Annotated in this window: 53 protein-coding genes, 2 tRNA genes and 1 pseudogene (1 of these 56 only partly in view); 22 read left to right on the top strand and 34 right to left on the bottom strand. The window is 68.7% G+C overall.

Translation table 11 applies throughout. The features are described from left to right. The 20 genes from ACT6XY_RS05080 to soxY all read right to left on the bottom strand — a co-directional run. Positions 1-479: the 5' portion of a polysaccharide deacetylase family protein gene (locus ACT6XY_RS05080; RefSeq protein WP_444747240.1), read on the bottom strand. 412 nt of this gene lie to the left of the window's left edge; only the first 479 of its 891 coding nucleotides appear in the window; it begins with the start codon at positions 477-479; its stop codon lies off the left edge, out of view. Then, on the bottom strand, positions 466-1290 hold the full coding sequence (locus ACT6XY_RS05075; protein WP_444747239.1) for an ABC transporter substrate-binding protein: 825 nt from the start codon (positions 1288-1290) through the stop codon (positions 466-468). The genes ACT6XY_RS05080 and ACT6XY_RS05075 overlap by 14 nt, the downstream gene beginning before the upstream one ends. Positions 1291-1354: 64 nt before the next feature. Then, the gene (locus ACT6XY_RS05070; RefSeq protein WP_444747256.1) at positions 1355-2137 is read right to left on the bottom strand and encodes an amino acid ABC transporter ATP-binding protein; all 783 of its coding nucleotides are present in this window, start codon (positions 2135-2137) and stop codon (positions 1355-1357) included. Between the two features lie 35 nt (positions 2138-2172). Further along, entirely contained in the window at positions 2173-3027 is an 855-nt protein-coding gene (locus ACT6XY_RS05065; protein ID WP_444747238.1) for an amino acid ABC transporter permease, read from the bottom strand. Next, positions 3024-3995 (bottom strand): N-carbamoyl-D-amino-acid hydrolase, encoded by a 972-nt coding sequence (locus ACT6XY_RS05060; RefSeq protein WP_444747237.1) that lies wholly within the window; start codon positions 3993-3995, stop codon positions 3024-3026. Before ACT6XY_RS05060 ends, ACT6XY_RS05065 begins: the two co-directional genes overlap by 4 nt. A gap of 167 nt (positions 3996-4162) precedes the next feature. After that, positions 4163-5062, bottom strand: a complete 900-nt coding sequence (locus ACT6XY_RS05055) for a LysR family transcriptional regulator (protein WP_444747236.1) — start codon at positions 5060-5062, stop codon at positions 4163-4165. A 91-nt stretch (positions 5063-5153) separates the two neighbouring features. Next, on the bottom strand, positions 5154-6203 hold the full coding sequence (locus ACT6XY_RS05050) for a sensor histidine kinase (RefSeq protein WP_444747235.1): 1050 nt from the start codon (positions 6201-6203) through the stop codon (positions 5154-5156). Positions 6204-6219: 16 nt separating this feature from the next. Continuing rightward, positions 6220-6666, bottom strand: a complete 447-nt coding sequence (locus ACT6XY_RS05045) for a response regulator (protein WP_444747234.1) — start codon at positions 6664-6666, stop codon at positions 6220-6222. After that, positions 6663-8132, bottom strand: coding sequence for a sensor histidine kinase (locus ACT6XY_RS05040; protein ID WP_444747233.1), 1470 nt, complete (start codon positions 8130-8132; stop codon positions 6663-6665). The genes ACT6XY_RS05045 and ACT6XY_RS05040 overlap by 4 nt, the downstream gene beginning before the upstream one ends. Positions 8133-8248: 116 nt before the next feature. Beyond that, on the bottom strand, positions 8249-9751 hold the full coding sequence (locus ACT6XY_RS05035; RefSeq protein WP_444747232.1) for a tripartite tricarboxylate transporter permease: 1503 nt from the start codon (positions 9749-9751) through the stop codon (positions 8249-8251). 3 nt (positions 9752-9754) lie between these two features. Further along, the gene (locus ACT6XY_RS05030; protein WP_444747231.1) at positions 9755-10228 is read right to left on the bottom strand and encodes a tripartite tricarboxylate transporter TctB family protein; all 474 of its coding nucleotides are present in this window, start codon (positions 10226-10228) and stop codon (positions 9755-9757) included. Positions 10229-10247: 19 nt separating this feature from the next. Next, positions 10248-11237, bottom strand: a complete 990-nt coding sequence (locus tag ACT6XY_RS05025) for a tripartite tricarboxylate transporter substrate binding protein (RefSeq protein WP_444747230.1) — start codon at positions 11235-11237, stop codon at positions 10248-10250. Positions 11238-11430: 193 nt separating this feature from the next. Beyond that, complete coding sequence (locus ACT6XY_RS05020; protein WP_444747255.1) at positions 11431-11829, bottom strand: c-type cytochrome; 399 nt, start codon at positions 11827-11829, stop codon at positions 11431-11433. A gap of 138 nt (positions 11830-11967) precedes the next feature. Next, complete coding sequence (locus ACT6XY_RS05015) at positions 11968-13242, bottom strand: FCSD flavin-binding domain-containing protein (RefSeq protein ID WP_444747229.1); 1275 nt, start codon at positions 13240-13242, stop codon at positions 11968-11970. 81 nt (positions 13243-13323) lie between these two features. Then, positions 13324-13653, bottom strand: coding sequence for a c-type cytochrome (locus ACT6XY_RS05010; protein WP_444747228.1), 330 nt, complete (start codon positions 13651-13653; stop codon positions 13324-13326). Further along, positions 13650-14360, bottom strand: coding sequence for a c-type cytochrome (locus ACT6XY_RS05005; protein ID WP_444747227.1), 711 nt, complete (start codon positions 14358-14360; stop codon positions 13650-13652). The genes ACT6XY_RS05010 and ACT6XY_RS05005 overlap by 4 nt, the downstream gene beginning before the upstream one ends. Further along, complete coding sequence (gene soxC / locus ACT6XY_RS05000) at positions 14344-15639, bottom strand: sulfite dehydrogenase (protein ID WP_444747254.1); 1296 nt, start codon at positions 15637-15639, stop codon at positions 14344-14346. Before soxC ends, ACT6XY_RS05005 begins: the two co-directional genes overlap by 17 nt. Before the next feature lie 29 nt (positions 15640-15668). After that, entirely contained in the window at positions 15669-17366 is a 1698-nt protein-coding gene (soxB, locus tag ACT6XY_RS04995; protein WP_444747226.1) for a thiosulfohydrolase SoxB, read from the bottom strand. 59 nt (positions 17367-17425) lie between these two features. Next, the gene (soxZ, locus tag ACT6XY_RS04990; RefSeq protein ID WP_444747225.1) at positions 17426-17755 is read right to left on the bottom strand and encodes a thiosulfate oxidation carrier complex protein SoxZ; all 330 of its coding nucleotides are present in this window, start codon (positions 17753-17755) and stop codon (positions 17426-17428) included. 14 nt (positions 17756-17769) lie between these two features. Continuing rightward, positions 17770-18234 carry a thiosulfate oxidation carrier protein SoxY gene (gene soxY, locus ACT6XY_RS04985; protein WP_444747224.1) on the bottom strand — a complete coding sequence of 155 codons (465 nt, stop codon included), beginning with the start codon at positions 18232-18234 and terminating at the stop codon, positions 17770-17772. A 205-nt stretch (positions 18235-18439) separates the two neighbouring features. On the opposite strand from soxY, the gene soxA reads away from it, so the two are divergent. Genes soxA through ACT6XY_RS04960 form a run of 5 tightly spaced genes read left to right on the top strand, consistent with a single transcriptional unit; the run spans position 18440 to position 21875 of the window. Further along, positions 18440-19261, top strand: a complete 822-nt coding sequence (gene soxA / locus ACT6XY_RS04980; protein ID WP_444747253.1) for a sulfur oxidation c-type cytochrome SoxA — start codon at positions 18440-18442, stop codon at positions 19259-19261. Positions 19262-19273: 12 nt separating this feature from the next. After that, positions 19274-19915 (top strand): sulfur oxidation c-type cytochrome SoxX, encoded by a 642-nt coding sequence (gene soxX / locus ACT6XY_RS04975; protein ID WP_444747223.1) that lies wholly within the window; start codon positions 19274-19276, stop codon positions 19913-19915. A 12-nt stretch (positions 19916-19927) separates the two neighbouring features. After that, entirely contained in the window at positions 19928-20329 is a 402-nt protein-coding gene (locus ACT6XY_RS04970) for a hypothetical protein (protein WP_444747222.1), read from the top strand. Then, complete coding sequence (locus ACT6XY_RS04965) at positions 20326-20727, top strand: ArsR/SmtB family transcription factor (protein ID WP_444747221.1); 402 nt, start codon at positions 20326-20328, stop codon at positions 20725-20727. The genes ACT6XY_RS04970 and ACT6XY_RS04965 overlap by 4 nt, the downstream gene beginning before the upstream one ends. A 38-nt stretch (positions 20728-20765) precedes the next feature. After that, the gene (locus ACT6XY_RS04960; protein WP_444747220.1) at positions 20766-21875 is read left to right on the top strand and encodes a YeeE/YedE family protein; all 1110 of its coding nucleotides are present in this window, start codon (positions 20766-20768) and stop codon (positions 21873-21875) included. A gap of 4 nt (positions 21876-21879) precedes the next feature. Here ACT6XY_RS04960 and ACT6XY_RS04955 read toward each other — a convergent pair whose 3' ends face one another. The 3 genes from ACT6XY_RS04955 to ACT6XY_RS04945 all read right to left on the bottom strand — a co-directional run bounded on the left by ACT6XY_RS04955 (position 21880) and on the right by ACT6XY_RS04945 (position 24323). After that, positions 21880-22788, bottom strand: coding sequence for an MBL fold metallo-hydrolase (locus ACT6XY_RS04955; protein WP_444747219.1), 909 nt, complete (start codon positions 22786-22788; stop codon positions 21880-21882). 131 nt (positions 22789-22919) lie between these two features. Further along, positions 22920-23702 (bottom strand): SDR family NAD(P)-dependent oxidoreductase, encoded by a 783-nt coding sequence (locus tag ACT6XY_RS04950; protein ID WP_444747218.1) that lies wholly within the window; start codon positions 23700-23702, stop codon positions 22920-22922. Positions 23703-23786: 84 nt separating this feature from the next. Further along, a complete protein-coding gene (locus ACT6XY_RS04945) occupies positions 23787-24323 on the bottom strand; it encodes a VUT family protein (RefSeq protein WP_444747217.1) in 537 nt (178 codons plus the stop codon). A gap of 127 nt (positions 24324-24450) precedes the next feature. Here ACT6XY_RS04945 and ACT6XY_RS04940 point away from each other — a divergent pair, with 127 nt between their 5' ends. After that, positions 24451-25332 (top strand): phosphatase PAP2 family protein, encoded by an 882-nt coding sequence (locus ACT6XY_RS04940; protein ID WP_444747216.1) that lies wholly within the window; start codon positions 24451-24453, stop codon positions 25330-25332. Positions 25333-25334: 2 nt separating this feature from the next. Here ACT6XY_RS04940 and metC read toward each other — a convergent pair whose 3' ends face one another. Further along, positions 25335-26516 (bottom strand): cystathionine beta-lyase, encoded by a 1182-nt coding sequence (gene metC / locus ACT6XY_RS04935; protein ID WP_444747215.1) that lies wholly within the window; start codon positions 26514-26516, stop codon positions 25335-25337. Between the two features lie 231 nt (positions 26517-26747). On the opposite strand from metC, the gene ACT6XY_RS04930 reads away from it, so the two are divergent. The 4 genes from ACT6XY_RS04930 to ACT6XY_RS04915 all read left to right on the top strand — a co-directional run bounded on the left by ACT6XY_RS04930 (position 26748) and on the right by ACT6XY_RS04915 (position 31239). After that, positions 26748-27773, top strand: a complete 1026-nt coding sequence (locus ACT6XY_RS04930) for an amino acid ABC transporter substrate-binding protein (protein WP_444747214.1) — start codon at positions 26748-26750, stop codon at positions 27771-27773. A gap of 136 nt (positions 27774-27909) precedes the next feature. Next, positions 27910-29103 carry an amino acid ABC transporter permease gene (locus ACT6XY_RS04925; protein WP_444747252.1) on the top strand — a complete coding sequence of 398 codons (1194 nt, stop codon included), beginning with the start codon at positions 27910-27912 and terminating at the stop codon, positions 29101-29103. Between the two features lie 10 nt (positions 29104-29113). Continuing rightward, positions 29114-30427 (top strand): amino acid ABC transporter permease, encoded by a 1314-nt coding sequence (locus ACT6XY_RS04920; protein ID WP_444747213.1) that lies wholly within the window; start codon positions 29114-29116, stop codon positions 30425-30427. 38 nt (positions 30428-30465) lie between these two features. Next, the gene (locus tag ACT6XY_RS04915) at positions 30466-31239 is read left to right on the top strand and encodes an amino acid ABC transporter ATP-binding protein (protein WP_444747212.1); all 774 of its coding nucleotides are present in this window, start codon (positions 30466-30468) and stop codon (positions 31237-31239) included. Between the two features lie 71 nt (positions 31240-31310). Here ACT6XY_RS04915 and sseA read toward each other — a convergent pair whose 3' ends face one another. From sseA to ACT6XY_RS04885, 6 genes are all read right to left on the bottom strand, one after another. Then, a complete protein-coding gene (gene sseA / locus ACT6XY_RS04910; RefSeq protein ID WP_444747211.1) occupies positions 31311-32168 on the bottom strand; it encodes a 3-mercaptopyruvate sulfurtransferase in 858 nt (285 codons plus the stop codon). Between the two features lie 13 nt (positions 32169-32181). Then, the gene (locus tag ACT6XY_RS04905) at positions 32182-32901 is read right to left on the bottom strand and encodes an alanyl-tRNA editing protein (RefSeq protein WP_444747210.1); all 720 of its coding nucleotides are present in this window, start codon (positions 32899-32901) and stop codon (positions 32182-32184) included. Beyond that, the gene (locus tag ACT6XY_RS04900; protein WP_444747209.1) at positions 32901-33941 is read right to left on the bottom strand and encodes a cysteine synthase A; all 1041 of its coding nucleotides are present in this window, start codon (positions 33939-33941) and stop codon (positions 32901-32903) included. The genes ACT6XY_RS04905 and ACT6XY_RS04900 overlap by 1 nt, the downstream gene beginning before the upstream one ends. Before the next feature lie 80 nt (positions 33942-34021). Beyond that, positions 34022-35248, bottom strand: coding sequence for a class I SAM-dependent methyltransferase (locus tag ACT6XY_RS04895; protein WP_444747251.1), 1227 nt, complete (start codon positions 35246-35248; stop codon positions 34022-34024). A gap of 238 nt (positions 35249-35486) precedes the next feature. Further along, entirely contained in the window at positions 35487-36935 is a 1449-nt protein-coding gene (locus tag ACT6XY_RS04890) for a cryptochrome/photolyase family protein (protein WP_444747208.1), read from the bottom strand. Positions 36936-37034: 99 nt separating this feature from the next. Next, positions 37035-37109: transfer RNA gene (locus ACT6XY_RS04885), tRNA-Asn, on the bottom strand. 132 nt (positions 37110-37241) lie between these two features. Here ACT6XY_RS04885 and ACT6XY_RS04880 point away from each other — a divergent pair. Further along, entirely contained in the window at positions 37242-37553 is a 312-nt protein-coding gene (locus ACT6XY_RS04880) for a hypothetical protein (protein ID WP_444747207.1), read from the top strand. Positions 37554-37564: 11 nt separating this feature from the next. Here the strand turns inward: ACT6XY_RS04880 and ACT6XY_RS04875 are convergent. Continuing rightward, positions 37565-37638 (bottom strand) — tRNA-Cys (locus ACT6XY_RS04875). A gap of 183 nt (positions 37639-37821) precedes the next feature. Here ACT6XY_RS04875 and ACT6XY_RS04870 point away from each other — a divergent pair. From ACT6XY_RS04870 to ACT6XY_RS04860, 3 genes are all read left to right on the top strand, one after another. Continuing rightward, positions 37822-38487 (top strand): protein-L-isoaspartate O-methyltransferase family protein, encoded by a 666-nt coding sequence (locus tag ACT6XY_RS04870; protein WP_444747206.1) that lies wholly within the window; start codon positions 37822-37824, stop codon positions 38485-38487. A 204-nt stretch (positions 38488-38691) separates the two neighbouring features. Then, a complete protein-coding gene (locus ACT6XY_RS04865; protein ID WP_444747205.1) occupies positions 38692-40068 on the top strand; it encodes a TolC family outer membrane protein in 1377 nt (458 codons plus the stop codon). Between the two features lie 172 nt (positions 40069-40240). Continuing rightward, complete coding sequence (locus ACT6XY_RS04860) at positions 40241-40885, top strand: DUF2497 domain-containing protein (RefSeq protein WP_444747204.1); 645 nt, start codon at positions 40241-40243, stop codon at positions 40883-40885. Between the two features lie 10 nt (positions 40886-40895). Here ACT6XY_RS04860 and ACT6XY_RS04855 read toward each other — a convergent pair whose 3' ends face one another. Then, the gene (locus ACT6XY_RS04855) at positions 40896-42110 is read right to left on the bottom strand and encodes an MFS transporter (protein ID WP_444747203.1); all 1215 of its coding nucleotides are present in this window, start codon (positions 42108-42110) and stop codon (positions 40896-40898) included. A gap of 124 nt (positions 42111-42234) precedes the next feature. Between ACT6XY_RS04855 and ACT6XY_RS04850 the strand changes: the two genes are divergently transcribed. From ACT6XY_RS04850 to ACT6XY_RS04835, 4 genes are all read left to right on the top strand, one after another. Beyond that, positions 42235-44919: a valine--tRNA ligase gene (locus tag ACT6XY_RS04850; RefSeq protein WP_444747202.1), complete on the top strand. Its 2685-nt coding sequence runs from the start codon at positions 42235-42237 to the stop codon at positions 44917-44919. A gap of 296 nt (positions 44920-45215) precedes the next feature. After that, entirely contained in the window at positions 45216-46937 is a 1722-nt protein-coding gene (ilvD, locus tag ACT6XY_RS04845) for a dihydroxy-acid dehydratase (RefSeq protein ID WP_444747201.1), read from the top strand. Beyond that, positions 46924-47736, top strand: coding sequence for a tetratricopeptide repeat protein (locus tag ACT6XY_RS04840; protein WP_444747200.1), 813 nt, complete (start codon positions 46924-46926; stop codon positions 47734-47736). Before ilvD ends, ACT6XY_RS04840 begins: the two co-directional genes overlap by 14 nt. Positions 47737-47749: 13 nt before the next feature. Then, positions 47750-49123: a cytochrome P450 gene (locus ACT6XY_RS04835; RefSeq protein ID WP_444747199.1), complete on the top strand. Its 1374-nt coding sequence runs from the start codon at positions 47750-47752 to the stop codon at positions 49121-49123. Here ACT6XY_RS04835 and xth read toward each other — a convergent pair. After that, entirely contained in the window at positions 49120-49902 is a 783-nt protein-coding gene (gene xth, locus ACT6XY_RS04830; RefSeq protein WP_444747198.1) for an exodeoxyribonuclease III, read from the bottom strand. The two genes, ACT6XY_RS04835 and xth, sit on opposite strands and share 4 nt — an antisense overlap. Positions 49903-49994: 92 nt before the next feature. Between xth and ACT6XY_RS04825 the strand changes: the two genes are divergently transcribed. Then, positions 49995-50600, top strand: a complete 606-nt coding sequence (locus tag ACT6XY_RS04825) for a pyridoxamine 5'-phosphate oxidase family protein (protein ID WP_444747197.1) — start codon at positions 49995-49997, stop codon at positions 50598-50600. On the opposite strand, the gene erpA is transcribed toward ACT6XY_RS04825, so the two are convergent. Next, positions 50601-50948, bottom strand: a complete 348-nt coding sequence (gene erpA, locus ACT6XY_RS04820; RefSeq protein WP_444747196.1) for an iron-sulfur cluster insertion protein ErpA — start codon at positions 50946-50948, stop codon at positions 50601-50603. A gap of 166 nt (positions 50949-51114) precedes the next feature. Here erpA and ACT6XY_RS04815 point away from each other — a divergent pair, with 166 nt between their 5' ends. From ACT6XY_RS04815 to ACT6XY_RS04805, 3 genes and pseudogenes are all read left to right on the top strand, one after another. Beyond that, entirely contained in the window at positions 51115-52332 is a 1218-nt protein-coding gene (locus ACT6XY_RS04815; RefSeq protein ID WP_444747195.1) for a deoxyguanosinetriphosphate triphosphohydrolase, read from the top strand. Between the two features lie 28 nt (positions 52333-52360). Continuing rightward, positions 52361-54115, top strand: coding sequence for an arginine--tRNA ligase (gene argS / locus ACT6XY_RS04810; RefSeq protein WP_444747194.1), 1755 nt, complete (start codon positions 52361-52363; stop codon positions 54113-54115). A 64-nt stretch (positions 54116-54179) separates the two neighbouring features. Next, positions 54180-55182, top strand: a pseudogene (locus ACT6XY_RS04805) (hypothetical protein); the annotation flags it as partial.

Here is a 55182-nt window from a genome sequence, read left to right as displayed (position 1 = left end):
AGTTCCTCGCAGCTCTCGCCGAGGGGGGCGCGGTAGCCGACCGGCACCACGCCGAGCCGGCGCTTCAGGCTGTCGAGGCCCTTGTCCATCTCCTCGACGATGTGCGGCGCGCCGGGGTCGGGCATGAGGTGGTGGAAGCCGTGGTGGCCGATCTCGTGGCCGTCCTTGAGGATCGCCTCGCAGGCGGCCGTGTGGGCCTCGATCGCCCAGCCGGTGATGAAGAACGTCGCCTTCAGCTCCTGCTGGCGCAGCATCTCCAGGAGCTTGGGGATGCCGACGCGGGCCTCGAAGCCGCCATAGGACATGGTGACGAGCCGCTCGTAGTGGTTCGGGTCCTTCGCGGTCCAGGCGGATTCCGCATCGACGTCGAAGGAGAGGAACACCGCCGCCTTGTTCCCCTTCGGCCAGGGATAGACGGGCGAGAGCGGCGCCCGGTTGGCGGGCAGCAGCGGCAGGGCGTCGAGACTAGCGACCGGCATTGATGGTGATCTCCGTGAGTTCGGACGGCTGCAGCTGCCACTTGACCAGAAGCTGCTTGTAGGTGCCGTCGGCGATGAGGGCCTTGAACGCCCCGACGATGGCCTGGCGCAGCTCTTCCGCTTCCTTGGCGGTGGCGATGCCCATCAGGGTGTAGCGCGTCGGCTCGCCGACCAGGGCGAAGGTGTTGGGCTCGAGGCCCATGATGTAGGGAAGAGTCTCCGAGCCCTGCATGGCGGCGTCGATGCGCCCCTGGCGCAGCTGGGTGCGGGCGTCGGCCGAGCCCTCCGTGCCGACGTAGCGGATCTCCGGGCGGCCCTGGGCGACGCAGTTGGCGTCCGAAAAGGCCTTGATCTCGGCCGGCAGCGAGGTGCGGCGCGAGGCACCCACGGTCTTGCCGCAGAGGGACTCGCGCGTCGGGAACTCCGCGGCGCGGGAATGCTGGGTGAAGAACTGGGTGCCGGAGCGGATATAATTGATGAAGGTCGCCGTCTCCTGGCGGGCGGGCAGGTCGCTCATGCCGGAGAGGATGATGTCGACGCGGCCGGTGCGGACGGCGGCGAGCATCTGCTCGAAGCTCGTCTCCTGCCACTGCATGCGGACGCCGAGCTTGGCCGCGATGGCGTTGCCGAGATCGATGTCGAAGCCGGTGAGTTCGCCGGTCTGCGGGTTCTTCATCTCCAGCGGCGGGTAGTTTGGAATGACGGCGGCGATGATCGTGCCGCGCTGCTTGACGGCAGCGGGAAGCTCCTGGGCGCCCGCGGCGAAGGCGGTGACGCAGAGTGCGGCGGAGAGCATCAGTCGTTTCAGCATGGGGTGGCTCCGGGTGTCTGGAAGGGCGGCCGGCGGGTCCGGCTCTGGTCGCTTGGATGGGGTGTCATGCGAGCACCGCGGCGATGAAGGCGCCGGTGCGGGCTTCCTTCGGCGATCCCAGAACCTGGCTCGCGGGACCCGTCTCGACGATGGCGCCGTGGTCCATGAAGACGACGCGGTCGGCGACCTCGCGGGCAAAGCCCAGCTCGTGGGTGACCACGATCATCGTCATGCCGGAGGCGGCAAGCTCGCGCATGACGGCGAGCACCTCGCCGACGAGTTCGGGGTCGAGGGCCGAGGTCGGCTCGTCGAAGAGCATCAGCTTCGGCTTCATCGCGAGCGCGCGGGCGATGGCGACGCGCTGCTGCTGGCCGCCCGAGAGGTTCGTCGGATAGGCATCCGCCTTTTCCGACAGGCCGACCCGCTTCAGCAGCGCGTGGGCCTCCTCGATGGCCTCGCGCCGCGGTTTGCCGAGAACCTGGACCGGGCCCTCGATGATGTTCTCGAGCGCCGTCAGGTGGGGGAAGAGGTTGAAGCGCTGGAACACCATGCCGGTGGCGAGGCGCTGGCGGGCGATCTCCTTCTCCGGCAGGTGGTAGAGCTTGTCGCCGTCGATGCGCAGGCCGGCGAGTTCGCCGTCGACCCAGATCGCACCGCGGTCGATCTGCACCAGCTGGTTGATGCAGCGCAGCAGCGTCGTCTTGCCGGAACCCGAGGCGCCGATGATGCACACGACCTCGCCGGGGGCGACGTCGAGCGAGACGCCGTCGACTGCCTTGAACGTGCCGAAGCTCTTGTGGACGTCGATGATCGAGACGATGGGCGGCAGGCCCGGGTGAGGGGGCATGGCGGAAGGCGTCATGGTGGAAGGGGCCACGGCGGTCATCGGCCGACCCCCCCACCGCGGCCGTAGTGTCGCTCCAGCAGCATCTGCGCGGGGGTCAGGACCGAGACCACCACGAGGTACCAGATGGCGGCGACGATCAGCAGTTCGATGACCCGCGAGTTGGCGTAGTAGATGTTCTGCGCGTTGTGCAGGATTTCCGAATACTGGATGACGCTGGCGAGCGAGGTGAGCTTCACCATGCCGATGAACTCGTTGCCGAGAGGCGGGATGATGACGCGCATGGCCTGGGGGAAGACGATCCGGCGCAGCGCCTTCAGCCGCGTCATGCCGATGGATTTGGCCGCCTCGTACTGGCCGACGTCGACCGAGAGCATGCCGGCGCGCATCACCTCGGACGTGTAGGCGCCCTGGTTGATGCCGAGGCCGAGCAGCGCCGCCACCGCCGGCGTCATCACGTCCACCGTGCGGAAGGAGAACAGGCCGGGAATGCCGAGGGTCGGGAAGATCAGCGCCAGGTTGAACCAGAGCAGCAGCTGAAGGATCACCGGCGTGCCGCGGAAGAGCCAGGCGTAGCCCATGGCGACGCCCTTCAGCACCGGATTGGGCGACATGCGCATCACCGCCGCGACGACGCCGAGCACGATCCCCAGCGTCATGGCGCCGATGGTCATCAGGATGGTGTTGGCGAGGCCGTCGAGGATCGACTTCGCGGTGAGGAACTGGCCGACGAAGGCCCATTCGATCTGGCCGACGGCGAAGGCCCGGGCGAGGGCGGCGATCAGCACCGTGATGATGGCCACGGCCACCCAGCGGCCCCAGTAGCGCTCGGCGACGATGGTGTGCCCCGAAATGTCCGGCAGCGAGGGATGGGAGGCGGCGGGGGTGGTCATGCGCTGAGCCTTTCCGTGGGCACCGGGGGCTTCGGCGGCAGCACCGCGCCGGTCTGCTCGACGATGGCGCGGTAGTGCTGCGGACGGCGATGGGCGGCGAAGTTGAACATCTTCTCCTTGCCCTGGCGGCATGCGTCGAAATCGACCTCGGCCACCAGGACCTCGTCGCCGAGGGTCTCGGCCTGCGCCACGACGACGCCGTTGGGATCGACGATGCAGGAGCCGCCGATGAGGCCGGATCCGTCCTCGTTGCCCGCCTTGGCGACGGAGATGGCCCAGGTTGCGTTCATGTAGGCATTGGCCTGGACGGCGAGGGTCGAGTGAAAGGTCCTGAGGCTCTCGTTCTCGGTTGTGCCGCCGTTGGGGTCGTAGGCCGCCGAATTGTAGCCGATGAGCATGAGCTCGACGCCCTGCAGGCCGTAGCAGCGCCAGGCCTCGGGCCAGCGCCGGTCGTTGCAGACGAGCATGCCGAGGACCGGCTCCTGCCACGCCTTCGGGCCCCAGAAGGCGGGAAAGCCGAGGTCTCCGTAGTCGAAGTAGCGCTTCTCCAGCTGCTGGAACCGGTCGCCGGGGCGCGGCTCGACGGAGCCCGGCAGGTGCACCTTGCGGTACTTGCCGAGGATGGTGCCGTCAGGCCCGACGGTGATGGCGCTGTTGAAGTGCCGGTCGCCGGCCATCTCGGCATAGCCGACATAGAATCCGACGCGACGCTCGCGCGCCCGCTCGAACAGGGCTGCCACCTGCGGGTTCGGCATGTCGGCCTCGAAGCAGGCGTCGACCTCTCCGGGGCTGAGCAGCCAGCGCGGGAAGAAGGTGGTGAAGGCGAGTTCGGGAAAGACCACGAGTTCGGCGCCGCGATCCGCCGCCTGGTCGAGCAGCGCGATCATCCGGGCGAGGATGGTGGAACGGTCGTCGGCACGCTGGTTGGGGCCCATCTGGGCGGCGGCGACGCGCAGGATGCGAGACATAAAGACCTCTGGCTCGGGACGGCGGCGCACCCGCAAGTGCGCCGACGGCCAGACTGCGACGGCGCCCGGGCATGGGACAATCCTGCAGACTATGATTTTTTGGGCAAGCCTATTCGCTAGGCAAATACCCGCTTTGGCGTCTCAACGTTCCCCGAGCCAGCGGCAGATCACGGCAGCCGTGCGGTCGCCTCGTCGAGGGCCAGCCGTACCTCCTTCAGGAAGTCGCCGGCCAGGCGTGAGAGTGGCCGGCTGCGTGAGGAGACGACATAGGCGCTGACGGGCGTCGCCGGTTCGAACGGGATGACGACGAGGTCGGGCCGGCCGCTGCCCGCCGGCGAGAAGGGGTCGACGACGGCGACGCCGATGCCGCTGGCCGCGAGTACGCAGGCGGTGTGGCAGTATCGGACCTCGACGGCGTGACGGAAGGGCTCGCCGGCCGCCTCGAAGGCCTGCCGGACGGCGGTCCCGAGCCGCGTGCCGCGCTCGAGGGCGATGAAGGGACAGTCGCGCAGGTCCGCCGGGGTGATGACGTCGCGGGCCGTCAGGGGATGGCTGCGGTGCAGGACGCAGACCATGCGGCCCTCGTAGACCGGCTCCACCTTCAGCGCGGGGTGATCGCCGATGCCGAGCACGAAGCCGAGTTCGGACACGCCCAGCTCGACCTTCTCCGCCACGTCTTCGAGGCGCAGCACGTCGAAGGAGATGCGCACCTTCGGCCGGCGGGCGAGGAAGCGCTGCAGGGCCACGGGGATCGGACCATAGCCGAGCGGCGGGGTGGCGATGATGCGGATGCGGCCCGCCCGGTTCTCGCGCAGGTCCTGCACGCGGGCCTCCAGCGCCGTGTGCATGGCGAAGATGGGCTCGGAATCCTGGTAGAGCGTCCGTGCCTCCTGGGTGGGGAAGAGGCGATTGTTGATCCGCTCGAAAAGGGCGAAGCCGAGCTGGTCCTCCAGATGCTTGATGGCGTTGGAAACGGCCGGCTGCGACAGGCCGAGTTCGCGCGCTGCGCCGACGGTGGTCTCGCAGCGGATGACGGCGCGGAGGAGTTCGAGCTGACGCAGATTCAAGGCAGGGCCACCCGCAGGGACAGGAGAAGGGCGGACGGTTCCAAGCAAATAGCATGCTGCTCGGCCGGCGGACAGGCGCGGTCGGCGTGGCTCAGCGCCGTTCGATGACCGCTGCGGGCACCTTCAGCCGGGCGCAGGTGCCGGTGGAGACGTCGACATAGTCGACCTGGCTGTCGAGGCTCTTCGCCATCGAGGCGATGATGCGGCTTCCGAGCCCGGACCCGCGGACGGGGCCCGTCCCCCGCCATCCCACGCCGTCGTCGGCGACGGTGAGGGTGATGCCGTCGGCGTCGGTCGCCAGCGTCACCCGGACCTCACCCGCCTTGTCGGGATAGGCGTATTTCAGAGCATTGGTGACGAGTTCCGTCGCGATCATCCCGACCGAGACGGCCTTGTCGGTGCGGCACAGGACGGTCGCCGGCGTGAAGGTGAGCGTTGCCGCGGAGCCGGTATCGGCGACGGACTGGCGGACGGCGTCGAGCACGGAGGTCAGGTAGGCGCCGAGGTCGACGGAGCGGACGTCGTCGGAGGTATAGAGGTTGCGGTGGAGGTCGCCGACGGCGGCGATGCGCGCCTGGGTGGTGACAAGGGCGGCGCGGGTCTCCGGGTCCTTTGATGCGGAGGCCTGCATGCGGATCAGCGAGGAGACGAGGGCGAGACTGTTGCTGACGCGGTGGTTGACCTCGGCCAACAGGACCAGGGCATGGTCGCGCGCCTCGGCCACCTCGCGCTCGGCCTTCTCCTTGAGGCGCAGGAGGACGCCCTTCTCCACCGCCTGGGTGATGGCGGAGAGCAGCAGCGCGTCGAAGTCGTCGCCGACCGTCTTGACGACGTAGTCGAAGGCGCCGGCCTTGAGCGCTTCGACGGCGATGGCGAGTTCCGTCGACGCGGTCACGTAGATGACCGGCAGCGAGGGCGCCTGTTCCCTGATCCGCGGCAGGAGGTCGAGGCCGGTCGAGGTGCCGAGGTCATGGTCGAGGATGACGACGTCGAAGGCCTCCCCGGCGAGTGCCTCCAGCCCGGCGGCGGCATCGGCGGCATGGACCACGGCGAAGCCGTGGCGCGCGAGCCGGCGCTGGACGAGCCGCCCGAGGGCGGCGTCGTCGTCGACGTAGAGGACGCGTTTCTGGGTGTCGGGCATGGTCAGGTCGCCACCGTCAGTCGGCCTCGGGCACCTGCATCACCGCGAAGAACAGGCCGAGCTGGCGGATCGCCTGGGCGAAGCCGTCATAGTCCACCGGCTTGGTGATGTAGACGTTGGCGCCGAGGTCGTAGCAGCGCTGGATTTCCCGCTGGTCGTCGGTCGTCGTCAGGACGACGACGGGCGCACGCTTGGTATGGGGGTTCGACTTCACCTTCTCCAGAATGTCGACGCCGCCCATGTCCGGCAGGTTGAGGTCGAGGAGGATGAGGAGCTGCCGACCGATGCTGGCCGTTCCCGACCCGTCGGCTCCGAGAAGGTGGGCGAGGGCCTCCGTGCCGTTGGTGAAGGGGATGATCTCGTTCGAGACGCCGGCGCGGCGGATGTTCTTCTCGATGAGGCGCGCATGCCCCTCATCGTCCTCGATCATGATGATGGTGACGGGGTTTCCGCTGGGGGTCATAGCGCGGCTCTCCTCTTGAACTCGTTGAAATCGATGGGCAGCCTGACCGTGAAGATGCTTCCGCGCCCGAGGGTCGACGACAGGCTGATGTCGCCGCCGAGATTGCGGGCGAGCGTGCGCACATGGGCGAGGCCGATGCCCTCGCCGGCGACCGTCTGGGGACCGGAGCGGCGGAACAACTCGAAAACGCGCTCGGTGTCGGAGGCGGCAATGCCGCGGCCATTGTCCTCGACGTCGAGATAGGCGAAGTGCCGGTCGCGGCGGCCGCGGATCGCGATACGGATGGGGCGGTCGGCGGCGCGGTACTTGATGGCGTTGTCCAGGAGGTTGCCGAGGATTTGGTCGACCGACAGCCGGTCGCTGACGATCTCCATCCGCGGCACCTCGATACGGATGCCCGCATCGCCTTCATCGTCCGATGCCTGATGATGCACGGCGGCGGCGCTCGCCTCGGCGAGGGCCTTCAGGTCGATCGGCTCGGGCTTGAGGGTGCGCGTGCCGACGCGGGAGATCTTCAGGATGGCGTTGATGAGGTTGTCCATCTTCTGGGTGGACGAACGAATGAAGCCGATCGCCTCGGGGAGGTCCTCCGCGATGGCCTGGCGGGCCTCCTCCCGATCGTTGGGGCTCGGCTCCTTGCCCTGGAGCACGGCCGCCACCGGCTTGATGGAAGTCTCCAGCTCGCTGGTGAAGCCCATGATGTTGACCAGTGGCGCCCTGAGGTCGTGGGTGACGATATAGGCGAAGCGCTGGATTTCCTCGTTCGCCTTGGTCAGCGCCTCGGTGCGTTCGCTGACGCGCTGCTCGAGACCGGTGTTGAGCACCTCCAGCTCGGCGCGGGAATGGGCGAGCTCGCGGGTATAGCCCGAGATCAGCCAGGCGGCGGCCGCTGCAAGGCCGAGGATGATGATAGCGCCGACGATGGACACGAGCTGCAGCTGGTCGGTGGTGGTGTCCTGCGCGGCGATAGCCTGCTGCAGAGACCGCTCGCTGCGTTGCAGCACCTCGCCGAGGTCGGCCCTGATCTCGTCCATCAGGCGCATGCCCGAGCCGGTCCGCACCAGGGCGGCGGCCTCCTCGAACCGGTTGGCCTCGCCGAGTTCGACCCGGTTGCGCAACTCGTCCATCTTGCGGCGAAGCTTGTCGGTGAGGCGCCTCGAGAGTTCGGCCAGGGCCGCATCGTCGGCGATCGCCTGTCTGAAGGCGCCGAGCCGCACTTCGAAATTATCGACGGCGTTTCGATAGGGGCGCAGGAAGACCGGATCGCGGGTGATGAGGAAGCCGCGCTGGCCGGTCTCCGCGTCCTGCATGAGCGAGAGCATGTCGGCGGTGGCGCTGCGGATGGCGCGTGAGGTGACGACCTCGCCGAAATGCTGTTGCGAGCGGGCGGTGAGCCACAGGGAGGCCGCGACGATGAGGACAAGAACCGTGATGCCGGCAGCCAGCATCAGCGCGGTCGTCCGCACAAAAGAACTTCTTAAAATACCCATGGAGCCCCGCTCAATGGGGCTCTTGTGGGGACAATCGCCGCGCTTGGCAAGCGCCCCGCGGCGTGTGGGAGGAGCGGGTCGGATCGGCGCCTTCAACCCTCGACGGCGATCTCCTTGCGCTTGGCGTTGATCCAGGGAACGAGCGCCGTCGCCAGGATGATCGCCGAGGCGAGGACGAAGAACGCCGAGATCGGCCGCTCGATGAACGTCATCCAGCTGCCGCGCGACAGGATCAGCGCCTTCCGCAGGTTGTTCTCGAACATGGGCCCGAGCACGAAGCCCAGCACGAGCGGCGCCGGCTCATAGCCCCAGCGCGCCACCAGCCAGCCGCCGATGCCGAAGGCGATCATCACGTAGAGGTCGAAGATCTGGCCGGAGGTGGCGTAGACGCCGATGCAGCAGAACAGGAGGATGAGGGGAAACAGGATGCCATAGGGCACCTGGAGGCATTTCACCCACAGGCCGATGAGTGGCAGGTTCAGCACCAGCAGCATGACGTTGCCGACATACATGGAGGCGACGACGCCCCAGAAGAGGTCGGGCCGCTGGGTGATCATGGTCGGGCCGACGGGCACGTTGTGGATGATCAGTGCGCCGAGCAGCAGGGCGAGCACGGCGTTGGGCGGAATGCCGAGCGTCATCAGCGGGATGAAGGCCGATCCGGCGGCGGCATTGTTGGCGGCTTCCGGTCCCGCGACGCCCTCGATGGCGCCCTTGCCGAAGCGCTCCGGCGTTTTCGAGAGCCGCCGCTCCATGGCATAGGAGACGAAGGAGGAGATGACGGCGCCGCCACCGGGAAGGATGCCGAGGACGAAGCCGAGCGCCGTGCCGCGCACGATGGCCCAGCGCGACTGGACCCAGTCGGTCGAGGTCAGCCAGAGCCGCCCGACCTTGCTCTCCACCACGGTGCGGTCCGTGCCCTGCTCGAGGTTCTTGAAGATCTCCGCGACGCCGAACAGGCCCATGACCACGGGCACGAGGCCAATGCCGTCGAGCAGCTCCAGGCGGTCGAAGGTAAGGCGGGGGAGGGCGTTGATGGAATCGATGCCGACGAGCCCGAGGATGAGGCCGATGCCGGCCATGACCAGCGACTTGATCACCGAAGCCTGGGACAGGTAGGCGATGAGGCAGAGGCCGAGGAGCATCAGCGCGCAGTATTCCGCCGGGCCGAAGGCGAGCGCCACGGTGATCATCAGCGGCGCGACGAGAATAAGGCCGACGAGGGCCACGGTTCCGGCGAAGAACGAACCGATCGCGGCAACGAAGAGCGCCGCGCCGGCGCGGCCCTGCTTCGCCATCTCGTGACCGTCGAGGCAGGTGACGACGGAGGCGGCCTCGCCGGGGATGCGCACGAGGATGGACGTGGTCGAGCCGCCGTACATGGACCCGTAGTAGATGCCGGCGAGCATGATGACGGCGCCGGTCGGGGGAATGGCGAAGGTCGCCGGCAGCAGCAGCGACATGGCGGCGATCGGGCCGATGCCGGGCAGGACGCCGACGAGCGTGCCGATCAGGACGCCGACGAAGCAGTAGAACAGGTTGTCCGGCGAGAGGGCGACCGCGAAGCCCGTTCCGAGCTGACCGAGGAGTTCCATCGGTCAGTTCCCGAACATGGTGTTGACGAGGATGCCGGCGGGCAGATTGCTGCCGAGGAGCCTCGCGAAAAGGAGCCAGCAGAGGAAGGCCCCGGCAACGCCCATGGCGAGCGAGACCTGCCAGCGATAGCCGCCGACGAAGATGAAGAGGCCGGAGAGCAGCGCCGCCGAGGTCGGGATGAAGCCGATCGGCTGGAGCGCCAGCGCATAGCCGACGAGCGCGACGATGCCGATCAGCGGCTGAGCCAGCGGTCCGCCGGCCGGCGGCATGTCGGCAGGCTGGCGGCCTGCCGGAGCCAGGAGGCCGGTGACGCCCAGCGCGCCGCCGGCGAGGATCATGGCGGCGCCGATCCACCAGAACATGAAGCCGGACCCCGGCTCCGTCGGTTCGCCGAGGCCGAGCTCCCCGCCTTCCCGCACGAGATAGGCGCCGAGGCCGGCGATGGCCACGGCGGCCACGAGGTCGGGAATGCGCATGTCGGGGGTTTCCGGGCGGTCAGCTGCGGCGCAGGCCGAGGCGTTCCACCTGCTGGCGCATGTCCTCGTACATGGTCTTGACGAAGGCCTCGTAGGATTGCGTGTCCATGTAGTCGACCTCCTGGTCGAGCTGGTCCATGACGCGCATGTGGTCCGGCTCCTCGATGCCCTTCTTGAAGGCGTCGTGCAGCACCTTGACGATGCCCGGGTCCATGCCCTTGGGGCCGGCGAGGCCGAAGGGCGAGTTCGAGACGATGTCGATGCCGCTCTCCTGGAGGGTCGGCACGCTGGACCAGGTCTTCGTGCGCTTCTTCCCCCAGGTGGCGAGGAGACGGAGCTGGCCGGCATTGACCAGCGGCGCCCAGCCGCTGGAATCGGCCTGCGCCGTGACGTGGCCGCCGAGCACGGCGGCATTGGTCTCGGAGGCGCCGCGGAAGGGCACGTGGGTCCACTTGATGTTCTCGCGGGCGGCGATGTCCATCATGGTGATGTGCAGCGAGGTTCCGGCCCCGGGCGTGCCGTAGGTGACCTTGTCGGGGTTGCCGCGGGCGAACTCGATCAGGTCCTTCATGGTCTTGTGCGGGCTGTCGGCGCGCACCGTGGTGCCGAAGCAGTATCCCGCCACGTGGACGACGTAGCTGAAGTCGGTCAGCGGATTGAACGCCACCCGCGTCATGTGCGGCAGGCGGAACATGGTGATCGGCATCTGGGCGAGGGTATAGCCGTCGGGACGCGCGCTCGCCGCCATCTGGGCAGGTCCGAGCGTGCCGCCGGCGCCGGGCTTGTTCTCGACGATGACGCGCTCGCCGAGATGCTTCTGGGTGGCCTCGGCCAGCGCCCGGAAGCCCATGTCGGTGGAGCCGCCCGCCGTCCAAGGCACGATGAGGGTCACCGGGCGGCTCGGAAAGCGCGTCTGGGCGAGGCCGGGCGCTGCGAGCCCGGCGAGGGCGAGGGCGGATGAGGACGTGATGAATCGGCGACGCGACGGCGTCCAGAGCGTCTTGGGCATGGTCTTCCTCCTGTGCAGACCCCCATCGCGCTCTGGCGGCGCTGTTCGGCGGTCCGGCATTTCCTTCCGGCGGGCAGTAGACCGGACTTCGCCCGGGGGTTCAAGGCTGGCGGCCGGCCGGGGAGGGAGGACGTGTCGCGGCGGTCAGCCTGGCGGCGGGCCCGCCCCCGACCGGGAGCGGGCCCGTCGGGCCTTACTGGGTGCGCTTGCCGTCGGCGCCGAACTGCCGGAGGTAGGCGATGAGGTCGGCGATCTGGTTCTCGCTGCGGATGCCGGCGAAGACCATCCGCGTTCCCGGCGTCACCTCGCGGGGATTGCGGATGTAGACGGCGAAATTCTCCGGCGACCAGACCTTCTCCGCCACGGCTGGCGTCTTGAAGGCCGGTGAATAGTTGAAGCCCGCCACGCTGCCAGCCTGGCGACCGAACAGGCCGTTCAGATTAGGGCCGACGAGGTTGCGGGCGGTTTCACCGACCTGATGGCAGGCGCGGCATTGGGCGAAGACGCGTTCGCCTGCCGCGGCATCGCCCGCGGCAGGAGCCGCGGCGGGTGCGGCCGGTGCAGCCGCCGGAGGGGTCGGGGCCTGGGCCATCAGGGGGGAGAGCATGGTGGCCGAGGCGAAGAGCGCGGCGATGGCGATGCGCATGGGTGTGGTCCTTTGCGTGGAAGCTCGGGGGATGGCGGCGAGCGCCATCCCCCTCGATAGAAACGCGGCTCGTGGCCGAGCGGTTCAGGTGAACATGTCGGCGACGATCCCTGCATACCAGCCCATATTCTCCTCCTGGGTCTGCTTGCGCAGCTCGGAGGTCTCGCCGGTCTTTGAAATGAACGTCTCGACGGCGGAGATCTTGCCGTCCTTGGCCTCGTAACGGCCGCCGACCTTCACCGTGTCATCTGTTTCGATGAGGCTCCAGCAGGTGTTGGCGTAGCGGGCCGGGAAGGTGCGGGCGCCGGCGAGCTCGCCGCGCACCATCAGGGCCGCGACCTTGGCCTGGCTGTTGGCGGAGAAACCCGATTTCGGCATGTCGCCCGCGATGCAGGCGTCGCCGAGGATGTAGATGCTCGTGTCGTTCGCCGACTTCATGTTGGCCGGATCGATGGGACAGAACCCCGAGCCGTTGGCGAGGCCGGCATCGCGGGCGATGGCGCCCGCCATCTGCGCGGGGATGACGTTGACGAGCGCCACCTTCTCGTAATTCTCGAAGCCGGTCACGACGGTGTTGGTCTTCGGGTCCACCGACTTGATTCCGTCGTGAACCTTGGGGCCGATCCACTCGACCATGCCGGGATAGTGCTTCTCCCAGCCCTCCTGGAAGAGACCCTGCTTGGAGAAGCTCTCCTTGGGGTCCAGGACAATGATCTTGGCCCGCGTCCGCCCCGAGGCCTTCAGCACGTGCGCCATCATCGAGACGCGCTCGTAGGGCCCGGGCGGGCAGCGATAGGGGTTGGGCGGGGCGATCATCACGATGACGCCGCCGTCCGGCACCGCGTCGAGCCGCGCCTTGAGGAGCTGGGTCTGGGGACCCGCCCGCCAGGCGTGGGGCATGGTCTCCTCGTGCTCGCGACCCCAGCCGGGCACCGAATCGTATTTCAGGTCGATGCCGGGCGACAGGACGAGCCGCTCGTAGCCGAGGCGCGAACCGTCGGCGAGGACCACCTCCTTCTTCTCGCGGTCCACCCGCGTGGCCATCTGGTGGTTCGTGCGGAAGCCGTTGGCCGCCGAGACCGCGTCGTAGCCGTGGGTGATGGATTCGAAGGAGCGATAGCCGCCGAGGTAGAGGTTCGAGTGGAAGCAGGTGGTGAACTGGCGCTGCGGCTCGACCAGCACGACGTCGATGGCGTTGCGCGCGTCCTTGGCGATGTACTTGGCGGCGGTGACGCCGCCGGGGCCGCCACCCACCACGACGACGCGCGCCCGCGCCTGGCCGAGGACGGCCGGCGCGCCGAGGGCCACGGCCGCCACGGCGCCGCCCGCTGCCAGGAATTGCCTGCGATGGATCGTCATTGGTCGTCCTCCCTTGTCGTTCGTGGACCGGTTGCTCCGGCCTTACGGCAAACCCTACCCGATTTTGGATCGGGCCGAGCATCAGTTCCGGGGCTTGAGCCCGCCGAAATAGGCGGCGAGGGCCGCCACCTCCTCAGGCGAGAGCCGCGCCGCCATGGCCTGCATGACCTGATTGTCGCGCTCGCGCCGCCGGTAGCTCTCCATCAGCGCGACGAAGGCCTCCTCGGGCAGCCCGATGATGGCGGGGATGCCGCCAACCTGCCGGCCCGAAATCTGGTGGCAGGTGACGCACTCGGCCGACAGATATTCGCCGAGCGCGCGGTCTCCCGCTTGCGCAGGTTGCTGGGATAAGAGAGCGACCGGCAGGAGGGCGAGCCAGGCCAGCGCGGGGGATCGCCGGCGTCTCGTCATTCGACCCTCGGCCCGCTGCGCCCCTCGGGCGTCACGTCGATGACGCGGGCGCGGCCGGTGACGCGCGGCGGCGTCGGCCGGCAGTCGGTCATGCAGGGGCTGGGGTTCCAGAACGCCCGTTCGCTCGTCTCGCGGTCGTCGTCGTAGAACCCGCCGACGTTCGGCATGGGGATGGAGGTGAAGTTCTCCCGGGTCAGCTCGAAGCTCTCCGGCACGAGGTCGTTGAGGAACATGATGTAGGCGGTGAGCGCATAGACCTCGTCGTTGGACAGCGACTGGGCATTGCCGTAGGGCATGGCGCGGCGGACGTAGTCGAAGGTCGTCGACAGGTAGGGCCAGAAGGAGCCGAGGGTCTTCTCGGGGTTCTCGCCCTTCAGGGACCCGCGGCCGCCGGCGAGGACCGGCCAGCGTCCGGCGCCCTCGCCGAACTCGCCGTGGCAGGCGGCGCACTGCGTCTGGAAGATGTCCTCGCCCTGCTTGACCGAACCACGGCCGGGCGGCAGCCCCTGGCCGTCCGGGCGCACGGCGATGGACCAGGCGGCAACCTCGGCCTGGTGGGCCTCGCGACCGAGCCCGGTCTTGGCCGGTTGAGCCGCAGCCGTGGGGGCGGGAGCTGCCGCGGGACGCTGCTGGGCGAGACCCATGCCCGTACCGGCGAGGCCGGCGAGAAGCGTCGCTGCGGCGAGGAGCCTAGCCGATCTCGACATTTTCGGTCTCCCCATTGGCGTGCACCAGCCAGGTCTGGATGCCGTTGTTGTGGTAGATGGAATTGACCCCGCGCACCTTGCGCAACTCGTCCTTGGTCGGCTGGACGTAGCCGGTCTCGTCGATGGCGCGGGACTGGATCATCATCTCCTGGCCGTTCCAGTCGAAGTCGACGTAGAAGCGGGTCAGCGACATCGGCATGACGGGGCCGTCGATGCGCGCCGTGCGCCAGTTGCGCCCGCCGTCCAGCGAGACGTCGACGCGGCTGATGCGGCCGCGGCCCGACCAGGCGAGGCCGGAGAGGACGTTCGGCCCCTTGTGCCTCAAGGGCGCCTGGGGGGAGGGGTTCGTCACCACGGATTTGGCGTCCATGATGAAGGTGAAACGCCGCGAGCGCCCATCGGCGAGGAGATCGGTGTATTTCGACGTCTCCTCCCGCTGGTGCCAGGGCTGGTCGCCGACCTCGATGCGGCGGAGCCACTTGACCCACATGTTGCCCTCCCAGCCGGGAACGACCAGGCGGACCGGGTAGCCCTGTTCGGGGCGCAGCGCCTCGCCGTTCATCGACCAGACGACGAGGCAGTCCTTCAGGCCCTTCTCGAGGGGAATGGAGCGGGTCATGCCCGAGGAGTCAGCGCCCTCCGCCAGCAGCCACTTGGCGTTCGTCCTGACGCCGGCCTCGTCCAGCAGGGCCTTCAGCGGAATGCCGGTGTACCAGACGTTATGGACCATGCCGTGGGTGAACTGGCAGCCGTTGAGCTGGGCGCCGCGCCATTCCATGCCGGAGTTCGCGGCGCATTCGAGGAAATAGGCGTGGTTCTGCCGGCCGGGAAAGCGCTTGAGATCCTCCACCGTGAAGACCATCGGCTTGTCGACGAGACCGTTGATCATCAGGCGGTGCTTGCCCGGCTCGATCTCGGCGATGCCGCCGTGGTGCCGCTCGAAGCAAAGGCCGGACGGCGTGATGATGCCGTCCAGCTCGTGCAACGGCGTGAAATTGACCGAGGATTCGCGGCTCGCCGTCAGCCATTCGACGTCGCGGCGCACCACGTGCTTCTCGTACTGGGATGGCGAGCCATAGGGGCGCGCCTGCACGCCGTCGCCGAGCACGCGTGACCAGTCCTGCACGGTGGTGATCAGCGGGTCGGGGGTCGCGGGCGGCGCGGCCTTCAGGCCCGTCGCCGTGGCGGCGAGGCCTGCGCCGGCGAGGCCGGCTGCTCCGAGAAAGCCTCGCCTGTCGAGCCGCGCGGTCTCGCGCGTCGTCATGCCGGCATCCGTCATGGCGGTCTCCTGGGGAATGGTGATCCTCGTCATGCGCCGCTGACCTTCACGGCAGAGTTGGGTTCGATGCGCACGGTCTTCCGGCGGCCGACATGGGCCTTGACCACGTCCCAGATCGGCGGGCCCTGGGTGCCCTGGTTGACGCTCCCCCAGCCGGCGACCGTGTAGGCCTTCGAGGCCTCGAGCGGCTTGCCGGACTTCAGCAGTGTGAGGTCGGAGATGCGCCGGCCCATGGTTGCCGAGACGTCGATCGCGTAACCGACGCCGCCGACGCGGACCATGTCGCCGCCGCCCTGGAAATAGGGGTCGGGGTGAAAGATGTTATCGGCGACGTCTTCGAGAACGTCCTTGAGCTGGGCGCCGGTCATCTCCATCCGGTAGCAGGCGGGGTAGGTGATGGCGGTGGCGTTGGAGATCGCCTCGAAGGTGATGGGGTCGCCCGGCAGGAGCGTGCCGCCCCAGCGGAAGCCGGGGGTCAGTGCGATCTCGGCGTCGCGCTCGGCGAGCATGGTCTCGGCGATCAGGTCGTCGAAGGTGCCGTTGAAGTTGCCGCGCCGGTAGAGAAGGCTGTCGGTGCGGCCGATCTCCTCGCCGAGCGCCGCGGCGAAGGGCTTGCGGATGGTGTCGATGAGCCCCGCCATGGTCGCGTCGGGCCGGATGGCGTCGGAAAAGACCGGCATCAGCTTGTAGCGATAGCCAGCGATCTTCCTGTCGCGGATGTCGAGGTCGAGGCGGGAGACGAACTTCCCGTGCGAGCCGGTGGCGACGAGGATCGTCCGGCCGGCCGTCACCACACCGGGCATGGCGTCGTGGGTATGGGCGGTGAGGATCACGTCGATGCCGTTGACGCGGGTGGCGAGCTTGGCGTCGACGTCAAAGCCGTTGTGGGAGAGAAGCACCACCACGTCGGCGCCGTCGGCACGGGCCTCGTCCACCTGCTTCTGGACGTCCTCCTCGCGCAGGCCGAACTCCCATTTGGGGATCATCCAGCGGGGATTGGCGATCGGCGTGCGCGGGAAGGCCTGGCCGATAACGGCGATCCTGGCGCCGCCTTTCTCGAAGACCTTGCGTGGCTCGAAGACCGCCTCCTGCCATTCGTTGTCGCGGACGTTCTGCGCGAGGAAGGCGGCCTTCGACTTCTCCGCCAGCTCCTTCACGCGGTCCTCGCCATAGGTGAACTCCCAATGGGAGGTCATGGCCTCGACGCCGAGGGCATTCATCACCTGGACCATGTCGTCGCCGCGGGTCTGGAGCGAGGTCCAGGAGCCCTGCCAGGTGTCGCCGCCGTCGAGCAGCAGCACCTTGTCGGTGCCGCGTTCGTCGCGCACTGCGGAGACCAGGCGCGCCACCCGGTCCATGCCGCCCATACGGCCGTAGGTGCGCGCAAGCTGGGTGAAGTCGTCGGCGGTGAGGGCATGGGCCTCGGCCGTGCCGTTGGCGACCTGGAAGAAATCGCGGAAGGCCTGGTCGGTGAGGTGCGGCGGCTTGCCCTTGGCGGGGCCGACGCCGAGATTGATCGAGGGCTCGCGGAAATGGAGCGGTACGAGCTGGGCATGGATGTCGGTGACGTGGAGGATCGTCACCTGCCCCAGGGGCTCGAAGCGGAGGATGTCCGCCTCCGTCAGGCGCTGCTGGGCGGCGGCGCGGCCGAGCGGACCCAGACCCGAGGCCATGGCCAGGGCATGGGCAGCCGCCGTCGCATGCAGGAAGTGCCTGCGCGAGATCATGGGATGTCCTGTCGCGGAAAGGGCGGTGCGGGCGCGGAGAAGCCGCGCCCGGCTGTCGCCTAGCTGACGGTGATGCGGCTCGTCGCCGTGTATTCCGAGCCGTCGTCGTCCTTCCAGACCATCTTCAGTTCGCCGTTCTCCGACGGTTTGAAGAAGAAGGACTGGTAGGGATTGGCGGAGATCGAGGCATGCCAGTCGGCGTCGAAGACCGGCTTGCCGTTGAAGGTCGCCGTGAAGCGGTTGATGATCTTGCGCGGGATCGGCTTGCCGTCCTGGCCGCGGCGCTGGCCGCTCTCCATCTCGTGGGAGATGAGGGTCTTCACCTCGACCGTATCGCCGGCCTTGATGTTGCCGGGCACGCGAACGCGGGGAGTGGGTCTCGTCGACATGGTTCTTTCCTCCCTCAGCCGCCGCAGCCGCCGATGGTGACCTTCACCTCGGCCTTGGTGGTGAACAGCGTTCCGTCAGACATTTCGGCGACCGCGACGATGTTCTGCGTCTGCGCGAGGCGCATGCGGGTGGAGGCGGAAGCCCGGCCCGACAGCGGCGAGAAGCGGAAGGTGAAGACGCCGGGCAGCGGGTTGCCGTCGGCGAAGACGTGCACCGCCTTGACGTAGTTCTGCTCGGTCATCGGGCTCTCGACGTCGACCGTGATGGGCACCACGAGACCGTTCTCGGCGATCTGCGGGACGTCCAGCTTCACCCGGCCCTCGGCCATGGTCTTGCCGTCGTAGAGCTTCTTGATCTCGGCCTCGACGGCCTTGGCATCGGCCCTCGACAGGCTCGGCGCAATGATGGAAGCGGCCGCCGCGAGGGCCGCCATGCGCAATACGCTGCGTCTCGTCCGATAGACGACTGGACCCGCCATAGGGGACCTCCTTCGTGGTTTCCAACCCGACGGTCCTCTTCCGGAACCGTTCGATCTTCTTCTTGACGCCGCAGGTCCATGCCTGCAAGCTTCGATATATAGGAATATAGTTTTTCGTGAATGTAAAGCGCGAAAGACGACGCCTATCGGATCGCTCCGCCAGAGAGCGACCGGGGAGATCACGGAGGAGACTACCATGGGTCGGATGACGGGGATACGGGCCCTCGTCGCGGCGGCAGCCACCTGTGCCGGCATCGCCGGCGCGCTGGCGCAGACGCAGGACGAGAGTGAGCGGGAGATCGAGCGCTACCGCGCGATGATCAATGATCCGATGGCCAATCCGGGCTATCTGGCGGTCGACCGGGGCGAAGTGCTCTGGGCGCAGGCACGCGGCACCAAGGCGGTCTCGCTCGAGACCTGCGATCTGGGCGAGGGGCCGGGCAAGCTCGAGGGCGCCTATGCCAAGCTGCCGCGCTTCTTCGCCGACGCCGACCGCGTGATGGATCTCGAGCAGCGTCTGCTCTGGTGCATGGAGAAGATCCAGGGGCTGGACACGGCCGACGTCATCCGGCGCCGATTCTCCGGGCCCGGGCGCGCCTCGGACATGGAGGATCTCGTCGCCTTCATCGCCAACAAGTCCAACGGAATGCGCATCGCGCCGCAGAATTCCCATCCGCGCGAGCGCGAGATGACGGCGATGGGCGAGGCGATGTTCTACCGCCGCGCCGGCGCGATGGATTTCTCCTGCGCCACCTGCCATGCGGAACCCGGCAAGCGCATCCGCCTGCAGGGGCTTCCCGATTTCTCCGCGCCCGGCAAGCAGGCGCAGGAGACCATGGGCTCCTGGCCGACCTACCGCGTCTCCCAGAGCGCGCTGAGGACGATGCAGCATCGCCTGTGGGACTGTTTCCGCCAGCAGCGCTGGCCGGAGCCGGCCTATGCCTCGGACGGCCTGACGGCCCTCCAGATGTTCCTGAATGTCCAGGCGGCGGGCGGTGAGATCACCGTTCCCTCCATCAAGCGCTGAGCGGAGGGCCCAATGGTCACGTTCCCGTCCTCCCTTCTCCGCGCCCTGGCCCTCATCGCCTGCGGCACGGTACTCGCCATCACTCCCGCCGCGACGCAGGACCGGCCCGCCGCCGATCCCGCCAGGATGGATGCTCTGATCAGCGGCATGTTCCAGCGGGTGTCGCCGGAATGGCGCGCGCGCGCCGAACTCGATCCGACCCAGCGCACCTGTACCGACCGGCGCAATCATGTGTCGGGCGCCGAAGCAGACGCCATCCAGGCGCGCGAGCGCGCGTCGGTGGTGCTGCCGCCCGACGGCAATTTCCTCGGCGACTGGCGCAAGGGCTTCCAGGTTGCCAACAACGGCCGCGGGTTCCAGTTCTCCGACCCGGCGGGTACGGTCGCTGGCGGCAACTGTTACGCCTGTCATCAGATGGACCCCAAGGAGGTCAGCTACGGTACGCTGGGGCCGAGCCTCGCCGGCTATGGGCGGGAGCGGAACTACGATCCGGAAATGATCCGCGACGCCTATATCAAGATTTTCAACGCCCAGGCCGTCGTCGCCTGTTCGAACATGCCGCGCTTCGGGTCGTCGAAAGTGCTGACGATCGACCAGATCAAGGACGTGCTGGCCTATCTGTTCGACCGCCAGTCGCCGGTCAACCAGCCCTGAGCGAGCACGCCCATGCGCCTTCTCCGCTGGCTGGTTCTGCTCGGATGCCTCGGCATCGTGCCGGTGCAGCCGGCGGCGGCCCTCGAACTCCTGATGTTCGAGCGTTCGGGCTGCCCCTGGTGCCTGCGCTGGAACCGGGAGGTGGCACCCGCCTACGAAGCCTCGGAGGAGGGCCGCCTCGCCCCCCTCCGGCGGATCAACCTGGACAGGGGCCAGCCCCAGGGGCTGGGTCTCGCCATGCCGGTGCACTACTCCCCGACCTTCGTGCTGGTCGACGATGGACGGGAAATTGGCCGCGTGATCGGCTATATTGACGCGTCGACGTTCTGGGGCCTCCTGACCAAGATGGTGCGCGACCACCGAGAACGGTCCGGCACGGAGGCGCCGAAGCCGCCGCAGGGACAGCCAGGATGACAGAGACCATCGTTTCGAAGGCGATCGAGGACGCGCTGCGCGACGGCGAGGAGTATTCCATCGAGCTCGAACAGCTCATGCGCAACGCCCGCGACGCCAGCGACTTCCTGAAGGCGCTGGCCCATGAGAGCCGTCTCCTGCTCCTGTGCCTCATCGCCGAGAAGGAACGCTCGGTGGGTGAACTCGAGACCATCCTGTCGCTTCGCCAGCCCACGGTTTCGCAGCAGCTTGCGCGGTTGCGGTTCGACGGTTTCGTCACCACCCGCCGCGAGGGCACGACGATCTATTACAGCCTCGCCAACGAGAACGTGCGGCAGGTCATCCGCGTCGTGTACGACATCTTCTGCGGCGGCGGCCGTGCGGCCGCCCCGCGCCGACCCGGAACACCGGGCGCCTGACGAAGACGGGGGCGCTCGCCGCTCCCGAGGGAGGACGAATGCAGGGGCTTGCGGCCATCGCCGTCGGGCTGACCGGGCTCGCCGTGGGCTTCGCATGCGGGTTCACCGTCCAGCGGGCCCGCCTGTGCACCTTCGGCGCCGTGGAGGATGCGCTCGTCGGCGGCAACTGGCGGCGGCTCAAGGCCTTTGGCCTGTCGCTCGCCATCGCGATCCTCGGCGTCCAGGCGCTGGTGGTGTTCCTCGGCTTCGATCCCGCCAGCACGACCTATGTTCCTGCGCGACTTGCGCTCCTCGGCACTTTCGCAGGCGCCATTCTCTTCGGCCTCGGCATGGCGCTGGTGGGCACCTGCGCCTTCGGCTCGCTGGTGCGGCTCGGCACCGGTGACCTGCGCAGCCTGGTGACGCTGCTGGTCTTCGCTGTCCTCGCCTATGCCGTGCTGCGCGGCGTGCTGGCGGGCCTGCGGATCGGCACCGTGGAGGCGGTCGCCCTCTCGCTTCCGCCCGGCACGACCGGCTCCTATCCGGACCTCCTCGCGACCTGGCTCGGCCCCCTCTCGCGCCATCTGGCGGGTCCCGTGGTGGCGACCGGGCTCCTCGTGGCGGCGCTGCGGGATGTGCGCCTGCGGCGCTCGCCGCGCCTCCTCACCGCTGCCGTCGTCCTCGGGATCGGGGTCGTCGCCGGCTGGGCGGTGACCGGGCCGCTGGCCGATCCCTTCGCGAGCGAGATCCGGGTGCAGAGCCTGACCTTCGTTGCGCCGGTGGCGCGTGCCCTCTTCGCGCTGGCGACGGGGGAGGGACTTCTCATCGATTTCGGCATCATGACCGTCTTCGGGGTCATCCTCGGCTCAGCGGCCGCTGCCCTCCACGCGCGCGAGTTCCGCTGGGAGGCTTTCGACGACCAGCAGGAAATGCGCCGCCACCTGGCGGGCGCCGCCATGATGGGGGTCGGCGGCGTCCTGGCCGGGGGCTGCACCATCGGCCAGGGCCTGACCGCCGGCTCCCTGCTCGCGGTGTCCTGGCCCGTGGCGGTGATCGGAATGGTGCTCGGCGCGCGGATCGGCATTGCGATCCTGCTGGAGGGGTCGACGATCGAGTGGGTGCGGGCGCTGACGCGCCGCGCAGACGGCCGGCGCTGGCCCGCCGAGTGACCGGTCAGGCCGCGGGCAGCAGGCGGAACGCGCTCCCGTTCGCCTCGGCCCGGCCGAGCCCGCCGCCGGGCAGGTGATAGGCCGAGAAGTGCAACTTCTCCGCGGCCAGTTTGCCGAGAAGACGGCGACGACTGGTGGCGGCCGTCGCACCGTCCTGGTCGAACCCGGTCGTCCAGTCGGGCCTCGCGAAGGACAGAACCGGGTGGGTGAAGGCGTCGCCGACGATGACGAAGGGATCCCCGCCGAGTCGCACCTCGAAGGAGACGTGGCCGGGCGTGTGTCCGGCCGTGTCGATGGCGGCGATGCCGGGCACCACCTCCTCGCCCGGCTTGAAGCGCTTCAACTGCGGCTCGAGAGCCTTGAGCACCCGCTGCGCGCCAGCGGCGAAGGCGTGGCGGTCCTCCGGCAGGCGCCCGTAGACGCCCGCGTCGAACCAGAAGTCCCATTCGGCCTGGGCGATGTGATAGGTCGCGTTCGGGCAGGCGGGCGTATCGAACTCGTCGAGGGCACCCCACAGGTGGTCCGGATGGGCATGGGTGAAGAGCACGTGCTTCACCCGGGCCGGGTCCATGCCGGCACGCTCCATGGAATCGGGAAGGCGGCCGGTGGTGGGGAGGAAGTTCCGCCCGGCGCCCGTGTCGAACATGACGAGCTCGTCGCCGGTCCTGAGCACCGGGACGTTGAGGGCGTTGGTCACCTCGTCCGTCGGCAGGCCGGCGGCCGTCAGGAGGCCGTTGACCTCGTCCCGGGGAGCGTCCCTGGCGAGCATGCTGCCGGGCAGGGTGATGGTGCCGTCGGTGAGCACCGCGAGTTCGGCAGCGCCGAGCCGGGTGCTCGCGACCTGGGCGCGGGCCGGGCCGGCGGCGAGCAGCGCCGCCGTCGTGCCGATAAGGGTCCGTCGTGTCAGCTGCATGTCGTCCTCCCGTGGTCTTTGCCACAGGGTAGCGGATCGTACTTGCATTCGCATATGGAAATATATGCCGGTCATGGCGCAGCGCGGGCCCAGGCGATCGGGCGGGGCCCGCGATGATCGTGCGGAGCCGGCTAGAAGATGCTGTAGCCGCCGTCGACCACCAGGGTCTGGCCGGTGACATAGGACGAGGCGCGGCTCATCAGGAAGACGGCGATGCCGCCGAAATCGGCCGGTGTGCCGAAGCGGCGGACGGGGATGCGCGGCGAAACCGCCTTGACGAAGCGCTCGTCGGCGAAGGCGCCCGCCGTCATGTCGGTCTCGATCCAGCCGGGGAGCACCGTGTTGACGGTGACGCCGTGGCGCGCGAGGTCCACCGCCACGGCGCGGACGAAGGAATTCACCGCGCCCTTGGAGGCCCCGTAGTGCTCGTTCTGCGCCGCCCCCTCGATGGAGGCGACGGAGGAGGTTGCCACCAGCCGGCCGTAGGGGTCGCCGGCCTTGGCGCGCTCCACCATGTGGCGGGCAGCGAGCTGGAAGCAGTGGGCGACGCCCTCGACATTGGCCGTCATCACGCGGCGCCAGTCGTCCATGTCGCGGTCGATGAAGGGGCCCTTGGTCCGTCCCGTGATCCCGGCATTGGCGAAGAGGCCGTCGACGCGGCCGAACTCCGCGAGGGTCGCGGCGAAGGCCTCCTCGACGGAGGCGCGGTCGGCGACGTCGCAGAAACGGGCGGAGACCTGGCCGCCGGTCGCCTTCAGCCGGGCCACCGCCGCCTCGTTCTTTTCCGCGTTGCGGCCCCAGATCGACACGGCGCAGCCGCTGCCGGCCAGCGCCTCTGCCATACCGAGGCCGATGCCGCCGTTGCCGCCCGTGACGACGGCGACGCGGCCGGAGAGATCGAAGAGGGTCGACATGGGGCATCCTCGCGCGGCTGAGGGGCGCCATCGGACCTGCCGGCAGGCGCCGCCGTCAATACGGCCGTGCGGAAGAGGGGGAACTCAGCGCGGGGCGAAGGCTGCGGGATCGCGGCGGCGCATGATCCAGAGCACGAGGGTCGCGGCCGCCACCATCCAGATCTTGCCGAGCACGAGGCCGGGCAGGAGGCTCACGGAGCCGAAAGCGAGCCACAGGAAGAGTGTGGAATCGATGACCGTGCCGACGAGGCTCGAGGCCCAGACGGCGGCGATGAGGCGCTTCTTCGCCAGCGGCGTGTAAACCGCGGTGTCCGCCAGCTCCGAGAAGAGGAAGGCAGCGCAGGAGGCGAGCGCCAGGGCAGGGGCCGCCACCGCCCAGGAGAGGGCCGCGCCGAAGACGATGCCGGCGAGGGACCACAGCACGCCGAGCCGGCGCTGCACGAGGTCGCGCAGCACCAGGGCGAGGCCGATCATCAGCACGCCGCTCGGCGCCATCAGCCCGAAGCCGACAGGGATAAGGCAGGGGCCGTTCGGCACGCAGACCGTGCCGGCATTGGCGATGAGCCAGTTGGCGGCGGGAATGGTGGCGACGAAGCCGGCGAGGGCGAGATAACCGAGCATGACCAGAAACGCGTTCAGGGGAAGGCGCCTCCATAACGGCAAGGGCGCGTCCCGTCATCCCTCAACTGCGCAACTCTGCCGCCGGCGGGGTCGTGACCCGCGGCCGCGAATGCCCTAAACCGTCGCCATGACCCCGTCGAGCCCACCCCAGCCCGCCTCCCATGCCGCCCCTGAGGCTGGTCGCGGACCGCGGCGCATTCTCGGCCATCTCGGCGCGACCTTCGCCGGGGCGCTGCAGCGCCTGTTCCGCCCGGTGCGGCCCGGCGCGTCGCCGGCGCTTCACCTCTTCGACAGTGGCGCCGAGCGCTTCTGCGCCGCCCTCCTGGCGCTGGCGCTGATCCTTGCCGGCATGGCCTATCTCGACCCGATCTTCCAGGGCGTCAGGGCCTATACGTCGGGAACCAGCGCCATCGTCTGGGAGGCGGTGACCGATGTCGGCAAGTCCGCCTGGGTGCTGATCCCGAGCGGGGTCGCCATCCTCGTCATCTTCACGGTGGTGCGCCCGGTGCGTGGCTTCGCCGACAAGGTGATGCTGGCGCTCGCCGCAAGGCTCGCCTTCGTGTTCATCGCCGTCGGAGGCTCGGGCCTGATCATCACCATCGTCAAGCGCATCATCGCCCGCGGCCGGCCGCGCTATTTCGAGGAGTTCGGCGCACTGCACTTCCAGTTTCCGAGCTGGGCGTCGTCCTATGCGAGCTTTCCCTCGGGCCATTCACAGACGGCCTTCGCCATCGGTCTGGCGTTCGCGGCGCTGTTTCCGCGCTGGCGCAAGGCCTTCATCACCGCGGCGGCGGTGGTCGCCTTCAGCCGGATCGCGGTGGACGCGCACTATTTCACCGACATCGTCGTCGGCTCGCTCTGGGGTGCCTGGTTCACGCTGATGACGCGCGACTGGTTCGCGCGCCGTGCCATCGTGTTCACGCCGGGGCCGTCACGCCGGCCGTTCCCCATGCCGGCGCGGCGGGTGCGGCAGGCGCTCGGCCGGATGGTCGGACGCCTCGCCGGCTGAGGTCAGCCGGCCGCCTTCACGCGCTCGAAGCCGGCGGCGAGGTCGGCCTGGAGGTCGGCGACGTCCTCGAGCCCGATCTGGAAGCGCAGCGCCGTGCCGCCGGGGTTCCAAGTGGTCGCGGTGCGGTAGGGTGCGCAGTCGAAGGGCACGACGAGGCTCTCGTAGCCGCCCCAGGAATAACCCATCCCGAACAGTTCGAGCCCGTCGAGGAAGGCGCCGATCTGCCGTTCGGTCAGCGGATGGAGGATGACCGAGAAGAGGCCGGACGCGCCCTTGAAGTCGCGCTTCCAGATGGCGTGGCCGGGATGGGAGGGGAAAGCGGGGTGCAGCACCGTCTTCACCTCGGGGCGCTGCGACAGCCATTCCGCCATGGCCATGCCCTGGCGGTTGGCCTCGTCGAGGCGCAGCTTCATGGTGCGCAGGCCGCGCAAGGCGAGGAAGCAATCCTCCGGCCCTGCGCCGACGGCGGTCAGCTCGGCCGTCTCCTTCAGCATGGGCCAGGCGCGCTCATTGGCGGTGACGAGGCCCATGAGGAGGTCGGAATGGCCGCCGAGATACTTGGTGCCGGCCTCGATGGCGATGTCGGCGCCGCGCTCGTGGGGCGGGAAATAGAGGGGCGTCGCCCAGGTGTTGTCCATCACCACCAGCGCGCCCTTGGCATGGGCGGCGGCGGCGATGGCCGGGATGTCCTGCATCTCGAACGACTGGGAGCCGGGGGCCTCGGTGAAGACCACCGTGGTGTTGGGCCGCATCAGGTCGGTGATCCCGGCCCCGATCAGCGGGTCGTAATAGGTCGTCTCGATGCCGAAGCGCTTCAGGACGCCGTCGGCATATTGCCGGGTCGGGCGATAGACGGAATCGGTGACCAGCATGTGGTCGCCGGCCTTGAGGCAGGACTGTAGGGCGATCGCTATGGCGGCGAGGCCGGAGGGGACCAGCACCGTGCCAGCGGCGCCGGAAAGGTCCGTCCAGGCCTCCTCGAGGGCGCGCGTCGTCGGCGTTCCCTTGGTCCCGTAAACGTACTTCTGGCGGCGGGCCTTCAACTCCTCGTAGGTGGGGTAGAGAACCGTTGAGCCCCTGTAGATCGGCGTATTGACGAAGCCGAACTGCTCGGCCGGCTTGCGGCCGCCGAGGACGAGTCGCGTGCGCTCAGACAGGCGCTTGGAATCGGAAGAGCCAGCCATACCTGCCTCGAATTGTTGGGAAAGTCGTCAGAAGGAAAGATTCTCCCCCGGCGGGGGCGCGGCCATTTCCGCGGCGAAATGGTCTCCCGTCAAGCCCTTGACCCCGCAGGCGAGATGGCCTGAGATGCAGAAATGCGGGGTCTTCGGGATGAATGTCCTCGACGACGGTGCCTTCCAGGTGCCCGCAAAGACAACAAACAATCCACATTCAGAGTGGGAAAGGCTGCCACCATGAAACGTATCGTCTCAACGCTCGCGCTCGGAGCCGCGCTCGGCCTCGGCGCCACGGCTGCGCTGGCTCAGGCGCCCTCGACGCTCCGCAACATCCAGAACAAGGGCTTCGTCCAGTGCGGCGTGACCCAGGGTCTCGCCGGCTTCTCCATGCCGGACAGCGCCGGCAACTGGACGGGCCTCGACGTCGACCTCTGCCGCGCTCTCGCCGCCGCCATCTTCAACGACCCGACCAAGGTGCGCTTCTCGCCGCTCTCGGCCAAGGACCGCTTCACCGCCCTGCAGTCCGGCGAGATCGACGTGCTGTCGCGCAACACCACCTGGACGCTGCAGCGCGACACCTCGCTCGGCCTGAACTTCGCCGGCATCAACTACTATGACGGCCAGGGCTTCATGGTCCGCAAGTCGCTCAACGTGAAGAGCGCCCGCGAACTCTCCGGCGCCTCGGTCTGCGTGCAGACCGGCACCACCACCGAGCTCAACGTCGCCGACTTCTTCCGGGCCAACAACCTGAAGTACGAGCCGGTGGTGTTCGCCAGCGCCGACGAGACGATCAAGGCCTATGATTCCGGCCGCTGCGACGTGTTCACCACGGACGCCTCGGGCCTCTATGCCGAGCGCGTGAAGCTCGCCAAGCCCGACGACCACGTGGTTCTGCCGGAGATCATCTCCAAGGAGCCGCTCGGCCCGGTGGTCCGTCACGGTGACGACCAGTGGCTCGACGTCGTGAAATGGGTCCACTACGCCATGATCACGGCCGAGGAGCTCAACATCACCAAGGCCAATCTCGACCAGATGATGCAGTCGACCAACCCCGAGATCCGGCGCGTGCTCGGCGTCGAGGGCAATGGCGGCGAGGCCCTCGGTCTGACCAAGGACTGGGTGGTCCGCATCGTCCGCCACGTCGGCAACTATGCCGAGGCCTTCGACCGCAACGTCGGTCCGTCGACCCGTCTCGGCATCTCGCGCGGCCTGAACGCCCTGTGGACCAAGGGCGGCCTGCAGTACGCTCCGCCCATCCGCTGAGCGCGCTTAAAATATCGGCGCTGAGCGACTAGACACGATCATCGTCCCGGGTCCACGATCCGGGACGGTATTCCGGCGAAGACAACCGCCTTCCATCGAGGAGGCACTCGCCGGGCCAGAGCAGGGGATGGCGAATATGACGGACGGCACGTTGCCGGCTCGCGCGACAGGTGCGCCCAAAGTGGCGTTCTTCAACGATCCGAAGACGCGGAGCCTGATCTTTCAGGGACTGGCCCTGGCGCTCCTCGTCTTTGTGATCTTCACGGCGGTCACCAACGCGGTGACCAACCTGCGCAACCAGAACATCGCCGGCGGCTTCGGCTTCCTCGAGCAGACGGCAGGCTTCGGCATCTCGCAGACGCCGATCCCCTGGGCCGAATCGATGTCCTACGGGCGGGCCTTCCTGATCGGCCTCCTGAACACCCTCCTCGTGGCCGTCGTCGGCATCTTCTTCGCGACGCTTCTGGGCTTCGTCGTCGGCGTGGCGCGGCTCTCGCCCAACTGGGTGATCTCGAAGATCGCCTACTGGTACGTCGAGGTGATCCGGAACCTGCCTTTGCTGTTCCAGATCCTCTTCTGGTACCTCGCCGTGCTCGCCTCCATGCCGACACCGCGCAATTCCCATTCGCTGTTCGGCCTGTTCTTCGCCAACCAGCGCGGCATCACCGTGCCGCGGCCGATCTTCGAGGCGGGATCGGGCGCCATCGGCATCGCCCTGGTGGCCGGCATCGTCATCGCCTTCTTCGTCCGCTCCTGGGCCTACAAGCGCCAGGCGGCCACCGGCGAGCAGTTCCCCGTGGCGGCCAGCATGGCGGGTCTCATCATCGGCCTGCCGATTCTCGCCTATTTCCTCAGCGGGATGCCGATCTCCTTCGACTATGCCCAGCAGGGCCGCTTCAACCTCACCGGCGGCATGACGCTGATCCCGGAATTCGTCGCGCTCACCCTCGCGCTGGTTGCCTACACCGCCGCCTTCATCGGCGAGATCGTGCGCGCCGGCATCCAGGCGGTCAGCTACGGCCAGACCGAGGCGGGCCGCTCGCTCGGCCTCGCAGAGGGCCGCATCCTCAACCTGATCGTGGTTCCCCAGGCGCTGCGGGTCATCATCCCCCCGCTCACCAGCCAGTACCTGAACCTCGCCAAGAACTCGTCGCTGGCCGTCGGCATCGGCTATCCGGACATGGTGTCGGTCGGCGGCACGATCCTCAACCAGACGGGCCAGGCGATCGAGATCATCGCCATGTGGATGGGCTGCTACCTGACGATCTCCATCGTCACGTCCATCTTCATGAACTGGTACAACCAGCGCATTGCGCTGGTCGAGCGGTGAGGGCGCGGCGATGACCACTTCCTTCACCCGTTCGGAACTGCTGCAGCCCCTGCCGCCGCCGGCGAGCCTCGTCGGCCCCTGGGGCTGGGTGCGCGCCAATCTCCTGTCCAGCCCGCTCCAGGCGCTGCTGACCGTCGTCGGCGCCTATATCGCGGTGACGTTGCTCTGGGCCTTCATCGACTTCACCATCATCCGGGCCGTGTGGACCGGTGCCGACCGCGACGCCTGTCTCGACGAGAAGGTCGGCCGGTCGGTCGGGGCCTGCTGGCCCTTCGTCTGGGCGAAGTTCGGCCAGTTCATGTACGGCTTCTACCCCATGGACGAACGCTGGCGGGTCAACCTGACCTACGGCGTCGCCGTGGCGCTGCTGGTGCCGCTGCTGATTCCTGCTGTGCCGCAGAAGCCGCTCAACGCAGTGCTCTTCTTCGGCGCCTTCCCGATCCTCGCCTTCAACCTCCTCTATGGCGGCTCGCTCATCAATCCGTGGCTGAGCGTCATCGGCTGGCTGGCGATCCTCGGCGGCATCACCCTCGTGGTCGGCTACCTGATGAGCCGGGTGGAGGGGCCGCCCAACCTCCTGTTCCTGCAGGCGGGCGGCGCGGCCATCGTGGTCGGCGTCCTCCTTCTTCTGCTGGTCCGCACCGGCCTCCTCGACGTGCCGCGGCTGCCGGTGGTCGAGACGCGGCAGTGGGGCGGCCTGCTCGTGACCCTCGTCGTGGCGACGACGGGCATCGTCGCGGCGCTGCCCATCGGCGTGGCGCTGGCGCTCGGCCGGCGCTCGAAGATGCCGATCATCCGCCTCCTGTCGGTTGCGGTGATCGAGCTGGTGCGCGGCGTGCCGCTCATCACCGTGCTGTTCTTCGCCACCTACATGCTGCCGCTCTTCCTCGAGCGCTCGCCGGACGCCATGGTGCGCGTGCTGGTGGGCGTGTCGATCTTCTCCGGCGCCTACATGGCCGAGACGATCCGCGGCGGCCTGCAGGCGATCCCGAAGGGCCAGTTCGAGGGCGCCATGGCGCTGGGCCTCAACTATCCGCGGATGATGAGCCTCATCGTCATGCCGCAGGCGCTGAAGCTGGTCATCCCGGGGATCGTCAACGCCTTCATCGGCCTGTTCAAGGACACGACGCTGGTCTCGATCGTGGCGATCTTCGATCTTCTCGGTGGCATCCGCGCGGGCTTCACCGATCCGCAATGGGCGAGCCCCGTCACGCTCTACACCGGCTTCGCCTTCGCGGGGATCATCTACTTCGCGTTCTGCTACTTCATGTCCCGCTACTCGATCTTCGTCGAGAACCGCCTCAACACCGGACGCCGCCGCTAAGAGCGGCCCTCCGCCAGACTGGATTTCAGGAGTTCCGCATGGCCAGTTCTTCCATCGCGAAGATGCCGACGACGACCAACGAGGTCGCTGTCTCCATCACCGGCATGCACAAGTGGTACGGCGAGTTCCATGTGCTGAAGGACATCAACCTCACCGTCCACCGCGGCGAGCGCATCGTCATCTGCGGCCCCTCGGGCTCGGGCAAGTCGACCATGATCCGCTGCATCAACCGGCTGGAAGAGCACCAGCAGGGCAAGATCGTCGTGGACGGCATCGAACTGACCAACGATCTGAAGAAGATCGACGAGATCCGCCGCGAGGTCGGCATGGTGTTCCAGCACTTCAACCTCTTTCCGCATCTCACGATCCTGGAGAACTGCACGCTGGCGCCGATCTGGGTGAAGAAAATGCCCAAGAAGGACGCCGAGGAGGTGGCCATGCACTACCTCAAGCGCGTGCGGATCCCTGAGCAGGCGCTGAAATATCCCGGCCAGCTCTCGGGCGGCCAGCAGCAGCGCGTCGCCATCGCCCGCGCGCTATGCATGAGCCCGAAGATCATGCTGTTCGACGAGCCGACCTCGGCCCTCGACCCGGAAATGGTCAAGGAGGTGCTGGACACGATGGTGGGCCTCGCCGAGGAGGGGATGACCATGCTCTGCGTCACCCACGAGATGGGCTTCGCCCGGCAGGTGGCGAACCGGGTGATCTTCATGGACTACGGGCAGATCATCGAGATGAACGAGCCGGCTGCCTTCTTCTCGAACCCGCAGCACGAGCGCACCAAGCTCTTCCTCAGCCAGATCCTGCACTGAGGTTTATTGCGCCTGCCGACGCAAGAAGGGCGCCCCGAGGCGCCCTTCTTCGTTCGGATGGACGTGGCGGTTCAGGCCGGCCCGGTGGCAACCGGGCAGTCGTCACGGGCACCCCATTCGCTCCAGGAGCCGTCATAGAGGCCGGCTGGCTGCTTGCCGAGGGCGTCGAGCCCGAGCCAGAGGATGCCCGCGGAAACCCCGGACCCGCAGCTGGTGATGACCGGCTTGTCGAGGTCGACGCCCGCGGCGGTGAAGGCGGCGCGGATGCGCTCCTGGGACACGAGGCGACCGTCCTCGACGAGAGCGGAGGAGGGGACGTTGAAGGAGCCGGGCATGTGGCCGCCCCTCAGGCCTGCGCGCGGCTCCGGCGCCTCGCCGCGAAAGCGCTCGGCGGAGCGCGCGTCCACCACCTGGACCTTGCCGCTCGCCAGGGCCTTCTTGACGTCGCCGAGATCGGCCACCGCGCCGTGGTTCTGCCGGGCGGTGAGGTGACGCGCCTCGCGCGGGCGGGCAGGGCCGGTCTCCACCTCGCGGCCCTCGGCCACCCACTTCGGCAGGCCGCCGTCGAGGATGAAGACGCGCTCGATGCCGAAGCTGCGGCACATCCACCAGACGCGGGGCGCCGCGAACAGGCCGAGGGAATCGTAGACGAGAATGGACTTGCCGTCGCCGATGCCGAGCTTGCGGCAGGCGGCGGAGAAGACCGTCGCCGAGGGCATCATGTGAGGCAGGTCGGAATCGGGGTCCTTGACGACGTCGATGTCGAAGCGCTGGGCGCCCGGGATATGGGCCTCGAGGAATTCGGCGTCCGCGTCCCGCTTCATGGTCGGCAGGAAATAGGAGCCGTCGAGGATCACCAGGTCGGGATAGCCGAGATGGTCGGCGAGCCAGTCGGTCGATCGCAGCCAGGGCGAGGGCAGGGTGGTCACGGGTGTCGTCTCCTCACGCGAACACGACGCGGACGCGCCGGTTCTGCTTGCCTTTTTTCTCGATGGCGGACACGGCCAGGCGGCCGATCTCGCCGGTGCGGCGGACATGGGTGCCGCCGCAGGGCTGCAGGTCGAGGCCGGCGATCTCCACCAGCCGCACCTTGCCCGACCCCATGGGCGGCTTCACCGCCATGGTCTTGACGAGGCCGGGATTGGCCTCGAGCTCGGCGTCCGTGATCCAGCGGTCGGTCACCGCCGCATCCTGCCCGATGAGGGCGTTGAGCTTCTCGGTCAGAACGTCGCGGTCGAGGCCGGATTCGGGGATGTCGAAGTCGAGCCGGCTCTCCTCCGCGCCGATCGATCCGCCGGTGACGGGATAGGGCAGCACGACGGAGAGGAGGTGCAGGCCGGTGTGCATCCGCATCCGCTGATGGCGCGGCGCCCAGTCGAGGCGGGCGACGACCCGTGTCCCGATGGGGGGCGCCGCCGTTCCCGGGGCGAGGACGTGGACCACGTCGCCCTTGGTCTCGCCATAGACGGCGGTGGCGACGGGAAGATCGGCGCCGTCGACCTTGAGCCAGCCGTTATCGCCGGGCTGCCCGCCGCCCGTCGGATAGAAGACGGTCCGGTCGAGCTCGACGCCGACGGCGCCGTCCTTCTCGGTGACGGCGGTGACCACCGCCTCGCATTCGGCGAGGTAGGCGTCGTCGCGGAAGAGAAAGTGGGTCGGCATCAGGTCACCGGCAGGAGGTCTGTCAGGGGCAGCGCCGACTGCTCGAGCAGCGGCGGAACGGCCAGGCCCTTGCTGCGCAGGAAGGCCGGATCGTAGATCTTCGAGGCATAGCGGAAGCCGTAGTCGCACAGAATGGTCACGATGGTATGGCCGGGTCCCATCTGGCGGGCGAGGCGGATGGCGCCGGCGACGTTCACGCCGGAGGAGGGGCCGACGCAGAGGCCCTCGTGCTCCAGGAGTTCGAACATCACGGGGATCGCCTCCTCGTCGGGCACCTGGAAGGCGACGTCGACAGGTGCGCCGGCGATGTTCGCTGTCACCCGGCCCTGACCGATGCCCTCGGCGATGGACGAGCCGCTGGCCTTCAGCTCGCCGCTGGTGAACCAGGAATACATGGCTGCTCCCAAGGGGTCGGCGCAGCCGATCGTCACGGCAGAGGACCGCTCCTTCAACGCCATGGCCGTGCCGGCGAGCGTGCCGCCGGAGCCGACGGCGCAGATGAAGCCGTCGATGCGCCCGTCGGTGTCGCGCCAGATCTCAGGACCCGTCGTCTCCACATGGGCCTGCCGGTTGGCGACATTGTCGAACTGGTTCGCCCAGAAGGCCCCGTTGGGGTTCTCGCGCGCCAGCCGCTCGGCGACCCGGCCCGAGACCTTCACGAAGTTATTCGGATTGGCATAGGGCACGGCCGGCACCTCCATGAGGCGAGCGCCGAGCTGGCGCAACGTGTCCTTCTTCTCCTTCGACTGGGTCTCGGGGATGACAATGACGCAGCCGAGGCCGAGGGCGCGGCCGACCATGGCAAGGCCGATGCCGGTATTGCCTGCGGTGCCTTCGACGATGGTGCCGCCCGGCCGCACGAGCCCCTTGGCCATGGCGTCGCGCACGAGATAGAGCGCCGCCCTGTCCTTGACGGACTGGCCGGGGTTCATGAACTCCGCCTTGCCGAGGATGGTGCAGCCGGTCGCCTCGCTCGCCCGCGCCAGACGGATGAGGGGTGTGTTGCCGATGGCGTCGACGACGTTGGCTCTCGGGGACATGCGAAGGCTCCGCTCAGGCCCGGGACGCTAGCCGAGCGCCGTGTGCCGCTCAACCCCGCGGCACGCCGCGCGGCGGGCCGCTACAGCCGGCGATAGACCATCTGCCGCACGTCGATGCCGCCGGTTCGGAAGCCCGCCTCGCAGTAGCAGAGGTAGTAGAGCCACATCCGGCGGAAGCGTTCGTCGAAGCCGAGCGGCGCGAGGCTGCTCCAGGCGGCGGTGAAGTCGTCGGCCCAGGCGTGGAGCGTGCGGGCGTAATCCTGCCCGAAGCCCAGTTCGTCCTCGACGGCGAGGCCGGCGCGGTGCGGCAGATCGCGCATGTGGGTCGGTGTCGGCAGCATGCCGCCCGGAAAAATATAGGCGCGGATGAAGTCGATCTCGCGCACGTAGTCGCTGAAATAGGCCTCGTCGATGGTGATGACCTGCAGGCCAGCCCGCCCACCCGGCTTCAGGCAGGCGGCGACACGGTCGAAATAGGTTTGCCAGTATTCCTTGCCGACCGCCTCGAACATCTCGATGGAGGCCACCGCGTCGTACCGGCCGCGCTCGTCGCGGTAATCCTGCAGCTTGATCGTCACCTTGTCGGACAGACCCGCCTCGGCCATCCGGCGCGTGGCGTGCTCGAACTGCTCCTGCGACAGGGTAAGCCCTGTGACGCGGGCGCCGAATTCGCGGGCAGCCACCTCGGCGAAGCCGCCCCAGCCGCAGCCGATCTCCAGCACCTCGTCGCCCGGGCTGAGCTTCAGCTGGTGCGCCAGACGGCGGTACTTGGCGAGTTGGGCCTCGTGCAGCGTCTCGTCACCCTTGGCGAAGAGACCCGAGGAATAGGTCATGGAGGGGTCGAGCCACTGCCGGTAGAAGGCGTTGCCGAGGTCATAGTGGGCGGCGATGTTGCGGCGCGCCTGGGTGCGGGTGTTGCGGTTGCGCCAGTGGCGGTAGCGCTGCATCAGGCGCGCGACAGGATTGAAGCGGGTGAGGTTGCGCACCGCTTCCATGTTGAAGGCGAAGAAGTGCAGGAAGCCCGAGAGATCGGGCGTGTCCCACTCGCCGCGGATATAGGCCTCCGCGAAACCGACATCGCCGTCGAGGATCAGGCGGCGGGCGAATTTGAGATCATTGACGACCATGTCGGCGCTGGGGCCGGGCTCGGCGCCGCGGAACAGCAGGCGGCGGCCGTCGGGGAGCCTGAGGGTCAGCTGGCCGTAGCGAATCTTGAGCGGGTAGCCGAGGGCCAGGCGCATGATCGAGGGCAGGCCGGCGGTGGCGCGGCGGAGGCTCTCCCGGGTGACCTCGATCGTATCGGCCAGACCGGGGGCGGGGTTGCTGGTCATGCTCATTGGAACGTCGCCTTCCGTTGTTTCGGAATGACACTGGGCTCTCGAAACCGGCGGTGCGGCGGACCGTTCCGGGCCGGGCGGTGGGTCCGAGACGGACATCCGCCGTCGACTGCAGTTTCTGGTGCCGGGTACAGACTAGGCAATTCGACAAATCCTTCAATGCCGCCGGGTGTTCCCGGCGGGCCGCGATGCGGCGCGGGTGGGGCCGTCATGCGGCGGAGGTTTCGCGGATTTCAGAAAGGGCGGCGAGGGCACGCTCGCGCGCCGCGTCATGGTCGACGACGGGCGCCGGATAGCTGTCTCCGAGGCGCACCCCCGCCTTTGCCAGGACGGCCGGCGGCGCCTGCCACGGGGCGTGGATGACCGCCGCGGGCAGGGCCGCGAGTTCGGGCACCCACCGCCGGACATAGTCGCCGCGGGGGTCGAACTTCTCGCCCTGGAGCATGGGATTGAAGATGCGGAAATAGGGGGCGGCATCGGCTCCGGAGCCGGCCACCCATTGCCAGCTCGCGGGATTGTTGGCGACGTCGGCGTCCACCAACGTGTCCCAGAACCAGCTTTCACCCTCACGCCAGTCGATCAGCAGGTGCTTGACCAGGAAGGAGGCGACGACCATGCGCACCCGGTTGTGCATCCAGCCGGTCTGCCAGAGCTGGCGCATGCCGGCATCGACCAGCGGGTAACCCGTCAAGCCGCGCTGCCAGGCGCGCAGCGTCCCGGTGTCGGCGCGCCAGGGGAACCCGTCGAAGCGCGGCTGGAAATTGTCGGATGCCAGGGTCGGCCAGTGAAAGAGCAGGTGGTAGGCGAATTCCCGCCAGCCGATCTCGGCGAGGAACTTGGCGAGGTCGCGGCCATGGTCCATGCCAGCGGCGATATGCGCCTGGTGCCAGATCTGCACAGGCGAGATCTCGCCGAAGCGCAGGTGCGGCGACAGCCGCGACGTGGAGGGCCTGTCCGGATGGTCGCGGCCGTCGGCATAGCCGGCGATGCCTCCGTCCAGAAAGGCGGACAGGGCGTCCTGCGCACCGGCCTCGCCGGGGGTCCAGGCGTCGGGAAAGGCGCTGGCCCAGTTCGGCCGCGTCGGCTCCAGCGCCCATGACGCGAGATCCTCCGATGGGAGCGGCGCGGCGACGGGTTCGAGCGCCTCCGGCGCGCGCAGCGGCGGCCGGATGTCGCCGAGGCGCTGGTGGGCGCGCCAGAAGGGCGAGAACACCTTCATCGGGTCTCCGGCGGCAGATTTCACCTCCCAGGGCTCGCGCAGGAGATTGCCCCGCAGGCTCGCCGCCTCCACGCCGCCGGAGCGGAGGGCAGCCTTCAGCGCCTTGTCGACGGCGATGCCGCCGCCGTCGTAGCGCCGGTTCCACAGGACCGTGCCGGCTCCCGTCGCGGCGACGACGTCGGCGATGACCTCCTCGGCCATCCCCGACCGAAGCACGAGGCTGTTGCCGATCGCACGGAGGGAAGCGTCCAGCGCCCTGAGGCTTTGTGCCAGCCACCAGCCGGCCGCGGCGCCCATGGCGCGCTGGCCCTGCGAGGGCGTCTCGCGGATATAGAGACAGACGACGGGTGCGCCCGTGGCCGCGGCCCGCGACAGGGCAGGGTGGTCCGCCAGGCGGAGATCATCACGAAACCAGACGACGACAGGCGCTTGCGACATGACCGGCTTACGGGCGTGCCATCCAGCCGGTTCACCGGCTCGGGCGCGGGGCTCAAGAAAAAACCCTGGAACGCGGAAGCGTTCCAGGGTTCTTCGAATTGGCTCCCCGGGCCGGATTCGAACCAGCGACCAACCGGTTAACAGCCGGTTGCTCTACCACTGAGCTACCGAGGATCACGTGCTCGTCGTGAGAGCGGCGCGAATAACACAGGTGCTTCGCCATTGCCAAGGGCCAATCGTCGCCGGGGGTGATTTTGATCGCCGGAGCGATTGATCGCGCAGCCCGCCGGGCCCATGACTGGCGCCATGGCGACAGCCGGCCCCACCGATCCGCAGTCCGCATCCCCCGCGCGCCGCCCGGGAGCGACGGCGGTCGTCTTCGGCCGGCGCTACCGGCTTCCGGGCACGCCGTTTCGTCGCCGGGCGCTCGGCTGGTCGTTCATCGCCGGGGGCATGTTCAGCTTCCTGCCCGTCTTGGGGCCCTGGATGTTCCCGGTCGGCTTCGTGATTCTCTCTGTGGACAGCGCGCGCATGCGGCGCTCGCGCAGGCGCCTGACCATCACCATCGGCCGGCGATGGCCGAGGCTCAACGCAGCGATGCAGCCGAAGCGACGGTGAAGGGAGAAAGGTGGAGGCCTCGCCCGGAATCGAACCGGGGTGCAAGGATTTGCAGTCCTCTGCGTAACCACTCCGCCACGAGGCCATCCTGATCTCGCCGGACCAGCCGGCGCGGAGTGCGACCGCTCTAGCATGGTGCCGATGGCCCCGCAACAACCCTCGGGTGATCGCTGGCGCCTTGCCTTTGGCGCTCCACCACCGGTAAAGACGACGCGACGACACGGCCTTTTTGGCATCTTCCCGGTGCCGCGATCGAGGGATTGAGCCCATGATGGATTTTGCCAGGGCGCGCCGCACCATGGTCGACACCCAGATCCGCGTGAACGACGTGACCGATACGCGCATCGTCGATGCGCTGATGGCGGTGCCGCGGGAGAATTTCGTTCCCGAGACGCTGCGGCCGCTGGCCTATCTCGACGATGATCTCGCCGTGAAGGGCGAGGGCGGCAGCCGCGGCGCCCGCTATCTCGTCGAACCCGTGGTGCTGGCGCGGATGATCCAGGCAGCCGGGATCGGCGCGGCCGACCATGTGCTGGATGTGGGCACGGCCACCGGCTACTCCAGCGCGGTTCTCGGGCGCATTGCCGGATCGGTGGTGGCGCTCGAGGAAGACGGCGACCTCGCGGGCCGGGCCATGGCGGCTTTCGCGGGCGATTCGGCCGTGACCCTGGTCGAAGGTCCGCTGGCTGGGGGCGCTGCCGCTCACGGCCCCTTCGACGTGATCCTGCTCCAGGGCGCTGCGGAAATCGTGCCCCCGGCGCTTCTCGGACAGTTGAAGGAAGGCGGCCGGCTCGTGGCGGTCGTTGGCACCGGCCGGGCCGCCAAGTGCATGGTCCATGCGAGGCTCGGCGAGGAATTCAGCGTACGTCCTGCCTTCGACGCCGCTATTCCCCTGCTGCCCGGTTTCGAGAAACCGCGTGGATTCGTCTTCTGATCACCCTCCGGGTGTTGCCGACTTGTCCCACTAGGCCGCGAAGCGTGGTCTAGACCGCCTGCGGGGCTTTTCTCCGCAGACGAAATTCTCTAACTATTTCTTACAGTGCCTTGGGGTCGTGGCGGACCACTCCGGGGTGGCGCCAAACAGCAGGTGTTGTTCATGACCGGAGCCACGAGGTCCCGCGCGCGCTCCGCGGCGGTAGTGTCCGTTGCGTTCGCTTCCATCGTTCTGTCGGCGCTGCCCGCAGGCGCGCAGTCCATCGAGCAGACCCTCGTCCAGGCCTACCGCAACAATCCCGATCTCAATGCCGCGCGGGCTGGCGTCCGCGTCGCGAACGAAGGCCTTCCGGCGGCGCTTTCGGGCTATCGTCCCTCGGTGACGGCGACCGTGACCGCCGCGGGCCAGGTGGCCGAATCGAGCGTCGGCTCCTCCGCTTACCTCGGCAGCCCCGGCAGCGACCGGACCATCCGCAGTCTTCCCCGCGCCGCGACCCTCTCGGTGACCCAGCCGCTCTTCGACGGCAACCGGACCAGCAATTCCGTCCGCCAGGCGGACCAGAACGTGCTGGTGGCGCGCGAGACGCTGCGCAACACCGAGCAGACCGTTCTGCTCGCCTCGGCGACCGCGCACATGAACGTGCTGCGCGAGCAGGCCGTGCTCGACCTCCGGCGCCGGAACGTCGAGGTGCTGCGCGAGCAGCTGCGCGCGACGCGCGACCGCTTCAACGTCGGCGAGGTGACTCGCACCGACGTGGCCCTGGCCGAATCGGCGCTGCAGGCGGCGATCGCCACGGCGACCGGCGCCGAGTCGGATCTCGCCAACGCCCGTTCCGTCTACATGCAGCAGGTCGGCGTGCAGGCCGGCCGCCTGACGCCCGCCCGGACGATCGAGCGGCTGCTGCCGCGCAGCCTCGACGCGGCCGTCATCGCGGGCCAGACCGAGCATCCCGCCATCCGCGGCGCCCGCCACGGCGCCGACGCCCAGCTCCTCCAGGTGCGGATCGCCGAGTCGGCGCTCTATCCGACGCTCGGCCTGTCCGCGAGCGTCACCCGGGCTGCCGAGCAGTCCTCCAGCAGCGGCCAGTCCCTGTCCGGATCCCTCGGCGTCACGCTGACCATCCCGATCTTCGCCAACGGCGGCCGCGACTACGCGACCATCCGTGCGGCCAAGGAGACCTACGGCCAGCGCCGCATCCAGATCGAGACTGCGGCGGCGAGCGTGCGGCAGGCGGTGACCCAGTCCTGGGCGGCGCTGGAAGCCTCGCGCGCCCAGATCCAGGCGGCCGAGGTTCAGGTTCGCTCCCAGGACATCGCCGTCAACGGCATCCGCGAGGAGTACAAGGTCGGCCAGCGCACGATCATCGACGTGCTGAACGCGACGCAGAACCTCACGGAAGCCCGCGTGGCGCTCGTCCGCGCCCAGCGCGACCGCGTGGTCCTGTCCTATTCGGTGCTCTCGGCCATGGGCCGGCTCAGCGGCAGCAAGCTGGCGCTGCGCACCGAAATCTTCGATCCCACCACCCATTACAATCAGGTGCGCGACCAGTGGATCGGCGTGCGCACGCCCGACGGCCGCTGAACCGTCCCGCCGCGTCTCCCGCGGCGGACTTTGCCTGTGGATCGCGGCCGCGCGCGTTGGCCTCGACTGCCCGGGCGGTGCATAGTCAGCGGAGTTGATTCGGAAGCGATTCGGTTTTTGGCCGATCTATGCCCTTCGCTTCCCATGCGTGCGACGTTTGAGGTGGGCGGGGATGTCACAGACGGCCAAGGCGAACGAACCGTCGATGGAGGAAATCCTGGCGTCGATTCGCCGGATCATCGCCGACGACGAACCGGCCAAGGCGCCTGCGGCCAAGGCCGCTCCACCCGCGCCTCCGCCGCCTGCGCCTGAGCCCGCCGCCGAGGAGGCTCCGAAGTCGCAGGACGACATCGACGCGCTTCTGGCCGGCTTCGATGCCATGGACGAGGAGCCGGAGCCTGCTCCGCCTCCGCCGCCGCCTCCCGCTCCGCCCAAGGCGGCGGCTCCCGAGCCCGAAATCTTCGAGCTGAGCAAGGCCGATGCCGTCCCTGAGCGGATGGGCATCATCAAGCCGATCTCGCAGCGGGCCGATCTCGACTTCGTCGATGCCCCGCCGCCGCCGGAGCGCTACGCTCCGCCGCCCCCGCCCGCCGCGTCTCCGTCGCCGCTGCTGTCGGCCGAGGCCCATGCGGCCGTGGGCGCCGCGTTCGGCTCGCTGGCCAATTCCATGCTGGTCGGCAATCGCACCATCGAGGACCTGCTCCGCGACATGCTCCGCCCGATGCTGAAGACATGGCTGGACGACAACCTGCCCCAGCTCGTCGAGCGTCTGGTGCGCGCCGAGATCGAACGGGTATCGCGCGGCCCTGGCCGCTGAGGCGGGCCCGTCAGGCCTTCTGTACGGCCTGAAGGCGTGCCCTGAAGACGAGCGCCATGGCCGGCATCAGCGCTGCCGCGGCGAGGAAGATCGGCTCGGGCCCCCAGCGATCGAACATCACGCTGGTGCAGAGGACTCCCAGCGTCTGACCGGCGAAGAAGCAGAAGGCGAAGGTCGCGATGGAGGCGCCGCGGGCCTCCGGATTGATCTGCGTCGCCATGATCTGCAGCGCGTTGTGGAACAGCGCGAAGGCGCCGCCGCAGAGCACGATGGCGAGCGCCACGGGCCAGAGCCAGGGCGACAGCGCAATGACGAGGAAGCTCAACGAAAAGGCGAGGCCGGAGAGCGCGATCAGGCTCGACTGGGAGAACCGTGCCAGCAGCATGGGCGCGAAGGACGAATAGGCGACGGCCCCGACCGCGGCGAGAGCCGTCATGATGCCGACCACGGTGAAGCTCACGGCGAACTTGTCGTGGAGATGCGCGCCGACGAAGGTGAAGGCGCCGATGTAGAGCACCGCCTCTACCGTCACGGTGGCGAGCACGAGGCGGCCGAGCGGCGTGCGGCCGCTGGCGAGGATCTGGCGGAACGAACCGACGAGACCGCCCGAGGGGACGGCCGTGCGGCGCGACAGGACGGGGTTCGTCCGCAGCTGGATGGTGAGGGTGAGGCCCGCCGCGATCATGAAGCCGCCGACCATGACGAAGGCCGCGGGCCAGCCGAAGGCGTCGGCGAGGAGGCCGCCGACGGCCTGGCCGCTGATGGCGCCCGAACTCATGAAGATCATGTAGCGGGCGAGCACCGCCTGGCGCTGCGCCAGCGGGATGGTGTCGCCGATGAAGGCGAGGCAGTTGGGAATGATGGCGGCGCCGGTCAGGCCGGCGAAGAAGCGGAACAGGGCGATCTGCTCCAGCGTGGTGGCGAAGGCGCAGGCGAGGGTGAAGAGCCCGCAGAGCGTCGCCCCCAGGGCAATCATCCGGACCTTGCCGTAGCGGTCGCCGAGCGGACCGGTGATGAGCTGGAATCCGCCATAAGCGAGGCCATAGGCCGTGACGACGATGGCCGCGGCCCCCGGCGTGGTGTCGAACGCACCGGCGAGGGTCGGGAGCAGTGGATCGCAGAAGCGCAGGCCCGCCGAGGAGGCGAAGGAGGCCGACCCCAGGAGGAAGAGGGCCCGCCACGGTACGGCGTCGGTCGGCACGTCATCGGCGGGGGGATGGGTCATCTCCAGCCTATGTGCCCTGATCCTGCACTGCGGCAAGTCACGGCTTCGCATGGCAGAAATGTTGACTTTGCCGTCGGGGCGCGGCTTTGGTGCGCTCCCATCGCCGCTCAGCCGCCGGACCGTCATGCTCGAGAAGACCTATTCGCCGAACGATATCGAGGCCCGCATCGCGGCCGCCTGGGACAAGGCGGAGGCGTTCAGGGCCGGACGGCCGGACCGTGCGGGCGCCGCGGCCTATGCGATCATGATCCCGCCGCCGAACGTGACCGGCTCCCTGCACATGGGCCACGCGCTCAACAACACGCTGCAGGACGTGCTGTGCCGCTACGAGCGCATGCGCGGGAAGGACGTCCTCTGGCAGCCGGGCACGGACCATGCGGGCATCGCGACGCAGCTGGTCGTCTCCCGCCAACTGGCCGAGAAGGGCATCCAGATGCGCGATCTCGGCCGCGAGGCCTTCATCGAGAAGGTGTGGGACTGGAAGGCGGAGAGCGGCGGCACGATCTTCAACCAGCTGAAGCGGCTGGGTGCATCGTGCGACTGGTCGCGCGAGCGTTTCACCATGGGCACGCGCGGTGAGGCCGGCGACCAGATGGTGCGGGCCGTCACCAAGGTCTTCGTTGATTTGCACAAGGCGGGCCTCATCTACCGCGACAAGCGGCTGGTGAACTGGGACCCGGAATTCCAGTCGGCGATCTCCGACCTGGAGGTGGATTCTCTCGAGGTGAAGGGCAACCTCTGGCACTTCCGCTATCCGCTGAAGGATGACCCGACCCAGCACATCGTCGTCGCCACGACGCGGCCCGAGACCATGCTCGGCGACACCGCCGTCGCCGTCCACCCGGAGGACGAGCGCTACCGGCACCTGATCGGCAAGACCGTGGTCCTGCCGCTGGTCGGCCGCGAGATCCTGATCGTCGGCGACACCTATTCCGATCCGGAGAAGGGGTCCGGCGCGGTGAAGATCACGCCGGCCCACGACTTCAACGACTTCGAGGTGGGCAAGCGCCACGACCTCGAGCTCATCAACATCTTCGACGCGTCGGCGGTGGTGAACGAGAACGCGCCGGAGGCCTATCGCGGCCTGCCGCGCTTCGAGGCGCGCAAGAAGGTCGTCGCCGACATGGAGGCGCTCGGCCTCGTCGACAAGATCGAGCCGCACACCCACATGGTGCCGCACGCCCAGCGCGGCGGCGCCGTGGTCGAGCCCTGGCTGACCGAACAGTGGTATGTGGATGCTGCAACCCTCGCCAAGCCCGCCCTCGAGGCGGTCCGCAAGGGTGAGACGCGCTTCGTGCCGGAGCGCTTCGCCGGCGACTATTTCCGCTGGCTGGAGAACATCCAGCCCTGGTGCATCTCGCGCCAGCTCTGGTGGGGACACCAGATTCCCGCCTGGTACGCCGAGGACGGCGAGGTCTTCGTCGCGGCGAGCGAGGCGGAGGCGCAGGCCCTGGCGGATGCGCACTTCGGCAGGGCAGGGGTGGCGCTCACCCGCGATCCCGACGTGCTCGACACCTGGTTCTCCTCGGGCCTGTGGCCCTTCTCGACCCTCGGGTGGCCCGACACGACGGGGGAGCTCACGCGCTTCTATCCGACGGCGACCCTGGTCACCGGTTTCGACATCATCTTCTTCTGGGTCGCCCGGATGATGATGCTCGGCCTCCATTTCATGGGGGACAAGCCCTTCTCCGACGTCGTCATCCACGGCCTGGTCCGCGACGACAAGGGCCGCAAGATGTCGAAGACGCTCGGCAACGTCGTCGATCCGCTCGGCCTCATCGACGAGTTCGGCGCAGATGCGCTGCGCTTCGCGCTGGTCGCGCAGGCGAGCCAAGGGTCTGACGTGAAGTTCGCCCGCTCGCGCGTCGAGGGCTATCGCAACTTCGCGACCAAGCTCTGGAACGCGGCCCGCTTCGCCGAGATGAACGAGTGCCGCCGCGTCGACGGCTTCGACCCGGCGCGCGTGCAGACGACGCTCGCCCGCTGGATCGTCGGAGAGACGGCGAAGGCGGTGGCCGAGACCGAGGCCGCCATCCAGGCCTACAAGTACAACGAGGCCGCGGGTGCGGCCTATCGCTTCGTCTGGAACATCTTCTGCGACTGGTTCCTCGAATTCGCCAAGCCGATCTTCACCGGCACCGACGAGGCGGCCAAGGCCGAGGTGCGTGCCGCCACGGCCTGGACCCTCGACCAGATCCTGAAGCTGCTCCACCCGTTCATGCCCTTCATCACGGAGGAGCTCTGGACGGTGACGGGCGAAGCGGGCCCCGCGCGCGAAGGCGTGCTGGCGCTGAGCGCCTGGCCGGTCCTGGACGGGCTCGCCGACGAGGCGGCGGAAGCCGAGATCGGCTGGCTGGTCGACGCCATCACCGCGATCCGTTCGGTGCGCGCGGAAATGAACGTCGCGCCGGGCACGCAGGTGCCGCTCGTCCTGCTGTCTCCGTCCGACAAGACCCGCTCTGTGACAGATGCTTATGGCGATCTCCTCAACCGTCTTGCGAGGCTCTCGGGGATCACCTTGGCTGCGGAGGCGCCTGCGGGATCGGTGCAGATCGTGGTGCGCGGCGAGACGCTGGCCCTGCCCATGGCGGGGCTCATCGACGTCGCTGCCGAGCGTACACGCCTCACCAAGGCGCTGAAGGAGGCGGAGAGCGACATCGACCGCTGCGACGCCAAGCTCAACAACGCCAACTTCATGGCCCGGGCGGCCGAGGACGTGGTGGCCGAGCAGCACGAGAAGCGCGCCGAGGCGGCCGAACGCCGCCGCAGCGTCGAGGCGGCTCTGCAAAGGCTGGCAACCCTCGGCTGAGGCGTCGCGCATCCCGCCAGTCATGATCCGGTAAACGCCGGCGCGCTTCGGCCGCCGGCGTTTTCGTGTCCTTTTGGCAACAGGCTGGAACGGCTCGCATCGGCGCGATCCGTTCACCATGTTTTGCCGCAATCCCGCCACAGGCCGAAGCGCAGAAATTTAGCGCAAATCCCCCGTTTCCGGCGCCCGCCGTGGAACCATCGAGTGGCCTGCGCGTAGATGACCTTCCGCCTTCGCCTTCATCGTTCCCCCGGCTGCCCGTCCGGCGTCTCCGCATCGCGCGGGGGAGCCGCCCGATGAGCGCATTCGACAAGGCTAAGCTGCCCAGCCGCCACGTGACGGAGGGCCCCTCGCGGGCGCCGCACCGGTCCTACCTCTATGCGATGGGGCTGACGACCAAGCAGATCCACCAGCCCTTCGTCGGGGTCGCCACCTGCTGGAACGAGGCCGCGCCCTGCAACATCGCGCTGATGCGCCAGGCACAGGCCGTGAAGAAGGGCGTCGAGTCCGCACAAGGGACCCCGCGCGAGTTCTGCACCATCACCGTGACCGATGGCATCGCCATGGGCCACGCCGGTATGAAGTCCTCGCTTCCCTCCCGCGAGATCATCGCCGACTCGGTCGAGCTCTCCATGCGCGGCCACGCCTATGACGCCCTCGTCGGCCTCGCCGGCTGCGACAAGTCGCTGCCGGGCATGATGATGGCCATGGTGCGGCTCAACGTGCCGTCGATCTTCATCTACGGCGGATCGATCCTGCCGGGTACGTTCCGCGGCCGGCAGGTGACCGTGCAGGATCTGTTCGAGGCCGTCGGCAAGCACTCGGTCGGCGAAATGTCGGCGGAGGACCTCGACGAGCTGGAGCGGGTCGGCGCGCCCTCGGCGGGCGCCTGTGGCGCCCAGTTCACCGCCAACACCATGGCGACCGTCTCGGAGGCCATCGGTCTCGCGCTGCCTTATTCCGCCGGCGCTCCCGCGCCCTACGACATCCGCGACGCCTTCTGTTACGCGGCGGGCGAGAAGGTGATGGAGCTCATCGCCAAGGGCATCCGCCCGCGTGACATCGTCACCCGCAAGGCACTGGAGAACGCTGCCACCGTCGTCGCCGCCTCGGGCGGGTCGACCAACGCGGCGCTGCATCTGCCCGCGATGGCGCACGAATGCGGGATCAAGTTCGACCTGTTCGACGTGGCCGAGATCTTCAAGAAGACGCCCTACATCGCCGACCTGAAGCCGGGCGGAAAATATGTCGCCAAGGACATGTTCGAGGCCGGCGGCATTCCGCTCCTGATGAAGGCGCTGCTGGACGGCGGCTTCCTGCACGGCGACTGCATGACGGTCACCGGCCGGACCATGGCGGAGAACATTGCCACGGTGCGCTGGAACCCCGACCAGGACGTGGTCTATCCGACCTCGAAGCCCATCACCAAGACCGGCGGCGTCGTCGGCCTGAAGGGCAACCTCGCTCCCGACGGCGCCATCGTGAAGGTCGCCGGCATGAAGAAGCTGCGCTTCAAGGGACCGGCGCGCTGCTTCGACCGCGAGGAGGAGTGCTTCAAGGCGGTGACCGAGCGCACCATCCGCGAGGGAGAGGTCATCGTCATCCGCTACGAGGGGCCCAAGGGTGGCCCCGGCATGCGCGAGATGCTGGCGACCACGGCGGCGCTCTATGGCCAGGGCATGGGCGACAAGGTCGCCCTCATCACCGACGGCCGGTTCTCCGGCGCGACCCGCGGCTTCTGCATCGGCCATGTCGGGCCGGAGGCGCAGGTCGGCGGGCCCATCGCGCTGCTGCGCGACGGCGACATGATCGAAATCGACGCGGTCAAAGGAACGCTCAAAGTTCGCCTTACGGCCGCCGAATTGCGGGCGCGTAAGAAGGACTGGAAAGGCCCGAAACCCACGGAATACGGGTCGGGCGCCATCTGGAAATATGCCCAGCAGGTCGGACCTGCGGTTGACGGTGCAGTGACCCATCCGGGCGGCGCCGGGGAAAAGCACGTCTATGCGGATATCTGATCGTCTTACCCTGCGTGTCGCCCTGGTGGCGACGGTGCTGGCGGCGACCCTGCCGGCGGGGGGCGCCTTCGCCTTCGACGGCCAGCCGTCGGGCGACGCGCGTTCTGCCCTCGACGCCTTCCGCGCCTATGGTCGCGCCCTGCGCGACGGGCGCACCGACGATGCCGTCTCCGCCCTCCAGTATGCCGCCAGCGGCGGCCATGCGGCTTCCGCCTGGCGCCTCGGCCGCATGTACATGGAAGGCGAGGGCGTCGCCCGCTCGGACCTCAAGGCCTTCGAGACCTTCCGCCAGATCACCATCACCCGGCGCGAGGAAGGGCCCAGTTCGCCCGACGCGCGGTTCATCTCCTCCGCCTTCGTCGCCATGGGAAACTACCTCGTCGAGGGCATCCCCAACACCTATGTGCGTCCCGATCCGGGCAAGGCGGTCGAGCTCTACTTCTACGCCGCCTCCACCTTCGGCGACGCCGACGGCCAGTTCCGCCTCGGGCGCATGCTGCTCGAGGGCAAGGGCGCCCCGCGCGACCCGCGCCAGGCGGCGCGCTGGCTGCAGCTCGCGGCGCAGAAGAGCCACCACCAGGCGCAGGCGGTGCTCGGACACATGCTGTTCACCGGGCGGGACGTGCCGCGCGCGGCGCCGCGCGGTCTCATGTTCCTGACGCTCGCCAAGGAAGCGGCGAGCGAGAACGAGCCCTGGATCAGCGAGATGTACGAGGAGGCCATGCGCCAGGCCTCGGACGACGAGCGGGGCGTTGCGCTGCGGATGGTCGAGACCTGGATCAAGACCGTCCGAAGGTGAGGGAGGCGCGTCGATGACGCTGGTCGAGCCGGCCCTGTTCACACCCCAGTCCCTCGACCATCCGGACCGGCCGCTCGGCCTCTGGCGCCTGCTGCGCACGCTCGTCCACAATCCGCTGGAGACCTGGCCGCAGCCGCTCTTCACCGAGCGTCTGTTCTGGCAGCGATTCGCCGGCCGGCCGCTGCTCTTCGTGATGGATCCCGCGCTCGTCGACGAGATGCTGGTCGCCAAGGCCGCCGTCTTCCCCAAGGCGCCGATCATCCGCCGCACCATCGGCCCTGCGGTGGGCAACGATTCGATCTTCACGGCGGAGGGCGCGCAATGGCGCTGGCAGCGCCGGGCGGCGGCGCCGCCGTTCCGCCATTCCACCATCCTCGGCTTCGTGCCCGCCTTCCACGCGGCGGCGGAGCGGACCGCCGCCGATCTCCGCTCCCGGGGTGGCCAGACCATCGACGTCGCCGAACTGATGATGGCGACCACCTTCGACGTGATCGTCGAGACCATGCTGTCGGGGGCGGCGAGCTTCGACACCAAGCGCTTCGGGCAGGAGATCTCCCATTATTTCGATACGGTCGGATGGATCGCCGCCCTGTCGATCCTGCGGGCACCGTCCTGGGTCCCCTATCCCGGCAAGCGACGCGCCCGCGAGGGCAACCTGTTCCTGAGGCGCGAGATGGCGCGGGTGATCGCGGAGCGGCGGGCAAGACCCAGCGCGACGCCCGATCTCCTCGACTTCCTCATCGCCGCAGCCGACCCGGAGACCGGGCGGTCCATGACCGACGCAGAGCTCGCCGACAACCTCCTGACCTTCGTCGTGGCCGGCCACGAGACGACGGCTCTCGCGCTCACCTGGGCGCTGTGGCTCCTCGCCAATGCGCCTGATGTCGAGGCGCGCCTCCTCGATGAGATCGAACGCGTCGTCGGCGCCGGACCGGTCGAGGCCGGTCACATCGACGGGCTGGTCTATGCCAAGCAGGTTATGCAGGAGGCCATGCGGCTCTATCCGCCGGCCCCGCTGATCCCGCGCATCGCCAGCGAGGACGTGATGCTGGGGGGCGAGACGATTGCCAAGGGCACGCCCGTCTACGTGCCGGTCTATGCGCTGCACCGCCACGTGCAAATCTGGCAGAGGCCGGAGGCTTTCGACCCCGACCGCTTCGCGCCGGACAGCGCCAGGGCGCTCCATCGCGGCGCCTACCTGCCCTTCGGCGCCGGGCCGCGCATCTGCATCGGCGCCGCCTTCGCCATGGCCGAGGCGGTGGCTATCCTGGCGACGCTGGTCAGGGCCGTGCGCTTCGTGCCGCTCGCCGGCCACCAGCCGCTGCCGACGATCCGGCTGACGCTGCGCCCCGACGGCGGCATGCCGATGCGCGTGGAGCCGCGCTAGACCCTGATCTCGCACCACACCGGCACGTGGTCGCTCGGCTTTTCCCAGCCGCGAACGTGCCTGTCGATCCCGGCCGTCACCAGCCGGTCGGTGGCCTGGGGCGAGAGCATGAGGTGGTCGATGCGGATGCCGTTGTTCCGCTGCCAGGCGCCGGCCTGGTAGTCCCAGAACGAGTAGAGGCCGCCCGAATCGTCGCAGGCCCTGAGCGCGTCGGTGAAGCCGAGCGCGGCGAGCTGCCGGAACCTGCCGCGGGATTCCGGCTGGAACAGCGCGTCGTTCACCCAGTCCTTCGGGTTCTTCGCGTCCTCGGGCATGGGGATGACGTTGTAGTCACCGCAGAGGAGGAAGGGCTCCTCCAGCGCCAGCCTGTCGCGGGCATGGCGGATGAGCCGGTCCATCCAGCCGAGCTTGTAGCCGAACTTCTCGGTCCCGAGCGGGTTGCCGTTGGGCAGGTAGAGGCTGGCGACGCGAACGGCGCCGGTGGGGGTGGAGACCACCGCCTCGAGATAGCGGGCCTGCTCGTCCGTCTCGTCGCCGGGCAGGCGGGACGTCACGTCTTCCAGCGGCAGTTTCGAGAGGATGGCGACGCCGTTGTAGGTCTTCTGGCCGTGGGTCGCGACATTGTAGCCAGCGCTCTCGAAGGCCTCGCGCGGAAAGGCCTCGTCGACGCACTTGATCTCCTGGAGGCAGACGATGTCGGGATCGCGCTCCTTCAGCCAGGCGAGGGTGTTCTCCACCCTGATCTTGACCGAATTGACGTTCCACGTGGCGACGATCATGACGGGTCCTGCGATTCTTCTCAGGGGCAGTCTAGCGCCAGCTTGGCACGCGGTCGCCCCCGCCACGACAGCAGCCGACGGAGACGAGACCCATGTGGATCGACAGCGAGGAGGCGCTGCGGGCGCTCTACGGCCAGGCCGGCGAGGCGTCCCTGACTAAGGAGGTTCCGGCGCTGACGCCGCAATATCGCGCCCTAGTCGAAGCCTCGCCCTTCTGCGTGCTCGCCACCGCCGGACCCGAGGGTCTGGACGCGACCCCGCGCGGCGATCCTCCGGGCTTCATCCGGGTTCTCGACGAGAAGACGCTGCTGATCCCCGACCGGCGCGGCAACAACCGCATCGACAGCCTCCTGAACATCGTGCGGGATCCGCGCCTCGCGCTGCTCATCCTCGTGCCGGGGGTGGCCGAGACCCTGCGCGTCAACGGCCGCGGCCGCATCACCACCGATCCCGCATTGCTGGAGCCGTCGATGATGGACGGCAAGGTGCCGGCCAGCGGCCTCGTCGTCACCATCGAGAGCGTCTATTTCCAGTGCGCCAAGGCGCTGGTGCGCTCGCGGCTGTGGGACCCGGCGGCGCAGCGCGACCGCGCGGAACTGCCGACCCCGGGGCAGATGCTCAAGGGCGCACGGGAGGGCTTCGACGCCGAGGCCTATGACAAGGCGCTGCCGGCGCGGCTCGCAGCCACGCTCTACTGATCAGAGCGAGAAGCTGGTGCCGCAGCCGCAATTGGCGACGGCGTTCGGATTCTGCAGCTTGAAGGCCGAGCCGATGAGGTCGTCGACCCAGTCGAGCTGCGTTCCCGCCATGTAGGGCAGGGATATCTCGTCGACGAGCACCGTGGCGCCGTCCTTGACGATGGCGAAGTCGTCGGGATTGCGCGTCGTGGTGAAGTCGAACTTGTACTGGAAGCCCGAGCAGCCGCCTCCCTCCACCGAAATGCGGAGCATGGAGCCCGGCGGCTCGTTCGCCATAATCCTGGCGATCCGGGCTGCGGCGCGGTCGGTGACCGTCACCGGAGGGGCGAGGGTGTCGGTGGACGTCATGGGCTTGTCTCCCCGGTTCAAGGCCGGAAACACAGGAAAGGGGGCCTGCCGCCTTGCGGCCCGGCTGTCTCATAGGTATGTGCGCCCCAGGCCCCGGTCAATCACCGCGGGGCCGTTGTGCGGAAACCGCCGGCCACGGGGCCGTACGGAAGGTCCGGGGAGCGGCATGGCCGTCGCGAGCTATTTCTATCCGCCTCTCGCGCCCTATGCCTGCGACGCCCGCAAGAGCCGCGGTCGCCTCGTCGCCGAGCCCGCTTCGCCGACGCGCACCGAGTTTCACCGCGACCGCGACCGCATCGTCCACGCCACCGCCTTTCGCCGGCTGAAGCACAAGACCCAGGTCTTCGTCTCTCCGGAAGGGGACCACTATCGCACGCGCCTGACCCACACGATCGAGGTGGCCCAGATCGCCCGCTCGCTCGCCCGCGCCCTCGGGCTCGACGAGGATCTGGCCGAGACCCTCGCCCTCGCGCACGACCTCGGCCACACGCCGTTCGGCCATACCGGCGAGGACGCGCTGGACGAGGTGATGCGGCCCTATGGCGGCTTCGACCACAACGCCCAGTCGCTGCGCATCGTCACGCGGCTGGAGCGCCGCTATGCCGGTTTCGACGGGTTGAATCTCAGCTGGGAGACCCTCGAGGGGCTCGTCAAGCACAACGGGCCGCTGATCGCGCCCGACGGGACCCCCACCGAGCGCTACCGTGAACGCGGCATCCCCGTCGCCATCCTCGAATATGACGCGCTGCAGCCGCTCGACCTCGCGACCCATGCCAGCGCCGAGGCGCAGGCGGCCGCGATCGCCGACGACATCGCCTACGACGCCGCCGACATCGACGACGGGTTGAGGGCGGGGCTCTTCACGCTCGACGACCTCGGTGACGCCGTGCCGCTGGCGCGCCAGTTCCTGGGCGACATCCGGGCCCGCTATCCCGCGCTGGAGAAGCCGCGCGAGATCAACGAGCTGACGCGCCGGGTGATCACCCGGCTGGTGGAGGACGTGATCACCGAGGCGGGCCGGGCCATCGCGGAAGTCGCGCCGCAGAGCGCCGACGACATCCGCCGCTGCGGGCGCACGCTCGTCCAGTTCTCGCCGGCCATCCGCGCCTATGACGAGGGCATCAAGGCCTTCCTCTTCGCCAACGTCTACCGCCACCCGCGGGTGGTGCCGGTCCGGCGCGAGGCGGCCGGCGTGGTCCGCGACCTGTTCTCCGCCTATTTCGACCATCCCAGCGCCATGCCACCGCAATGGTCGGCCGGCGTCGAACTGCTAGACGAGCCGCGCCGGGCAAGGCGCGCCGCCGACTACATCGCCGGGATGACCGACCGCTACGCCCTCGACGAACACCGCCGGCTGTTTGCCCAGACCCCCGATCTGCGCTAGAGGCGACCGCTTCTGGTCAGGTATCGGCATGAACATCTTCGCTCTCTTCACCCAGCACGTCCGCTCGGCCGTCGCAGGCCTCGCCTCGGAGGGCGTCGTCCTTCCCGAGGCCTCCCTCGACCGCATCGTGGTAGAGGCGCCGCGCGACCCGACCCATGGCGACCTCGCCACCAATGCGGCCATGGTCCTGTCGAAGGAAGCGGGCCTGAAGCCGCGAGACCTTGCGGAGAAGATCGCCGCGCGCCTTGCCGCCGTGCCGGACGTCGAAAAGGTCGACATCGCCGGCCCGGGCTTCATCAACCTGACGGTGAAGGCCGCCGTCTGGCCGCGCGTGCTGAAGGCGGCTGTTGAGGAGGGTGAGGCCTTCGGCCGGGCGTCGTTCGGCAAGGGCGCGAAGGTCAATGTCGAATATGTCTCGGCCAACCCGACGGGCCCCATGCATGTGGGCCATTGCCGCGGCGCCGTGTTCGGCGACGCGCTCGCCAACCTCCTGGACGTGGCGGGCTACGACGTCACGCGCGAATATTACATCAACGATGCCGGGGCCCAGGTTCAGGTGCTCGGCCGGTCCGCCTATCTGCGCTACCGCGAGGCGCTCGGCGAGACCATCAGCATCCCCGACGGGCTCTATCCCGGCGACTACCTGAAGCCGGTGGGCGAGGCGCTGAAGGCGGCCCATGGCGACCGGCTCATGAGCGCGCCGGAGGCCGAATGGCTGCCGATCTGCCGGGACGCGGCCATCGACGCCATGATGGACGAGATCCGCGGCGACCTTGCCGCCCTCGACGTCAGGCACGCGGTGTTCTTCTCGGAGCGCTCGCTGCAGACCCCCGTGGACAAGGTGCGCGGCGCCATCGAGACGCTGCGTGCCGACGGGCAGATCTACGAGGGCGTGCTGGAGCGGCCGAAGGGAGCCGACGACGACGAGTGGGAGGAGCGCGAGCAGACACTGTTCCGCTCGACCGCCTTCGGCGACGACGTCGATCGCCCGCTGATGAAGTCGGACGGGTCCTATACCTATTTCGCCTCCGACATCGCCTACCACAAGGACAAGGCGGACCGCGGCTTCCTCGACCAGATCGACGTCTGGGGCGCCGACCACGGTGGGTACGTCAAGCGCATGCAGGCGGCGCTGAAGGCGATCACCGGCGGCAGGGCCACGCTCGACGTGAAGCTCGTGCAGCTCGTGCGCCTGTTCCGCGACGGCGAACCCGTGCGGATGTCCAAGCGCTCCGGCGATTTCGTCACGCTGCGCGAGGTGGTGGACGAGGTCGGACGCGACGCGGTCCGCTTCATGATGCTCTACCGCAAGAACGATGCGACCCTCGATTTCGACCTCGCCAAGGTGAAGGAGCAGTCGAAGGACAATCCGGTCTTCTACGTCCAGTATGCCCATGCGCGTGGCCGCTCGATCCTGCGCAACGCGGCGGCCGCCATGGCCGATCTCGACCTGGCGCCGGGCTCGCTGGCGGCGGCGTCGCTGGAGAAGCTCGACGATGCCGGAGAGGTCGCCATCATCCAGCGCCTGGCCCAGTATCCGCGGCTGATCGAGGCGGCGGCACAGGCACATGAGCCACACCGCGTCGCATTCTACCTTTACGAGCTTGCGTCCGACCTCCATTCCCAGTGGAATCGCGGGAAAGATTCGCCGCATTTACGCTTCATTATGGAAAATGATCGACAAATGACCGCGGCGCGCCTTGCGCTGGTCCAGGGTATCGTGACCGTTCTCAGATCGGGACTTGCGATCCTTGGCGTCGAGGCCGTCGAAGAAATGCGTTGATCGCGCCGCGCGTATTCGTTTGCGGCGCCCACCGACGGCGGGGCCCATGGCCAACGAGAACAGTGTGCGTAGCTATCGCGATTACGATGCGTATGATCGCGGGGCCCGGGAGCCTGAGCCGGCTGTCGCCGGTCGTACGGGGAACGATCCGCTGGCGGATCTCGCCCGCATCATGGGCCAGGACGACGGCTATGCCGACCTCCTCAAGTCGGTGGCGCGTACCCGTGGCGTGACGGCCGAACCGGCCGTGGCGGAGCGTGACGACGAGATCGCCATCCCCGCCATGCCGCTGCGCGCTCCGGCCGCCGACGAGCAGGGGATCGACTGGGAAGATCTCGAGGCAGAGCTCGCCAAGCATCGCCAGGCGGCCGAGGCGGCCCCCACGGACGAGTTCCCGATGGACGACCTGCGCGGCTCGCACGAAGCCTGGCCGGGCGAGGCGGCGGCCGCCGACGATCTGGAGCGGCGCCTTGCCGCCGAATTCGAGCGCTCCTTCGAGCAGGGTGAACCAGCCGGTGGTGGCAACAGCGGCTATCTCGCTGCCGGAGCCGCTGGACTGGCCGGGGCCGCCGGCCTCGCTTACGCCGCGCGCCATCAGCAGGGGCGGGGGCAGGAACCCCAGGCCGCCGCGCCGCAGCCCGATGCCGACGTCTACGCCTACGCCGATGACGCCCCGCCGCGTCGCCGCCGCGCCGGCGTGACCGCCGTCGCTGCCATCCTCACCCTCGCGGCCCTGGGCGGCGGTGGCGTCTATGCCTACCGGTCCATGTCCGGCGCCGGACCTGCCGGCGAGCCCCGGGTCGTCCGGGCCGACACCAGCCCCGTTCGCGTCGCCGCACAGCAGGCGCAGGAAGCCAAGCCCGTCGCCGAGCGCGTCGCCGGTGGTGGCGAGCGCGTCGTTCCGCGTGAGGAGCGTCCGGTGAGCGTCCGCGAGCAGGCGGCTCAGGTCCAGGTGCCGCCGACCCCGGCCCGGGTCATTCCCCTCGCCACGAACCAGCCGGCGTCGCCGGGTGTCGTCACCGATCCCGGCCAGCCGCCGGTGCGCACCGTCAATGCCGTGCCGGTCG

Source organism: Phreatobacter sp. (assembly GCF_052440005.1).
Taxonomy (GTDB): Bacteria; Pseudomonadota; Alphaproteobacteria; order Rhizobiales; family Phreatobacteraceae; genus Phreatobacter.
The sequence above is the reverse complement of the archived record's forward strand: the minus strand, read 5'-3'. Positions and strand labels throughout refer to the sequence as shown.

What these genes read in the sequence shown, in the direction of transcription:
- ACT6XY_RS05075 (WP_444747239.1), bottom strand. Translation starts at nt 1,290, where the DNA reads ATGCTGAAACGACTGATGCTCTCCGCCGCACTCTGCGTCACCGCCTTC.
- ACT6XY_RS05070 (WP_444747256.1), bottom strand. Translation starts at nt 2,137, where the DNA reads ATGCCCCCTCACCCGGGCCTGCCGCCCATCGTCTCGATCATCGACGTC.
- ACT6XY_RS05065 (WP_444747238.1), bottom strand. Translation starts at nt 3,027, where the DNA reads ATGACCACCCCCGCCGCCTCCCATCCCTCGCTGCCGGACATTTCGGGG.
- ACT6XY_RS05060 (WP_444747237.1), bottom strand. Translation starts at nt 3,995, where the DNA reads ATGTCTCGCATCCTGCGCGTCGCCGCCGCCCAGATGGGCCCCAACCAG.
- ACT6XY_RS05050 (WP_444747235.1), bottom strand. Translation starts at nt 6,203, where the DNA reads ATGCCCGACACCCAGAAACGCGTCCTCTACGTCGACGACGACGCCGCC.
- ACT6XY_RS05045 (WP_444747234.1), bottom strand. Translation starts at nt 6,666, where the DNA reads ATGACCCCCAGCGGAAACCCCGTCACCATCATCATGATCGAGGACGAT.
- ACT6XY_RS05035 (WP_444747232.1), bottom strand. Translation starts at nt 9,751, where the DNA reads ATGGAACTCCTCGGTCAGCTCGGAACGGGCTTCGCGGTCGCCCTCTCG.
- ACT6XY_RS05030 (WP_444747231.1), bottom strand. Translation starts at nt 10,228, where the DNA reads ATGCGCATTCCCGACCTCGTGGCCGCCGTGGCCATCGCCGGCCTCGGC.
- ACT6XY_RS05025 (WP_444747230.1), bottom strand. Translation starts at nt 11,237, where the DNA reads ATGCCCAAGACGCTCTGGACGCCGTCGCGTCGCCGATTCATCACGTCC.
- ACT6XY_RS05020 (WP_444747255.1), bottom strand. Translation starts at nt 11,829, where the DNA reads ATGGCCCAGGCCCCGACCCCTCCGGCGGCTGCACCGGCCGCACCCGCC.
- ACT6XY_RS05015 (WP_444747229.1), bottom strand. Translation starts at nt 13,242, where the DNA reads ATGACGATCCATCGCAGGCAATTCCTGGCAGCGGGCGGCGCCGTGGCG.
- ACT6XY_RS05010 (WP_444747228.1), bottom strand. Translation starts at nt 13,653, where the DNA reads ATGACGAGACGCCGGCGATCCCCCGCGCTGGCCTGGCTCGCCCTCCTG.
- ACT6XY_RS05005 (WP_444747227.1), bottom strand. Translation starts at nt 14,360, where the DNA reads ATGTCGAGATCGGCTAGGCTCCTCGCCGCAGCGACGCTTCTCGCCGGC.
- soxC (WP_444747254.1), bottom strand. Translation starts at nt 15,639, where the DNA reads ATGACGGATGCCGGCATGACGACGCGCGAGACCGCGCGGCTCGACAGG.
- soxB (WP_444747226.1), bottom strand. Translation starts at nt 17,366, where the DNA reads ATGATCTCGCGCAGGCACTTCCTGCATGCGACGGCGGCTGCCCATGCC.
- soxZ (WP_444747225.1), bottom strand. Translation starts at nt 17,755, where the DNA reads ATGTCGACGAGACCCACTCCCCGCGTTCGCGTGCCCGGCAACATCAAG.
- soxY (WP_444747224.1), bottom strand. Translation starts at nt 18,234, where the DNA reads ATGGCGGGTCCAGTCGTCTATCGGACGAGACGCAGCGTATTGCGCATG.
- soxA (WP_444747253.1), top strand. Translation starts at nt 18,440, where the DNA reads ATGACGGGGATACGGGCCCTCGTCGCGGCGGCAGCCACCTGTGCCGGC.
- soxX (WP_444747223.1), top strand. Translation starts at nt 19,274, where the DNA reads ATGGTCACGTTCCCGTCCTCCCTTCTCCGCGCCCTGGCCCTCATCGCC.
- ACT6XY_RS04970 (WP_444747222.1), top strand. Translation starts at nt 19,928, where the DNA reads ATGCGCCTTCTCCGCTGGCTGGTTCTGCTCGGATGCCTCGGCATCGTG.
- ACT6XY_RS04965 (WP_444747221.1), top strand. Translation starts at nt 20,326, where the DNA reads ATGACAGAGACCATCGTTTCGAAGGCGATCGAGGACGCGCTGCGCGAC.
- ACT6XY_RS04960 (WP_444747220.1), top strand. Translation starts at nt 20,766, where the DNA reads ATGCAGGGGCTTGCGGCCATCGCCGTCGGGCTGACCGGGCTCGCCGTG.
- ACT6XY_RS04955 (WP_444747219.1), bottom strand. Translation starts at nt 22,788, where the DNA reads ATGCAGCTGACACGACGGACCCTTATCGGCACGACGGCGGCGCTGCTC.
- ACT6XY_RS04950 (WP_444747218.1), bottom strand. Translation starts at nt 23,702, where the DNA reads ATGTCGACCCTCTTCGATCTCTCCGGCCGCGTCGCCGTCGTCACGGGC.
- ACT6XY_RS04945 (WP_444747217.1), bottom strand. Translation starts at nt 24,323, where the DNA reads ATGCTCGGTTATCTCGCCCTCGCCGGCTTCGTCGCCACCATTCCCGCC.
- ACT6XY_RS04940 (WP_444747216.1), top strand. Translation starts at nt 24,451, where the DNA reads ATGACCCCGTCGAGCCCACCCCAGCCCGCCTCCCATGCCGCCCCTGAG.
- metC (WP_444747215.1), bottom strand. Translation starts at nt 26,516, where the DNA reads ATGGCTGGCTCTTCCGATTCCAAGCGCCTGTCTGAGCGCACGCGACTC.
- ACT6XY_RS04930 (WP_444747214.1), top strand. Translation starts at nt 26,748, where the DNA reads ATGAAACGTATCGTCTCAACGCTCGCGCTCGGAGCCGCGCTCGGCCTC.
- ACT6XY_RS04925 (WP_444747252.1), top strand. Translation starts at nt 27,910, where the DNA reads ATGACGGACGGCACGTTGCCGGCTCGCGCGACAGGTGCGCCCAAAGTG.
- ACT6XY_RS04920 (WP_444747213.1), top strand. Translation starts at nt 29,114, where the DNA reads ATGACCACTTCCTTCACCCGTTCGGAACTGCTGCAGCCCCTGCCGCCG.
- ACT6XY_RS04915 (WP_444747212.1), top strand. Translation starts at nt 30,466, where the DNA reads ATGGCCAGTTCTTCCATCGCGAAGATGCCGACGACGACCAACGAGGTC.
- ACT6XY_RS04905 (WP_444747210.1), bottom strand. Translation starts at nt 32,901, where the DNA reads ATGCCGACCCACTTTCTCTTCCGCGACGACGCCTACCTCGCCGAATGC.
- ACT6XY_RS04900 (WP_444747209.1), bottom strand. Translation starts at nt 33,941, where the DNA reads ATGTCCCCGAGAGCCAACGTCGTCGACGCCATCGGCAACACACCCCTC.
- ACT6XY_RS04890 (WP_444747208.1), bottom strand. Translation starts at nt 36,935, where the DNA reads ATGTCGCAAGCGCCTGTCGTCGTCTGGTTTCGTGATGATCTCCGCCTG.
- ACT6XY_RS04880 (WP_444747207.1), top strand. Translation starts at nt 37,242, where the DNA reads ATGGCGACAGCCGGCCCCACCGATCCGCAGTCCGCATCCCCCGCGCGC.
- ACT6XY_RS04870 (WP_444747206.1), top strand. Translation starts at nt 37,822, where the DNA reads ATGATGGATTTTGCCAGGGCGCGCCGCACCATGGTCGACACCCAGATC.
- ACT6XY_RS04860 (WP_444747204.1), top strand. Translation starts at nt 40,241, where the DNA reads ATGTCACAGACGGCCAAGGCGAACGAACCGTCGATGGAGGAAATCCTG.
- ACT6XY_RS04855 (WP_444747203.1), bottom strand. Translation starts at nt 42,110, where the DNA reads ATGACCCATCCCCCCGCCGATGACGTGCCGACCGACGCCGTACCGTGG.
- ACT6XY_RS04850 (WP_444747202.1), top strand. Translation starts at nt 42,235, where the DNA reads ATGCTCGAGAAGACCTATTCGCCGAACGATATCGAGGCCCGCATCGCG.
- ilvD (WP_444747201.1), top strand. Translation starts at nt 45,216, where the DNA reads ATGAGCGCATTCGACAAGGCTAAGCTGCCCAGCCGCCACGTGACGGAG.
- ACT6XY_RS04840 (WP_444747200.1), top strand. Translation starts at nt 46,924, where the DNA reads ATGCGGATATCTGATCGTCTTACCCTGCGTGTCGCCCTGGTGGCGACG.
- ACT6XY_RS04835 (WP_444747199.1), top strand. Translation starts at nt 47,750, where the DNA reads ATGACGCTGGTCGAGCCGGCCCTGTTCACACCCCAGTCCCTCGACCAT.
- xth (WP_444747198.1), bottom strand. Translation starts at nt 49,902, where the DNA reads ATGATCGTCGCCACGTGGAACGTCAATTCGGTCAAGATCAGGGTGGAG.
- ACT6XY_RS04825 (WP_444747197.1), top strand. Translation starts at nt 49,995, where the DNA reads ATGTGGATCGACAGCGAGGAGGCGCTGCGGGCGCTCTACGGCCAGGCC.
- erpA (WP_444747196.1), bottom strand. Translation starts at nt 50,948, where the DNA reads ATGACGTCCACCGACACCCTCGCCCCTCCGGTGACGGTCACCGACCGC.
- ACT6XY_RS04815 (WP_444747195.1), top strand. Translation starts at nt 51,115, where the DNA reads ATGGCCGTCGCGAGCTATTTCTATCCGCCTCTCGCGCCCTATGCCTGC.
- argS (WP_444747194.1), top strand. Translation starts at nt 52,361, where the DNA reads ATGAACATCTTCGCTCTCTTCACCCAGCACGTCCGCTCGGCCGTCGCA.